The sequence below is a fragment of the Pseudomonas sp. S31 genome (assembly GCF_016648105.1).
In the GTDB taxonomy this organism is placed as follows: Bacteria; Pseudomonadota; Gammaproteobacteria; order Pseudomonadales; family Pseudomonadaceae; genus Aquipseudomonas.
This window is the reverse complement of the sequence record NZ_JACVVE010000031.1, coordinates 1-55,919: the sequence shown is the minus strand read 5'-3', so window position 1 is coordinate 55,919 and position 55,919 is coordinate 1. Positions and strand designations below refer to the sequence as shown.

General features: G+C 63.7%; 55 protein-coding genes and 1 pseudogene (1 of these 56 running past the window's edge). 29 read left to right on the top strand and 27 right to left on the bottom strand.

The features are described 5' to 3' along the window. The 9 genes and pseudogenes from IAE37_RS20980 to ku form a co-directional block, all read left to right on the top strand. Positions 1–324: the end of an aldo/keto reductase gene (locus tag IAE37_RS20980; protein ID WP_201176577.1), read on the top strand. It extends 588 nt beyond the left edge of the window; 324 of the gene's 912 nt are visible here — the last part of the coding sequence; its start codon lies beyond the left edge, outside the window; its stop codon occupies positions 322–324. 4 nt (positions 325–328) lie between these two features. Next, positions 329–1,615 carry an NTP/NDP exchange transporter gene (locus IAE37_RS20975; RefSeq protein WP_201176575.1) on the top strand — a complete coding sequence of 429 codons (1,287 nt, stop codon included), beginning with the start codon at positions 329–331 and terminating at the stop codon, positions 1,613–1,615. A gap of 222 nt (positions 1,616–1,837) precedes the next feature. Beyond that, positions 1,838–1,948: pseudogene (locus tag IAE37_RS20970) on the top strand (KGG domain-containing protein); the annotation flags it as partial. Between the two features lie 62 nt (positions 1,949–2,010). After that, positions 2,011–2,205 carry a hypothetical protein gene (locus IAE37_RS20965; protein WP_201176571.1) on the top strand — a complete coding sequence of 65 codons (195 nt, stop codon included), beginning with the start codon at positions 2,011–2,013 and terminating at the stop codon, positions 2,203–2,205. Between the two features lie 22 nt (positions 2,206–2,227). Continuing rightward, positions 2,228–3,559 carry an iron-containing redox enzyme family protein gene (locus tag IAE37_RS20960; RefSeq protein WP_201176569.1) on the top strand — a complete coding sequence of 444 codons (1,332 nt, stop codon included), beginning with the start codon at positions 2,228–2,230 and terminating at the stop codon, positions 3,557–3,559. Continuing rightward, positions 3,559–4,515, top strand: a complete 957-nt coding sequence (locus IAE37_RS20955; protein ID WP_201176567.1) for a methyltransferase — start codon at positions 3,559–3,561, stop codon at positions 4,513–4,515. Before IAE37_RS20960 ends, IAE37_RS20955 begins: the two co-directional genes overlap by 1 nt. 5 nt (positions 4,516–4,520) lie before the next feature. Next, positions 4,521–5,687: a carboxylate-amine ligase gene (locus IAE37_RS20950; RefSeq protein WP_201176565.1), complete on the top strand. Its 1,167-nt coding sequence runs from the start codon at positions 4,521–4,523 to the stop codon at positions 5,685–5,687. 44 nt (positions 5,688–5,731) lie between these two features. Then, positions 5,732–6,313: a 5'-methylthioadenosine/S-adenosylhomocysteine nucleosidase family protein gene (locus IAE37_RS20945; RefSeq protein WP_201176563.1), complete on the top strand. Its 582-nt coding sequence runs from the start codon at positions 5,732–5,734 to the stop codon at positions 6,311–6,313. A gap of 106 nt (positions 6,314–6,419) precedes the next feature. Continuing rightward, on the top strand, positions 6,420–7,262 hold the full coding sequence (gene ku / locus IAE37_RS20940; protein ID WP_201176561.1) for a non-homologous end joining protein Ku: 843 nt from the start codon (positions 6,420–6,422) through the stop codon (positions 7,260–7,262). A 114-nt stretch (positions 7,263–7,376) separates the two neighbouring features. On the opposite strand, the gene IAE37_RS20935 is transcribed toward ku, so the two are convergent. Genes IAE37_RS20935 through ligD form a run of 5 tightly spaced genes read right to left on the bottom strand, consistent with a single transcriptional unit; the run spans position 7,377 to position 12,948 of the window. Then, on the bottom strand, positions 7,377–8,039 hold the full coding sequence (locus IAE37_RS20935) for a glycosyltransferase (protein ID WP_201176559.1): 663 nt from the start codon (positions 8,037–8,039) through the stop codon (positions 7,377–7,379). Then, positions 8,036–8,635 carry a class I SAM-dependent methyltransferase gene (locus tag IAE37_RS20930; RefSeq protein ID WP_201176558.1) on the bottom strand — a complete coding sequence of 200 codons (600 nt, stop codon included), beginning with the start codon at positions 8,633–8,635 and terminating at the stop codon, positions 8,036–8,038. Before IAE37_RS20930 ends, IAE37_RS20935 begins: the two co-directional genes overlap by 4 nt. A gap of 11 nt (positions 8,636–8,646) precedes the next feature. Further along, positions 8,647–9,402 carry a PIG-L deacetylase family protein gene (locus tag IAE37_RS20925; protein WP_201176557.1) on the bottom strand — a complete coding sequence of 252 codons (756 nt, stop codon included), beginning with the start codon at positions 9,400–9,402 and terminating at the stop codon, positions 8,647–8,649. Further along, entirely contained in the window at positions 9,399–10,442 is a 1,044-nt protein-coding gene (locus tag IAE37_RS20920; RefSeq protein WP_201176556.1) for an acyl-CoA dehydrogenase family protein, read from the bottom strand. The genes IAE37_RS20925 and IAE37_RS20920 overlap by 4 nt, the downstream gene beginning before the upstream one ends. A 34-nt stretch (positions 10,443–10,476) precedes the next feature. After that, positions 10,477–12,948: a DNA ligase D gene (gene ligD, locus IAE37_RS20915; RefSeq protein WP_201176555.1), complete on the bottom strand. Its 2,472-nt coding sequence runs from the start codon at positions 12,946–12,948 to the stop codon at positions 10,477–10,479. Positions 12,949–13,114: 166 nt separating this feature from the next. Here ligD and IAE37_RS20910 point away from each other — a divergent pair, with 166 nt between their 5' ends. Continuing rightward, positions 13,115–13,582: a phosphotransferase system, HPr-related protein gene (locus tag IAE37_RS20910; protein WP_201176554.1), complete on the top strand. Its 468-nt coding sequence runs from the start codon at positions 13,115–13,117 to the stop codon at positions 13,580–13,582. After that, entirely contained in the window at positions 13,579–13,809 is a 231-nt protein-coding gene (locus IAE37_RS20905; protein ID WP_201176553.1) for a metallothionein, read from the top strand. The genes IAE37_RS20910 and IAE37_RS20905 overlap by 4 nt, the downstream gene beginning before the upstream one ends. 110 nt (positions 13,810–13,919) lie before the next feature. Here IAE37_RS20905 and IAE37_RS20900 read toward each other — a convergent pair whose 3' ends face one another. The 5 genes from IAE37_RS20900 to IAE37_RS20880 are packed head-to-tail and all read right to left on the bottom strand — an operon-like array spanning position 13,920 to position 18,185. After that, positions 13,920–14,297: a termination factor Rho gene (locus IAE37_RS20900; protein WP_201176551.1), complete on the bottom strand. Its 378-nt coding sequence runs from the start codon at positions 14,295–14,297 to the stop codon at positions 13,920–13,922. Between the two features lie 30 nt (positions 14,298–14,327). After that, positions 14,328–15,287: a lysylphosphatidylglycerol synthase domain-containing protein gene (locus IAE37_RS20895; protein ID WP_201176549.1), complete on the bottom strand. Its 960-nt coding sequence runs from the start codon at positions 15,285–15,287 to the stop codon at positions 14,328–14,330. Continuing rightward, a complete protein-coding gene (gene clsB / locus IAE37_RS20890) occupies positions 15,287–16,489 on the bottom strand; it encodes a cardiolipin synthase ClsB (RefSeq protein ID WP_201176547.1) in 1,203 nt (400 codons plus the stop codon). Before clsB ends, IAE37_RS20895 begins: the two co-directional genes overlap by 1 nt. Next, positions 16,486–17,271: an endonuclease/exonuclease/phosphatase family protein gene (locus tag IAE37_RS20885; RefSeq protein WP_201176545.1), complete on the bottom strand. Its 786-nt coding sequence runs from the start codon at positions 17,269–17,271 to the stop codon at positions 16,486–16,488. Before IAE37_RS20885 ends, clsB begins: the two co-directional genes overlap by 4 nt. Then, complete coding sequence (locus IAE37_RS20880) at positions 17,268–18,185, bottom strand: DUF72 domain-containing protein (protein WP_201176543.1); 918 nt, start codon at positions 18,183–18,185, stop codon at positions 17,268–17,270. The genes IAE37_RS20885 and IAE37_RS20880 overlap by 4 nt, the downstream gene beginning before the upstream one ends. A 204-nt stretch (positions 18,186–18,389) precedes the next feature. Between IAE37_RS20880 and IAE37_RS20875 the strand changes: the two genes are divergently transcribed. Both IAE37_RS20875 and IAE37_RS20870 read left to right on the top strand, forming a co-directional pair. Then, positions 18,390–18,785 carry a low affinity iron permease family protein gene (locus tag IAE37_RS20875; RefSeq protein ID WP_201176541.1) on the top strand — a complete coding sequence of 132 codons (396 nt, stop codon included), beginning with the start codon at positions 18,390–18,392 and terminating at the stop codon, positions 18,783–18,785. Positions 18,786–18,830: 45 nt separating this feature from the next. Continuing rightward, positions 18,831–19,382, top strand: coding sequence for an ATP-dependent Clp protease proteolytic subunit (locus tag IAE37_RS20870; protein ID WP_201176539.1), 552 nt, complete (start codon positions 18,831–18,833; stop codon positions 19,380–19,382). A 57-nt stretch (positions 19,383–19,439) separates the two neighbouring features. Here IAE37_RS20870 and IAE37_RS20865 read toward each other — a convergent pair whose 3' ends face one another. Further along, positions 19,440–23,579 carry a CheR family methyltransferase gene (locus tag IAE37_RS20865; protein WP_201176537.1) on the bottom strand — a complete coding sequence of 1,380 codons (4,140 nt, stop codon included), beginning with the start codon at positions 23,577–23,579 and terminating at the stop codon, positions 19,440–19,442. 161 nt (positions 23,580–23,740) lie between these two features. Between IAE37_RS20865 and IAE37_RS29295 the strand changes: the two genes are divergently transcribed. The 3 genes from IAE37_RS29295 (at position 23,741) to IAE37_RS20850 (ending at position 25,738) form a co-directional block, all read left to right on the top strand. Continuing rightward, positions 23,741–24,076 carry a general stress protein gene (locus tag IAE37_RS29295; RefSeq protein ID WP_442967847.1) on the top strand — a complete coding sequence of 112 codons (336 nt, stop codon included), beginning with the start codon at positions 23,741–23,743 and terminating at the stop codon, positions 24,074–24,076. A gap of 55 nt (positions 24,077–24,131) precedes the next feature. Beyond that, positions 24,132–25,334, top strand: a complete 1,203-nt coding sequence (locus IAE37_RS20855; RefSeq protein WP_201176533.1) for a zinc-dependent alcohol dehydrogenase — start codon at positions 24,132–24,134, stop codon at positions 25,332–25,334. A gap of 116 nt (positions 25,335–25,450) precedes the next feature. Beyond that, the gene (locus tag IAE37_RS20850; RefSeq protein WP_201176531.1) at positions 25,451–25,738 is read left to right on the top strand and encodes a DUF6555 family protein; all 288 of its coding nucleotides are present in this window, start codon (positions 25,451–25,453) and stop codon (positions 25,736–25,738) included. Positions 25,739–25,791: 53 nt separating this feature from the next. Here the strand turns inward: IAE37_RS20850 and IAE37_RS20845 are convergent, their stop codons facing one another. Further along, positions 25,792–25,959 carry a hypothetical protein gene (locus IAE37_RS20845; RefSeq protein WP_201176607.1) on the bottom strand — a complete coding sequence of 56 codons (168 nt, stop codon included), beginning with the start codon at positions 25,957–25,959 and terminating at the stop codon, positions 25,792–25,794. Positions 25,960–26,129: 170 nt separating this feature from the next. After that, complete coding sequence (rfaD, locus tag IAE37_RS20840) at positions 26,130–27,161, bottom strand: ADP-glyceromanno-heptose 6-epimerase (protein ID WP_201176530.1); 1,032 nt, start codon at positions 27,159–27,161, stop codon at positions 26,130–26,132. Between the two features lie 292 nt (positions 27,162–27,453). Here rfaD and IAE37_RS20835 point away from each other — a divergent pair, with 292 nt between their 5' ends. Beyond that, positions 27,454–28,578, top strand: coding sequence for an MFS transporter (locus IAE37_RS20835; protein WP_201176605.1), 1,125 nt, complete (start codon positions 27,454–27,456; stop codon positions 28,576–28,578). Positions 28,579–28,801: 223 nt separating this feature from the next. Here IAE37_RS20835 and IAE37_RS20830 read toward each other — a convergent pair whose 3' ends face one another. From IAE37_RS20830 to IAE37_RS20820, 3 genes are all read right to left on the bottom strand, one after another. After that, positions 28,802–29,731: an electron transfer flavoprotein subunit alpha/FixB family protein gene (locus IAE37_RS20830; protein ID WP_201176529.1), complete on the bottom strand. Its 930-nt coding sequence runs from the start codon at positions 29,729–29,731 to the stop codon at positions 28,802–28,804. Then, the gene (locus IAE37_RS20825; RefSeq protein ID WP_201176528.1) at positions 29,731–30,480 is read right to left on the bottom strand and encodes an electron transfer flavoprotein subunit beta/FixA family protein; all 750 of its coding nucleotides are present in this window, start codon (positions 30,478–30,480) and stop codon (positions 29,731–29,733) included. Before IAE37_RS20825 ends, IAE37_RS20830 begins: the two co-directional genes overlap by 1 nt. A 97-nt stretch (positions 30,481–30,577) precedes the next feature. Then, positions 30,578–31,741, bottom strand: a complete 1,164-nt coding sequence (locus IAE37_RS20820; RefSeq protein ID WP_201176527.1) for an acyl-CoA dehydrogenase family protein — start codon at positions 31,739–31,741, stop codon at positions 30,578–30,580. A gap of 304 nt (positions 31,742–32,045) precedes the next feature. On the opposite strand from IAE37_RS20820, the gene IAE37_RS20815 reads away from it, so the two are divergent. Beyond that, the gene (locus IAE37_RS20815) at positions 32,046–32,987 is read left to right on the top strand and encodes a LysR family transcriptional regulator (protein WP_201176526.1); all 942 of its coding nucleotides are present in this window, start codon (positions 32,046–32,048) and stop codon (positions 32,985–32,987) included. A 213-nt stretch (positions 32,988–33,200) separates the two neighbouring features. Here the strand turns inward: IAE37_RS20815 and IAE37_RS20810 are convergent, their stop codons facing one another. From IAE37_RS20810 to IAE37_RS20800, 3 genes are all read right to left on the bottom strand, one after another. After that, complete coding sequence (locus IAE37_RS20810; RefSeq protein ID WP_201176525.1) at positions 33,201–33,812, bottom strand: class I SAM-dependent methyltransferase; 612 nt, start codon at positions 33,810–33,812, stop codon at positions 33,201–33,203. A gap of 593 nt (positions 33,813–34,405) precedes the next feature. Beyond that, a complete protein-coding gene (locus IAE37_RS20805; RefSeq protein ID WP_201176523.1) occupies positions 34,406–34,693 on the bottom strand; it encodes a DUF1330 domain-containing protein in 288 nt (95 codons plus the stop codon). Between the two features lie 33 nt (positions 34,694–34,726). Then, entirely contained in the window at positions 34,727–35,524 is a 798-nt protein-coding gene (locus tag IAE37_RS20800; protein WP_201176521.1) for an NAD(P)H-dependent oxidoreductase, read from the bottom strand. A 111-nt stretch (positions 35,525–35,635) separates the two neighbouring features. On the opposite strand from IAE37_RS20800, the gene IAE37_RS20795 reads away from it, so the two are divergent. Beyond that, on the top strand, positions 35,636–36,529 hold the full coding sequence (locus IAE37_RS20795; RefSeq protein WP_236410075.1) for a LysR substrate-binding domain-containing protein: 894 nt from the start codon (positions 35,636–35,638) through the stop codon (positions 36,527–36,529). Positions 36,530–36,557: 28 nt separating this feature from the next. Here IAE37_RS20795 and nfsA read toward each other — a convergent pair whose 3' ends face one another. Continuing rightward, a complete protein-coding gene (nfsA, locus tag IAE37_RS20790; protein WP_201176518.1) occupies positions 36,558–37,379 on the bottom strand; it encodes an oxygen-insensitive NADPH nitroreductase in 822 nt (273 codons plus the stop codon). A gap of 145 nt (positions 37,380–37,524) precedes the next feature. On the opposite strand from nfsA, the gene IAE37_RS20785 reads away from it, so the two are divergent. After that, positions 37,525–38,412: a LysR family transcriptional regulator gene (locus IAE37_RS20785; protein ID WP_201176516.1), complete on the top strand. Its 888-nt coding sequence runs from the start codon at positions 37,525–37,527 to the stop codon at positions 38,410–38,412. A gap of 134 nt (positions 38,413–38,546) precedes the next feature. After that, positions 38,547–39,284: an SDR family NAD(P)-dependent oxidoreductase gene (locus tag IAE37_RS20780; RefSeq protein ID WP_201176514.1), complete on the top strand. Its 738-nt coding sequence runs from the start codon at positions 38,547–38,549 to the stop codon at positions 39,282–39,284. Positions 39,285–39,405: 121 nt separating this feature from the next. Here IAE37_RS20780 and IAE37_RS20775 read toward each other — a convergent pair whose 3' ends face one another. From IAE37_RS20775 to IAE37_RS20745, 7 genes are all read right to left on the bottom strand, one after another. Further along, entirely contained in the window at positions 39,406–40,836 is a 1,431-nt protein-coding gene (locus tag IAE37_RS20775; protein WP_236410074.1) for a DUF3360 domain-containing protein, read from the bottom strand. Positions 40,837–40,919: 83 nt separating this feature from the next. Further along, positions 40,920–42,068 carry an iron-containing alcohol dehydrogenase gene (locus IAE37_RS20770; protein ID WP_201176512.1) on the bottom strand — a complete coding sequence of 383 codons (1,149 nt, stop codon included), beginning with the start codon at positions 42,066–42,068 and terminating at the stop codon, positions 40,920–40,922. A gap of 163 nt (positions 42,069–42,231) precedes the next feature. Beyond that, positions 42,232–43,602 carry a sigma-54 interaction domain-containing protein gene (locus IAE37_RS20765; RefSeq protein ID WP_201176510.1) on the bottom strand — a complete coding sequence of 457 codons (1,371 nt, stop codon included), beginning with the start codon at positions 43,600–43,602 and terminating at the stop codon, positions 42,232–42,234. Positions 43,603–43,659: 57 nt separating this feature from the next. Then, positions 43,660–44,277, bottom strand: coding sequence for a dTMP kinase (locus IAE37_RS20760; protein ID WP_201176508.1), 618 nt, complete (start codon positions 44,275–44,277; stop codon positions 43,660–43,662). 38 nt (positions 44,278–44,315) lie between these two features. After that, entirely contained in the window at positions 44,316–45,290 is a 975-nt protein-coding gene (locus IAE37_RS20755) for an AraC family transcriptional regulator (RefSeq protein ID WP_201176506.1), read from the bottom strand. Between the two features lies 1 nt (position 45,291). After that, positions 45,292–46,305 (bottom strand): AraC family transcriptional regulator, encoded by a 1,014-nt coding sequence (locus IAE37_RS20750; RefSeq protein WP_201176504.1) that lies wholly within the window; start codon positions 46,303–46,305, stop codon positions 45,292–45,294. A gap of 227 nt (positions 46,306–46,532) precedes the next feature. Then, on the bottom strand, positions 46,533–47,783 hold the full coding sequence (locus tag IAE37_RS20745) for an OprD family porin (protein WP_201176502.1): 1,251 nt from the start codon (positions 47,781–47,783) through the stop codon (positions 46,533–46,535). Between the two features lie 348 nt (positions 47,784–48,131). Between IAE37_RS20745 and antA the strand changes: the two genes are divergently transcribed. The 8 genes from antA to IAE37_RS20705 all read left to right on the top strand — a co-directional run bounded on the left by antA (position 48,132) and on the right by IAE37_RS20705 (position 55,729). Beyond that, on the top strand, positions 48,132–49,535 hold the full coding sequence (antA, locus tag IAE37_RS20740; protein ID WP_201176500.1) for an anthranilate 1,2-dioxygenase large subunit: 1,404 nt from the start codon (positions 48,132–48,134) through the stop codon (positions 49,533–49,535). Positions 49,536–49,537: 2 nt separating this feature from the next. Continuing rightward, positions 49,538–50,029: an anthranilate 1,2-dioxygenase small subunit gene (gene antB, locus IAE37_RS20735; RefSeq protein WP_201176498.1), complete on the top strand. Its 492-nt coding sequence runs from the start codon at positions 49,538–49,540 to the stop codon at positions 50,027–50,029. A gap of 18 nt (positions 50,030–50,047) precedes the next feature. Further along, positions 50,048–51,070 carry an anthranilate 1,2-dioxygenase electron transfer component AntC gene (antC, locus tag IAE37_RS20730; protein ID WP_201176496.1) on the top strand — a complete coding sequence of 341 codons (1,023 nt, stop codon included), beginning with the start codon at positions 50,048–50,050 and terminating at the stop codon, positions 51,068–51,070. A 75-nt stretch (positions 51,071–51,145) separates the two neighbouring features. Then, positions 51,146–52,306: an ABC transporter substrate-binding protein gene (locus IAE37_RS20725; protein WP_201176494.1), complete on the top strand. Its 1,161-nt coding sequence runs from the start codon at positions 51,146–51,148 to the stop codon at positions 52,304–52,306. 58 nt (positions 52,307–52,364) lie between these two features. Beyond that, the gene (locus tag IAE37_RS20720) at positions 52,365–53,276 is read left to right on the top strand and encodes a branched-chain amino acid ABC transporter permease (RefSeq protein WP_201176492.1); all 912 of its coding nucleotides are present in this window, start codon (positions 52,365–52,367) and stop codon (positions 53,274–53,276) included. Between the two features lie 11 nt (positions 53,277–53,287). Continuing rightward, entirely contained in the window at positions 53,288–54,304 is a 1,017-nt protein-coding gene (locus IAE37_RS20715) for a branched-chain amino acid ABC transporter permease (RefSeq protein ID WP_201176489.1), read from the top strand. Then, positions 54,301–55,050, top strand: coding sequence for an ABC transporter ATP-binding protein (locus tag IAE37_RS20710; RefSeq protein ID WP_201176487.1), 750 nt, complete (start codon positions 54,301–54,303; stop codon positions 55,048–55,050). The genes IAE37_RS20715 and IAE37_RS20710 overlap by 4 nt, the downstream gene beginning before the upstream one ends. After that, the gene (locus tag IAE37_RS20705; protein ID WP_201176485.1) at positions 55,043–55,729 is read left to right on the top strand and encodes an ABC transporter ATP-binding protein; all 687 of its coding nucleotides are present in this window, start codon (positions 55,043–55,045) and stop codon (positions 55,727–55,729) included. The genes IAE37_RS20710 and IAE37_RS20705 overlap by 8 nt, the downstream gene beginning before the upstream one ends. Positions 55,730–55,919: the final 190 nt, after the last annotated feature.

Sequence of the window (55,919 nt, the reverse complement as noted above, 5' to 3'; positions counted from 1 at the left end):
TATTCAGTGAACTCCCCCCAGGCTGCCCGTGAACTGCTGCCGCTGTGCCAGGACAAGGGCGTGGCGGTGCTGATCAACCGCGCCTTCGACGACGGCCGGTTGTTCTCCAAGGTCAAGGACCAGCCCCTGCCGGCGTGGGCCGCCGAAGCCGGGGTGAGCAGTTGGGCGCAGCTGTTTCTCAAATTCGCCATCAGCCACCCGGCGGTGACCACGGTTATCCCGGCCACCAGCCGCCCCGATCGCCAGCTCGACCAGCTCAAGGCCGGCCACGAACCCATGCTCAGCCCGGCGCAACAGCAGGCGCTGATCAAGCAGTTCGGCTGACAGCATGAGTGGTTGGCGGCAGCGCATGCAGCAAAGCCTGGCCCTGCAGCCTGGCGAAGGCCCCGCCGTGGCTGCCGGGCTGACAGTGTTCTACCTGCTGTTCAGCGGCTACTTCATGCTGCGCCCCGTACGCGAAACCATGGGGGTGGCAGGTGGGGTAGACAACCTGCAGTGGCTGTTCACCGGCACCTTCATCGCCACCCTGGCGTGCCTGCCGCTGTTCGGCTGGCTGGCCAGCAAGGCCAAGCGTCGGCATATCCTGCCGTGGACCTTTGGATTCTTCGCCAGCAACCTGCTGCTGTTCGCCATACTGTTCGAGCGAGATCCGCAGCATGTCGGCTACGCGCGGGCCTTCTACATCTGGCTGTCGATGTTCAACCTGCTGTCCATTTCCCTGGCCTGGAGCGTGCTGGCCGACCTGTTTTCGCCCGAACAGGGCAAGCGCCTGTTCGGCCTGTTGGCGGCGGGCGCCAGCCTGGGGGGACTCAGCGGCCCAATCCTGGGCACCTTGCTGGTGGCGCCCCTCGGGCATGCGGGGCTGTTGCTGCTGGCCGCCCTGGCGCTGCTCGCCAGCGTGGGGGCAACCCTGTACCTGCAACGCTGGCGCGACCGGCAGCCGCTGGCGCAAGCGCATAGGCAGCCCACCAGCAAACCGTTGGGCGGCAACCCGTTCGCAGGCGCCAGCGCGGTGCTGCGCTCCCCCTACCTGATGGGCATCGCGTTGTTCGTGGTGTTGCTGGCCAGCGTCAGCACCTTCCTGTACTTCGAACAGGCGCGGGTAGTCAGCGAAACCTTCACCGACCGCACCCGGCAGACCCAAGTGTTCGGCCTGATCGACACCGTGGTGCAGGCATTGGCGATCCTCATCCAGGTGTTCATCACTGGCCGCCTGGCCCGGCGCCTGGGCGTGGGTGTGTTGCTGGTGGCCGTGCCGCTGGTGATGGCCCTGGGTTTCCTGTGGCTGGCCCTCGCTCCGGTATTCGCGGTTTTCGTGGTGGTGATGGTGGTGCGCAGGGCTGGCGAGTATGCCCTGGTGCGGCCTGGGCGAGAGATGTTGTTCACCGTGCTGCCAGCCGAAGACAAGTACAAGGCCAAGAACTTCATCGACACCGTGGTCTACCGGGGTGGCGATGCGCTCAGTGGTTGGGTCAAGCGTGGACTGGACGTGCTGGGCGAACACCCACAGTGGGCGATGGCGATCGGTGCATGCATCGCCCTCGGCTGGGCCGCGACCGGTCGCTGGCTGGGGCGGCGCCAGCGCCAGCTGGAAGGCCCGCCCGAAGAGCCCTGAACCCGCCGCCCAGGGGCTTGTAACCTGGCGCCCCAAATACTATGCCTAGGCATATTTAACGCCACCGGTCCGAACCGGCCGCAATAAACCGAATCCGCCGTTATCACCGAACTCCGAACCTATGTACGGGGCGAACCCGTGCACCCCTAAAGCCATACGAGGTGTCAGATGATGGACAAGAAAGACAACAGCCGCACCGGCAGCCAGGGCAGCAGCAAGAACCCAGGCAACTTCGCCAATGACCGCGAGAAGGCCTCCGAAGCCGGTCGCAAGGGCGGCAAGAGTTCCGGCGGCCATACCAGCGAGTCGGGCCGCAAGGGTGGTCGCTCGTAAGTGAGGCAGCGCAGTGCCGGGGCGACCTGGCACTGTGGCTTTCCCGTGACAGAGGATATCCCATGCGCCTGATTCCAATGTTGGCCATAGTCGCCAGCCTGACCCTACTGGGCGGTTGCTTCGACCGTGACAATGACGACCATGCGACCCAGAACAGCGACCAGAGCAAGTCCTCGGTGCAGATGCAAAACACCGACAAGCCCGCGCCACAGCCTGCGCCCGACCCCGAGCCAATGCCGCGCGAAGAAAACCGCTGAGCCATAGCGCAAGGAGTAAGGCATGACGGTCATGACCTGCACATCTGCCCCGTCGCTCATGCCAGTCGAGCGTGGCGGCGGCCTGCAACGACGCTACCGTGCCTTGCTGCAAGGTGAGGATGCCGGTAGCCGTGCCTGGCTCGACGCACAGCTGAGTCGGGCCGAGGGCATGAGCGATGATCTGCCCGCCACGCCTGCGCAGCTCACGGCTTGGAGCCATGAGCATTGTCGTCAGGTGGCCCAAGGCCATGCCCAGTACCTCGAACAACGCCGCCATGGGGCTGCGCGCCGTTACTTCGACAACCGTGCCCATGCATTGTGGTTCATACAGCAAGTCGCGCCGACCAAGGCGGTCGATGGCGCCTGGCTGTTCTCGACCCTGAAGCAGTGGCGTGACCCTCGCTACCACGGGCTGATCCGCACCTACCTGGAGGAACTGGGTGAGGGCGATGCGCACTTGAATCACGTACTCATCTACCAACGCCTGCTGACTCGCCTCGGCTGCCAGGACCCCGCGCCCATGGCTGACGAGCGCTACCTATCGGGCACCCTGCAGTTGGCGCTGGGGCTTCACGGCGAGCGCTACCTGCCGGAGGTCATCGGTTATAACCTTGGCTATGAACAACCGCCGCTGCACTTGCTGATCACCACCTACGAGCTTGCCGAGCTAGGCATCGATGGCCATTACTTCCAGCTGCACGTCACCATCGACAATGCCGCCAGCGGTCATGCCCAGAAGGCTATCCAGGCGCTGCAGCAACTGTCGCCGGTGCGAGGCAGCGACGAATTCTACCGGCGCGTACGTCATGGCTATCGGCTGAACGACCTAGGCACCGATACGCCGAGTCTTATCGCCAGTTTCGACCTGCATGCCGAGTTGCTGGCCGCTCTGGAGCGCAAACGAGTATTCGGGCAGTTCATGCACGCGGACCATTGCCGGCTGCAAAAACGCACCATCAATCAGTGGCTGGCCGAACCTGGGCTGATGCCGGGCTTCCTCGAGGCCATGCAGGCCCAAGGCTGGATCCAGCGCGGCGCGGATCCCGCGCAGAGCCGCTGGTGGCGGATGATCGAGGGGCCGTCAGCGCCCATGTTTGGCGTCTTCAACGCCTACGAAAAACAGCTCTGGTATGACTGGATCGCTGCCGGTTGGCAGAGCCCCACACGGCGGGTGATGCCTGGCAGCTGGGAGTCAGGGTTGGCGTTCAAGCCCTTGCCGGCACCGCGACCCGGCCAAGCGATCGACACACTCATCGAGCGCATGGCCGGCAACCGCCACGCATTGCCGGAAGGCCTGCTTGCCACCCAGGCCTATCTCCGCGCCACGGGCCTCGCCCAGGAGATCCCTCACTGATGCGACTCGACTCTGCCCAGACCGAAGCGGATACCGCCTTGCTGCAACTGGGGCGGCGTTTGCGCGCCGATGGCTACCGGTTCACCTGCGTCACGCCCGCTACCCATGCCCTCAACAACGCGCGGCCTGGTGCCGAGCGAGCGCATAACCTGCGCGATGTCTTCGGTTGGAGCCGGCCTTTCGCCCCGTCGTTGGTCTGCGTCGACGAATTGCAACAGCTGCGGCAAGCCGGCGTGCTGAACGAGGAGCCGGGTGGCCTGCTGCGCAGCAACGTGCGCTGGTCGAGCCTCGACGACCTGCTGCTGGTGCATTCGGCGTATCCGACCGAGGCCGCCGACGCCGTATTCTTCGGGCCCGACAGTTATCGCTTTGCCCAGGTCATCCACGACCACCTGCAGCGCCATCCGACCCGCGTGCAGCATGCCGTGGACATCGGCTGCGGCAGCGGCATCGGTGCCTTGCTGATCGCCCGTGCCGCCCAGCACGCGCAAGTCAGCGCGGTCGATATCAACCCTCGGGCCCTGCGCTACACAGCCATCAACGCGGCGTTGGCCGGGGTCGGCAACCTGTCGGTGGAGCCCAGCGACCTGCTCGACGGCCTGGCTGGCAACTTCGATCTGATCGTCGCCAACCCACCGTACATGCTCGATGTCGGCCAGCGCACCTACCGTCACGGAGGTGGCGCGCTGGGCGCCGAGCTGTCGCTGCGGATCGTCGAGCAGGCGCGCGAGCGCCTGAGCCCAGGCGGCTCGCTGTTGCTGTATACCGGAGTGGCCATCGTCGAGGGCCGCGATGCCTTGCTCGAAGCCGTGCGCTTGCGCCTTGCCGGGCCACGTTGGTCGTGGGTGTACCGGGAAATCGACCCCGATGTGTTTGGCGAACAGCTGGGTGAGCCAGGTTACCAGCAGGTCGAGCGCATCGCTGCGGTGGCGCTCACCGTCACCCGCAATGGCTGACCGCCGTGACCGAGGCCTGCACGTTCGGTATCGAGGAAGAGTACCTGCTGGTATGCCTGGACAATGGCCGCGTGCTGGCGGCGCCGGGCAAGGCCGTGGCCCGGTGTTGCGAGGCGGCGGTGGGCCCTTACCTGGCGAACGAGATGTTCCGCAGCCAGATCGAGATCGCCTCGCCGGTGTTTCACAACCTGCAGCAGGCTCGGGGTTTCTTTGTCGACCACCGGCAGCGCCTGGTCGAGGCTCTGGCCGAGCACGGTTTGGGCTTGTACGGCGGCGCCAGCCATCCCTGCGCGCAGTGGCAGCGCCAACACCCCCGACCCGAGCCACACTACCGCCAGGTGTTCGCCGACTATCAGCATGTTGCCCGGCAAAGCCTGCTGTGCGGTTTGCACGTGCATGTGGGCGTGCCAGCCGAATGCGATCGCATGCAACTGATCAACCGTGTGTTGCGCTGGCTGCCACTGTTTCTCGCGCTGAGCACGTCGTCGCCGCTCTGGGCCGGCCAGGTCACGGGCTACAGCAGCTATCGGCGGGTCATCTGCGCGCAATGGCCGCACATGAACCTGCCCGAGCCCCTGGCCGACTGGGGCGCCTATCAACGGTACCGGGCATTGCTGCAACGCACCGGCGCGTTGGCCGATGACGGCGACTTCTGGTGGGCCATACGCCCCTCACGGCGTTACCCGACCGTCGAACTGCGCATTTGCGACGCCTGCCCGCGGCTGGAAGATGCCTTGTGCATCGCCGGCCTGTTCCGGCACTTGGTAGCGCATTGCCTTGCGCCTGGGCACGATCCTGCGCCGCTTACCGAAGAAACGCGCTGGATCACCCAGGAAAACTACTGGCGCGCCATGCGACATGGCCTGCACGGGCTGTTCATCGGCGTGCAAGCGCAACTGCCGACCACTGCCCTGGGCTGGTTGGCGCAGCTGCAGGCGATGTACCCAGTCGACACCGGGGACGCTGAACATGCCTTCAGCCATGCCCGGCGCATCATCGCCGAGGGCACCAGTGCCGATCGGCAGCTGCAATGTCTCGCGCACGCTCGCGCGGCAGGCTTGAACGAGGCGCAGGCCATGCAACAGGTGGTCATGCAGGTGCTGCAGGAGGGGGGCAGCGGTTGCACCACGAGCACCGCGCCGGCATTTGCAGCCGACCCGGTCGCCCTTTAGAGTGGCCGGGCTCCTCCCCAACTGCCGGTAACTGGAAAGCCCGCATGATCCACATCGATGAACACACCAGCGTCGCGCTGGCCGATACCCTTTTTGTCTTTGCCCTCGAAGCCGAGGCCGCCGATGCCTTCAGCCATGTCGACGCGGTGTTCACCGGCATCGGCAAGGTCAACGCCGCCATCGCCCTGACCAAGGCCCTGCAGACGCGCAAGCCCAAGCTGATCGTCAACCTCGGCTCGGCCGGCAGCCCGCGCTACGGCAAGGGCGAGCTGGTGTGCTGCACGCGCTTCGTGCAACGGGACATGGATGTCACGCCCCTGGGCTTCGCCCGCTACGAGACGCCGCTGGCGAACATCCCGGTGGTGCTGGAACAAGGGTTGAGCAAGCCCGGCTTGCCCCTGGGCACCTGCGGCACGGGCGACAGCTTCGAGACCAACCACGGCAAGGCACCGTACGATGTGGTCGACATGGAGGGCTACGTGCTGGCGCTGATCGCCCGTGAACAGGGCATTCCGTTCCTGTGCCTGAAGTACATCTCCGATGATGCCGGCAGCGACGCGGCGGGTGACTGGTCGGTCCAGGTGCATCTTGCCGCGGCAGCCTTCGCCAAGGCGTTGTTCGACTGAGTGACCTGGTGCCGTAGGGCGGGCCGGCTAAACCTTCGAGGCAGCCTGCAGTCACGATAAGGTATGCGGCCCCGACTTCAGGGGCGCCAACCTTGGGAGCAGGCAAATGGCGCGGGCAATCTGGAAAGGCGCGATCAGTTTCGGCTTGGTGCACATCCCGGTGTCGCTCAATACCGCCGTGCGCTCGGACGGTGTCGATTTCGACTGGCTCGACAAGCGCAGCATGGAACCGGTGGGCTACAAGCGGGTGAACAAGGTGACCGGCAAGGAGATCGACAAGGACAATATCGTCAAGGGCGTCGAGTATGAAAAAGGCCGCTATGTGGTCATCAGCGAGCAAGAGATCCGCGAAGCTCGGCCCGAGGCGACGCAGACCATCGATATCTTCTCGTTCGTCGAAGCCGGTGACATTCCCTTGCAGCACTTCGACACGCCGTATTACCTGAGCCCTGACAAGCGCGGTGGCAAGGTGTACGCCTTGCTGCGCGAGACCTTGGAGCGTACCGGCAAGGTGGCCTTGGCCACCGTGGTGCTGCACACCAAGCAGCATCTGGCGTTGTTGCGGCCGTTGGACGATGCACTGGTGCTGATCACCCTGCGTTGGCCCGAGGAGGTACGCGGTTTGGAGACACTGGAGCTGGACCCGAGCGTGACCGACGCCAAGGTCGACAAGCGGGAGCTGGACATGGCCAAGCGCCTGGTGGAGGACATGAGCGGGTCATGGACGCCCGATGACTACCATGATGCGTTCCGCCAGACCATCCTCGACCTGGTCGAGGAAAAGGCCAGCAAGGGCAAGATCGCCGTGGTGGAAAAGGGCGAGGGCGGCGAGGCGCAGAAAGGCGCCGATATCATCGACCTCACCGAGCTGCTCAAGCGCAGCTTGGGTGGCAAGGCCGCGCCGGCGGCGAAGAAGAAGCCCGCCAAGCGTTCGCGTAAGGCGTCTTGATCATGGGTGATTTACCGGCTTGCCCAATTGGCTTGCCCCGCGAAGCAGGCGCTGCTGGGGATGGCACGGGCTTTGCCCGTGTTCGCGGGTAAACCCGCTCCTACAGGGACCGTGCTAGATCAACGATGACTCCAGACCAGCCAGGTAATCGCCAAAGCCTTCACGCGCACGGCTATCGGTACGGCTGCTGGTGGCCACGCTGTGCCGCGCGCTCCATACGATCTGCGCGCCGTGGGCCTGCAGGTCGCTGATCAGACGCACGTCCTCGTGGGCCGGCAGGGGCTGGAACCCGCCGACGCGCTCGTAGGCCCTTGCGCATACCCCCAGATTGGCGCCGTGGATATGCCGGTGGCCGTCCTCGGCCTGGTAACGGCTGTGGTAAAGCGCGCGCAGGGCAGCCGTCTGCCAAGGCTGCCAGTGCGCCACATGCACGGTGCCGCACACCGCATCGGCGCCGCAGGCCAACTGCGACACCAGCCAATGAGGCGGCACCTGGCTATCGGCATCGGTACAAGCCAACCAGCGCGCTCCGCGTTCGAGCATCCACTGGGCGCCGGCACGGCGGGCCATGCCGACATTGCCGGCATCCACCGCCAGCGTCGCCACGCCATGGCGCGTCGCGACCGCTGCGGTGCCATCGCTGCAACGGTCGAGTACCACCAGAATCTGCACCGAATGGCCTTCGCCCTCGGCCATTGCCGCAGCCACCGAGAGGGCCTTGAGGCATCGCCCGAGGCGCCGCGCTTCGTTATGCGCCGGCACGACCACGGCAATCATGGGCAGGTCTCGTCCAGGTCGACCACGCTGGGCTGGCAGGCCCAGTACTCGAGGAGAAAATCGCCTTCCTCGTGGCGGAACACCCGGTACAGCGGCAGGTGCCTGGCCAACATCTCGTGTACTTCGCGCCCGTCCTGGGGGCAGCCAGCAATCGGGTGACGCCAATGGCAGGCCAACAGGCCGCCGTCGTAGGTCAGGCTGCGCACCGACTGTTCGATCACTTGCAGCCACTCGGTCGGGTCGAGGTAATAGCCGATTTCGCTGAGGACGATCAGGTCGAACTGCCCGCCTGGCCAGTCGCCGGGCAGGTGGCCCAGGCCGACCGTGGTATTGCCCAGCAGCGCCAGGCGATCGCGCGCCAAGCCGACGGCGGTGGGGTCCAGGTCCTGGCACATCAACTCAGCGCAGCGTTCGGCCAGGGCGGCGCTCAGTTCACCATTGGCGCAAGCGGGCTCGAACACCCTTTGGTAGCACTGGCGCGGCAGGCTGGCCATCACCAGGTCGCGCTTGCGCCGCTCGTACCAGCGGGTGCGAAACGCCCAGGGGTCTTCGTTGCTGGCGTACAGGTCGGCGAAATACTGTGCATCGAGGCTCATGACAACTCCATTCAGAGGAACACCAGTTCGAAAGGTTGCAGCAGGCAATCGAGCAGAGCTGGGGGTAGCACGGGTGGCCGCCCCTGGTCGGGCTCCAGTTGGCTCACGTGCGCGGCCAGCGCCTGGCGCTTGCGGGCCACGCGGGCCTCGTCGAGCTGGATGCGGTGGGCGCGGGGCCAGGGCAGGCGCGGGTCGTCTGGCTGCGCCCAGTGCCAGGCCCAGACCGGCACTTCGACCAGCCGGGCCTGGCGCACCTGGCTGGCCTGGGCTGCGGCGCGGCCGACGGCCTCGTGGTCGCAGTGGCCATCGCCACGCCAGGTGGTCATCAGCACGTCACCGGGTTTGAGCAATTGGTTCAGGTGGTTGAGCAGGAACGCCTCGTTGCGTGGCAGGTCACCGTCCTTGAGGTTTAGGCGCCGCCAGTCCAGCAGATTGAGGTCCAGGTCGAGCTGTGCCAGCGCGTGGCGGCTCTCCAGGGGGCGCTGGCGGCGCAGGCGATGCTCGGTCCAGTGCGCCGAGCCTGGGTGGCTGCCTTCGCCATCGGTGGCGGAAATCAGCACCAGGTCCTGTTCGCGGCCGCGAAATTCGCCTAGCAGGCCGCCGGCCATGAGGATCTCGTCATCCGGATGCGGTGCCAGCAATACCAAGCGCTGGCCCGGCGGGCACAGCTGTTGCGGGGGCATCCACGTGGCCCGGGCCAGGTGCGCCGAGTGCTGCCAGGCGGCCCAGGGCGTGCCGCTGCTGGCCTGGATCAGGTTTTCGCTCATAGCTGCCAAGCCCCTGCTGGCAACTGGGCCAACTGTTGACCGAGTGCGGCCAGGTCACGTTCGGCATGGCTCTGGCGCAGGAAAACCGGCAGGTCGGCGCTGAGCCGGGCGAAGTGAGGGCTACGGCAGAACGGCGTGGCGCCGAGGGCGCGGCCGACGTGATGGATCACCTGGTCCACGGCCTGCTCGACCTGGGCCCGGGCGCGGCGCACCTCGAAGCTGGCATCGGCGCCGGGTTGCCGGTCGATCCACGCCGCGCACTCGCGCAGGCTGGCGCGGGCGCCGGACAAGGCTGCGTCGACGGCACCCAGATGAGCTTTGGCATGCGGGTCGGGGCGTGGCTTGCGGCAGTGCTCGCGCAAGTAGTCGGCCAGCGCTTCGGCGGCGCCATACCAGCAAGCGGCGATGCCAGCCCCTCCATGCCAGAAGCCGGGGCGCGACAGGTACTGCCCGGCACGCCCGATGGCGATCCCCGGTGCATTGTCGAATTCCAGTTCGACGCTGGTGGTGGTGGCCATGCCCAAGGCTTGCCAACGTTCGACCTGCAACTGCTGGCCGCTGTCGGCCAGATCGATCGCCACCAGTTGCGGTTGATCGTCGTCTGTCCAGGCGGTGATCAGCGCGTGATCGATCTGCAGCGCACCGGAACACCAGGCCTTGCGGCCGCCCAGGCGCACCCGTTCCCCGTCGCGGGCAGTGATGCGGGTACGCGCTTCGGGCGGCTCGGCCGCCCAGACGCCCCAGATGCCTTCGCTGGCGTGATGAGCCGCGCCGCATTCGGCGAGGATCGCCAAGGCATCGGTGTGGCCTTCGTAGAGCTTGGCCAGGGCCAGGTCGCAGCCAGCAACGCGGGCCAAGGTCTGCCAGCGGCGCAAGGTATTGCCCTGGCCTGGCAATGGCAGCAGGTCGAGATGATCGGCCTGCAGCGCATGCATCAGCTCGGGCAACTGGGTATCGAGGTTCAGCGGCTGTGCACGCTGCGAGAACGTGCGCAACAGGCGGTCGAGGTTGTTCAGGTCGAAGTCCTGGATGATGCTCATGTGCTCGGCTCCTTTGCCATCGTCGCGCGCTCCATCAGGCCATGCCCATCTGCTTGCGCATGCGCGCGGTGATCGACTGGCGAGTCTTGGTCAGGGCGGCCCAAGGATCGTCGACTTCCGCCAGGCGCTGTTGCAGGTTGCCGATGTGCCATTGGTTGGCCCCCTTGAGCTGCGCCAGCTCTTCGCGCCAGATCGGCACCGACACCGGCAGCCCCTCACGGGCGCGCAGCGAGTAGGCGCTGGCAGTGGTTGCACCCTTGCCGTTGCGCAGGTAGTCGATGAAGATCCGCCCGACGCGGTTCTTCGGCCCGGAAACGGCGCTCAGCCGATCCGGGAACAGCTTGGCCAGGTAGGTGACGATGGCATGGCTGAAGTCCTTCACCTCGTCCCAGCTGGCGCGGCGGGTCAGTGGCACGACCAGGTGGATACCCTTGCCGCCGCTGGTCTTGATGAAGACCTCGAGGCCGAGTTCGTCGAGCAGGGTCAAGGTCAGTTGGGTGGCCTCGAGCATGGCCTTCCAGGGCAGCGCAGGGTCGGGGTCGAGGTCGAGGACGAAGCGGTCGGGCTTGTCGAAGTCCTTGTCGGTGGCGTTCCAGGTGTGCAACTCGAGCATGTTCATCTGCACGGCGCCGAGCAGGGTGTCGGGCCGGTTGATGACCATGGCTGCCTGGCCAGCCTCGGCCTTGTCGTAGGTCAGGACATTGGGGATATGCAGCTGGCCGGCGTTCTTCTGGAAGAACAGCTCGCCGCCCAGGCCATCCGGCGCGCGCACCAAGGCGACCGGGCGGTGCTTCAACTGGGGCAGGATCCAGGGGCTGACCTGGGCGTAGTATTCGGCGATGTCGCGCTTGGTTGCGCCACTGCTGGCGTCGATCACCCGATCGGGGTGGGTCAGGCGCAGCTCGCCGAGGTCGTCCTCGGGCGGCTTGGATGCGGTCTTGCCAGGCATGGCGCGCTCCAGGTCGATGTCGGTGGCGGGTTTGTCGTCGCGCAGGCCGTGGAACACCGAGTGGCGCACCACGCCGTCGCGGGTCATCTGGGCATAGGCGACCTCGGCCAGCAGCTGTGGCTTGAGCCAATGCACGCCACGCGCCTCGGCGCCGGTGGGGGGGGTGGGCAGCGCCGGGCGGGAGATTTCCAGCGGTTTGAGACGGCCGTGGAGACTGGCCAGGGTGGTCGCGTTGAATCCCGTGCCCACCTTGCCGGCGTAACGCAGCTCCCCCGTGACGTCGTCGTGCAGGGCCAGCAACAGGGCGCCGAAGCCGCTGCGGCTGCCCTTGGGGTCGGTGAAACCGACGATGACGAACTCTTGGCGCTGCTTGCACTTGAGCTTGATCCAGTCGGCGCTGCGCTTGCCGGTATAGGGGCTGTCGGCGCGCTTGCCGATCAGGCCCTCCAGCTCGAGCTGGCAGGCGCTCGCCAGGAGCGAGTCCACTGGCTGGTCGAAGCTTTCGGAGTATTTGAGCCGCTCAGAGGCGTTTTTTCGCAGCAACTGCTCCAGGGCTTGGCGACGGTCTTGCAGCGGCATCGGGCGCAGGTCCTGGCCTGCGAGGTAAGGTAGGTCGAACAGGTAATAGGTGATACCTCCGTCCTGCTCGGTGTCGAAGGCGTTCTGCAGAGCCTGGAAATCGGCGACGCCGTTGTCGTCGACGACCACCATCTCACCGTCGAGCCACGCCGACTCGAGGCCCAGGGCGCGCAGCGCCTCGACCTGGTGCGGCATCTTGCGGCTCCAGTCGTGACCGTTGCGGGTGAACAGGCGCACCTCGTCGCCGTCGATACGGGCGAGGATGCGATAGCCGTCGAACTTGACTTCGTAGCGCCAGTCGCCGCTGGGTGGTGAATCGACCAGGGTGGCCAGCTGCGGTTGCAGCTGATCGGGCAGGGCGGCCGTGCGCGCGGTGGTCTTGGCCTTGCGACTGGCGGGGGCCGCCTTGGCTTTGCGAGGGATCAGGGTGCGGTCGCTGAGCACGCTGTCGGGTTGCGCCTCGACGATGCTGTAGTCGGCTTCGCTACGGGCTTCGCCGTCGTGCGACTTGACCAGCATCCACTGTTCCTTCTTGCCGGCCAGGTGGGTGCGAAACAGGTTCCAGATGCCGCTGAGTTTCTCGCCCTGCAGGCGAAAGCGCAGCTTACCCTTGGCATAGGCGGCGTGTGGGTCGCCCTCGGGCTCCCAGACGCCGCGGTCCCAGACGATGACGTCGCCCGCGCCATAGTGGCCTTCGGGGATAACGCCTTCGAACTCGGCATAGTCGAGCGGGTGGTCCTCGACGTGCACGGCCAGGCGCCGCACCTTGGGGTCGAGCGACGGGCCCTTGGGTATCGCCCAGCTCTTGAGGGTGCCATCGAGCTCCAGGCGAAAATCGTAGTGCAGGTGGCTGGCATCGTGCTTCTGGATGCAGTACTGCAAGGCGTGCGCCTGCTTGCCCCGGGCGCGGCTGCCGCTGGGCTCGGGCGTGGCGTTGAAATCGCGTTTGCGCTTGTAGTCCTGCAGGGGCTTGGCCATGGCGGCTCCGAGCGGTTCGTAGTGTCTCCAGTTGGGAGGCGAACGCGTGTAACGGAGTTCAATCTTTCCACCAGGTGGCTGGCAGGTGGCTGGAGCCTGAAGAAACTCTGAATCATTGCCGGGGCAGGGAGGTCGACCGGTTATAGCCACCCGATGGAGAAACGAGATGCCTCGACCAGACGATACCGAACCCCGCGTGCCAGCCGAAATCGACGACACCGAGGACCGTATGGGCAGCGTGCACGAGCTGGATTTCGATGAACGCAACGATGAGCGCCAGGGCCGGGTAGGGGATGAACGCCCAGCCCGGGAGCTGGCCCAGGAGTTTCCTGCCCGGCGCGTTGCTGAAAGCGGCATGACCGGCGGTGAGGCGTTGAGCGACAGCCTGCACGAAGACGGGGTGACCTATGACGATCTGAGCCCTGACACCTTGCTCGACGAAACCGGCGCCCGCGATCCCCACGAGCCAGGCGATGCCGGAGGCCCGGCGGACAAGCGCCTGCGCCGGGTCGATGCGCAGGAGATCGGCGGCGGCATAGGCCTCGACGAAGCAGAGCTGGCGCGCTCAGCCCCGCTCGATGGCGAGCCTTGGACCGATGACGTGATTGACGACGACGAGAGGACGGACCGATGAGCGAAGTACGTTGTGCCTGTAGCCACTGCAACTGTACGGTCGACGCCAACAGCGTGACCCAGGGGGACAAGGCCTACTGCTGCGAGGCCTGTGCCAGCGGCCACCGCGATGGCGAGCCGTGCCGCATGCCGGACTGCCATTGTGGTGAAGCGGCGCAGCCCAAGGAGACCAGCGTGGACAATGCACTGGATGAGACCTTCCCGGCCAGTGATCCGATATCGCCTTGAACATTTCCAGGGCCGCGAGTAAATCCGCTACTACAGGTATTGCGCCGATCATAACGGCATTGATGCCCCTGTAGGAGCGGGTTTACCCGCGAAGGCAGGCGGCGCGGGTTCTAGTCAGCCCTACGCAACACCTCCAGCAACTTTGCCTTGTTCATCGTCGACCGCCCAGCGATGTTCTGCTTACGCGCCCGCTCCAGCAACTCTGCCTTTGTCATCTCCGCCAACTGCTCGCCAGCCCGCGGCTTTCCGTGCTTGGTCGCCACGGCTCGCTTGGCCGAGGACTGCCGTGACCTGGCCTTGGCAGGTTCGCTTTTCTTCTGCCCTGATCCTCCCTTGCGCTCGCCGCCGCCTGACTGCTTGTTGACTGTGGCCCAGGCCCGCGCTTCAGCCTCACCCTTGGAAACGCCCTTGGCCTCGTAGCCTTCCTCGATGTGCTCGGCCTTGCGTTTCTGCTTGTCGGTGTACTTGTCTTTGTCTCCACGTGCCATCTTCGCTCTCCTTTGGGCGTATCGCCCTCGTCAGGGTTTACCGGGCGCGGCCTTGCCCTGCTGGCGCATGGCTTTGGCACGCTTTTCCAGCACCAGGTAGGTGATGACGGCCAGCACCAGCGGAATCAGGTAGTAAAGGGTGCGATAGCCCAGCAGTGCCGCCACCAGCGTGCTCTGGTTCATCTGCCCGTGCAGCAGGGCGAGAAACACGGTTTCCAGCACGCCCAAGCCTGCCGGGATGTGCGCCACCACCCCGGCCACGCAACTGATCAGCAAGATGCCGAGGATCGAAGGGTAGAACGCCCGGTCTGGCAGCAGCCACCAGATCAGCAAGGCCATCAGCGCCCAATTGCTGGCCCCCAGTGCCACCTGGCACAGCGCAAGGCGCAGGGTTGGCAAGGTCACTTCATGATCGCGCCAGCGCCAGGTGCGCCGCTTGGCGAAGCCGCAGGCGAGCAGGTAACCCATCGAGATGGCGATCAGCAGTATGCCGATCAGTTGCAAGCCGGTGGCGCCCACTGCCCAGTTCTGCGGAAGCTCCACCAGGCGCAGGGCGAACACCGTACCGGCCAGCAGCATGTAGCCCATCCAGTTGGTCAGCAGGCCGAGGGTGAGGATGCGCGTGATGGTCGGCGTATCGAGCCCAAGGCGCCCATACAAGCGGTAGCGCAGCGCCACGCCACCGACCCAGGTGGTGAAGTTGAGGTTGAATGCGTAGCAGACGAACGCCACCGGCAGCACCTGCCGGGCAGGCAGGTTGTGGCCGGTATAGGCCCGCGCCAACAGATCGTAGCTGGCGAAGGTGGCGAAGCTGCACAGTGCCAGAAGCAATCCCACGACCAGGGTACTGGGCGCGTAGGCCAGCAACGACTGGCGCACTTCGTTCCAGTCAAGATTGCGCGCGAGCATGTACAGCAACGCCGGGATCAGGATCAGGAACAGCAGCGAGAACAGCCGCTTGCCCCAGGTATGCCACTGCTTATGCGCCATCAGGTGTTCCTCTCATGCAGGTCGCCTTGGGCGTCGGCTTCCGGCTGCACCGAGCGCAGGCGCTGGCGATGGGCGGGAAACCAACCGGCAATCCGCGGGAAATGCCGGATCACGTGGAAACACGCGAAGATCAGCGGAGCGCGCCACCAGTAGCCGCGGATCATCCGCTCCAGGGTCACCGGCTTGCACTGTTGATTGGCGAGGCTCTGCAGATGCTGGTACAGCGCCTGGTTGAACGCCCGGTCGCGAATGAACAGGTTGGCTTCCAGGTTGAACGACAGGCTCAGCGGATCGAGGTTGCTGGAACCCACCGTGGACCAGTCGTCATCGACCAGCGCCACCTTGCCATGCAGCGGGCGCCTGCAGTATTCGTGGATGTGCACGCCGTCGCGCAGCAGGTAGTTGTACAGCAGCCGTGACAATGCCCGGACCCAGCGCATGTCCGGCTGGCCCTGCAGGATCAGGGTCACCTCGACACCACGGCGCGCGGCGTTGCGCAGCTCGCGCAGCAAGCGGTAGCCGGGGAAGAAGTAGGCGTTGGCCACCACGATGCGCTGGCGTGCCGCGCGCAACGCCTCCAGGTAACGCGCCTCGATGGCGGTGCTGCGCTGGCCGTTGTCACGCTCGACCATCACCGCGCTGATAGGGCCGGTCGGATCGGTGACCGGACGCACCTCGCTGGGCGGTTGCAGGACGGGTGACATCAGGCGCCGGCTGGAGGCGTGGATCTGCGCCACCACCGGGCCGGTCACCTCGACGGCATAGTCCTGCTTGGCCATCGGCCCATAGTCTCCCAGGTGGTCGGCGCTGTAGTTGATGCCCCCGATGAACGCCCGAGTGCCATCGATCACCACGATCTTGCGGTGCAACCTGCGGAACAGGTTGGTACGCATGCCGGCCAACCGCGGTTGCGGGTCGAAGGCATGAAAACTGACACCCGCCTCGGTCATGGCCGAGATGAACGCTTCGGGCAGGTCTGCCGTGCCGTAGCCGTCCACCACCACTTCCACCCGCACGCCTCGGCGCGCGGCGTCGATCAGCGCCCGTTGCAGCTGCTGGCCGACCTTGTCGTCGAAGATGATGAAGGTTTCCAGGAGGATCTCGTCCCGGGCCTGGGCCATGGCCTCGAATACCCTCGGGTAATAAGCCTCGCCATTGATCAACAGCTCGACGCTGTTGCCGTCTACCCATGGCCTGTTCATAGGCTGATCTCCGCGGCCAAGGGGGCATGGTCGGATAGGTGCGACCACGGGTATTTCGACAGTACCTGCGCCTTGCAGGGCAGCGCGTTGCGCAAGTAGATGCGGTCCAGCCGCAGCAGCGGCAGGCGGGCCGGGAAACTGCGCGCCGGGGTACCGAGGCGGTCGCCGAAGGCTTCCACCAGCCGCTGCGACAGCACCGCATCAGCTTTCAGGCGCCAATCGTTGAAATCTCCGGCAATGATCACCGGGGCCTTGGCCGGCAGCTTGTCGAGCAGGTCGAGCAGCAGCCGCACCTGGCTTTGCCGATGGGCTTCGCGCAGGCCCAGGTGCACGCAGATGGCATGCACCTGTTCGTGCCCGGGCACCTCCAGGCGGCAGTGCAGCAGGCCGCGCTGTTCGTTGCCAGCCACCGAGACATCGAGGTTGTGGTGCTCGGTGATGGGAAACTTCGACAGCAAGGCGTTACCGTGGTCGCCATGGGGGTAGACCGCGTTGCGCCCGTAGGCGAACTGCGGCCACATGCTGTCGGCGAGAAATTCGTACTGCGGCGTCTGTGGCCAGGCTGGATGACGCGCGGCGTGCTGCTGGTGGCTACCGTGCACCTCTTGCAGGAACACCAGGTCGGCACCCGTGGTCCGAACCGCTTCGCGCAATTCAGGGAGGATGAAGCGGCGGTTGAAGAAGGTGAACCCCTTGTGCACGTTGATCGTCAGGACGGTCAGGCGGTGCACCGTGGTCACCTGGTCAATGAGGCTGCGCGGGGCAGGCAAGGTCGGATTCACAGGGCAACCTCCGGCAGGGCGCCTGGCTCGGTGAGCAGGTCGTGGTCGAGGTCGAGTTTTTCCAGCAAGCGGCGGGCATCGTAAGGCGCGTGGACTTTCTGGTCGTTGTCGAAGTAGCAATACACATCTCGGGAAGCACGTTTTGGGGCAGGCCCCGGAACGACCAGTTGCGCGTCCTCGGCCTGGCTGCCCGCGCTCCAACGCTGGATGCGCTGTTTCCAGCGGCGCAGGGCGCGCGCGGTGTAGCCACTGCTGTACAGTTCGACATCGCCATGCAGGCGCATGTAGACGAAATCTGCGGTCACATCCTCCACGTAGGGCCACTTGCCGGCACTGTCGGCTACCACCAAGGCCACCTTGTGCTTGCGCAGCAGCTTGATGAACCCTGCGCACAGAAAGCTCTCATGGCGGATTTCCACGGCGTGGCGCAGCCGGGCGTTTCCCTTGATGCCCGTCCCGCCGTTACCCCGCAGGCGCTCGGCACATCCCTCGGCACAGGCGCGTGCAGCCTTGCGGTCGACTGGCAGTAATTGCAGGAATTGCGCGAAACGCTCCTCGTCGTAGCGCAAGTTGGGCGGAAACTGCCAGAGCATCGGGCCAAGCTTGTCGCCGAGCAACAGCGGCCCGGAGGCGAAAAAGTTGGCCAGCGGCTCCTCGATGTCCTTGAGCCGCCGCACGTGGGTGATGTAGCGCGGCGCCTTGACCGAGAACACGAAGCCTTCCGGGGTCTGCTCGCGCCACTCGGCATAGCGCTCGGGCATCTGCAGCGCATAGAACGAGCCATTGATCTCGATGCTGTTGACCGCCCGCGAGGCAAATGCCAGTTCATCGGCCTGGCGCAAACCCTGCGGGTAGAAATCCTTGCGCCACGGGCCATAACGCCATCCTGAAATGCCGATGCGGATATCGCTCACTACCGTCCTCCTCAAGGCTTTGCGCGGCCTGCTGGTAAAACATCCGACGGGCAGCCTTTGCTGGCGTGCCTTGAGTTGCGACAGACCCTGCCTGGCAAGGGTTCAGGACGATTGATGGATGGCTTGTGCGAGCGGCAGAAGTTGAACTTTGCCGGCGTCAGCGATTCCACCCAATAGCGGACTACGCGACGGAGGACCGACAGCATGAAATTCGAGCGTTTCGCCCAATGGCTGGCCAACTGGGCTGGCCGCCCGCTGACCTTCGGGGTTGCCCTGGCGCTCATCGTGGCCTGGGCACTCAGCGGGGTGCTGTTCGACTACAACGACACCTGGCAGCTGGTGATCAATACCTCGACCACCATCATTACCTTCCTTATGGTCTTCCTCATCCAGAACACCCAGAACCGCGATAACGATGTATTGCACATCAAGATCGACGAGCTGCTGCGTACCACCAAGCGCGCGCACAAGGCGCTGCTGGACCTGGAAGACATGGATCCGGCGCAGTTGCATGCGCTGCGCAAACAGTACCAGCGCATGGGCGAGGACGACGAGCAGCCTCGCCAGGACGCCAAGCAGCAGGCAAAGGACGACGACTGAGCGCCTGCGCCGTCCCTGCAACGAACTGCCAACCCCGGAGGTAGCATGGCCAGACATATCATCCATTTCACCGGGCCGATCAACTCATCGACCTGCGGCAACCTGATCAGCACCTGCGGCAAGGCCCTGCGTCAGGGCGCCGAGGTGCTGCAACTGGACATCGCCACCATGGGCGGCGAGTGCAGCTACGGGTTCACCCTGTACAACTTCCTGCGCACCCTGCCAGTGCCGGTGCACACCCACAACCTGGGCACGGTCGAGTCCATGGGCAATATCCTGTTCCTGGCCGGCGAGCGGCGTACGGCGTGCGCGTACAGCAAGTTCCTGTTCCATCCCTTCCACTGGACCCTGCACGGTTCGGTGGACCATTCGCGGATGGCCGAGTACGCCATGAGCCTGGATTACGACCTGCGCCTGTATGCACAGATCGTTGCCGAGCGCACCGAAGGCAGCGCCGAAGTGTTGGACGTGCCGCGTTACCTGATGGCCTATCCGCGCATCCTTGGCCCGCGCGAGGCGCTGGAATGCGGGATGATCCATGCCATCGAGGACCAGCCCATCGCCGCCGACAACTGCCAGTGGAGCGTGCACGCCTGAAGGCGCGGCGACGCTGCGATGGCCGGTAGCGCCCGATCGAGGTCACCGGCCGTGCGGTCAGTACGGCACCGAGCCGCTCAGCGATTCGATCGTCTCGACCAGATCGTCGTAGCCCACGGGCTTGTTCAAGTGCCGATCGAACCCGGACTCCCGCGAACGATGCTGGTCGGCGCTGGCGCCGTAGCCGGTCAGGGCGATGGCCGGGGTGTGGCGCAGGTGATGGTGCGCGCGCAGGGCCTTGATCAGGGCATGGCCATCCATCACCGGCATGCCGATATCGGAAAGAATCACGTCGTACTCGCCTTGGGCCGCGGCTTCGAGGGCCTTGCGCGGGTCGTTGAACGCCGCGACCTCGGCGCTTTCCATCTCCAGCAATTGCTGCATGACCTCCAGCACCTCCACCGAGTCGTCGACCAGCAGCACTCGGATACCCGCCAGGCGCCCTTCGATTTCCGCTTGCATGTGCTCGCCGCGCAGTTGTTGCTCCGGCGCGCACAATGGCAGGCGCACCGTGAAGCTGCAGCCTTTGCCGAGCCCTGGGGAGCTTGCCAGCACCGTGCCGCCGTGGGCCTCGACCAGCTGTCGCACCAGCGACAGGCCGATACCCAGGCCCTCGCGGCTGTGGCTGGCGTGCGGTGCGGCCTGGCTGAACAGGTCGAAGATGTGTTCGAGGCTGGCGTGGTCCAGCCCGATGCCCTGGTCGACCACGCGCAACACTGCGTCGATGCCGTCGCGGGCCAGGTGCAGGCTGATGGGGCTGCCGCTGGGGCTGAACTTCAAGGCATTGTTCAAGAGGTTCCAGATGATCTGCTCGAGTCGGGTGCTGTCACCGACGATCAACAGCGCGCCGGCATCGGTCGCGATGTCCAGATGCACCGGGCAGATGTGCTGCTCGCTCAGGACTACGCCATGGATGCCGCGCAGGATCTCGGTGAGGTCCACGGGCTCGGTCTTGAGCTTGAGCTTGCCGGTACGGATGCGCGCCACGTCCAACAAGTCGTCGATGATGCGCGCCTGGCTCGACACCGCCTCGCAGATGGTACTCACGGCCTTGCTGGCGGCACCGACGGTCTTCACCGATGGCAGGCGACGGAGGATATCGGCGTTGAGCTGGATCAGGTTCAGCGGGTGCTTGAGTTCGTGTGACATGACGGCGAAGAACTCATCCTTCATGTGGCTGGAACTCTGCGACTCGGCCAGTTGCTTGCTCTGCTCGTCGTGCAGGCGCTTGTGGCCGGTCAGGTCGCGAGCGATCTTCACGTAGCCACGCAGGCTGCAGCCCTTGAGCAATGACACCTCGCCGCTGCAGTAGAAGCGGCTGCCGTCCTTGCGTACGTGCCAGCGCTCGTCCTGGCCGCGGCCATGCAGGCGGGCACTGCGCAGTTCCTGCTCGGGCACGCCGTTGTGGCGGTCTTCGTCGGTGAAGATCAAGGCATAGCTGACGCCCAGCACTTCTTCCTTGGTGTAGCCGAAAATCAGTGTCGCACCGGTGTTCCAGTCGGTCACCAGGCCCTGTTCGTCGAGCAGGATGATGGCGAAGTCATGGGTGCTCTCGGCCACCAGGCGCATGCGCTCTTCGCCCAGGCGTACGCGCTCTTCGGCAGCCCGACTCTTGCTGATGTCGATGAAGGTCAGCACCGTGCCATCGATGTGCTTTTCGCTGGAGCGGTAGGGCAGCAGGCGCGCCAGGTACCAGCGCTGGCTGCTGGTGCTGACCTCGCGCTCGACGATGGCCTGGCCCTGGACAACGGCGCGGGCGTCTTCGGCCAGCTCCGGGTATACCAGGCGATGGGTGATGTCGAGCAGAGAGCGGCCGGTATCCACCGGCAGCATGTTGAACAGATCGGTGGCGCGTGGGGTGAACCAGCGGATGTGCAGGTTGCGGTCGACGAACACCGTGGCGATGTCGGTGGAGGCGATCAGGTTGCTCAGGTAGTCGTTGACCTTGTCGGTTTCCTCCACCTTGGTCTTGAGTTCGTAGTTGACCGTCAGCAGTTCTTCGTTGATCGACTGCAGCTCTTCCTTGCTGGTTTCCAGCTCTTCGCTGGCCGAGCGCAGCTCCTCGTTGATCGCCTGCATTTCCTCGTTGGAGGCGGTCAGTTCCTCGCTGGAGATCTCCGAGTGCTCGATGGTTTCCTGCAATTGCAGGCGAGTGCGCTGCAACTCCCGTTCGAGGTTGTTCAGGACCATGCTGTCGGTCTGGCGGATGTCGGTAGATGCCGGCAACGGCGCGTCAGCCGGGCGCTCCTCGAACACCACCAGCAGGCAATCGGCTGTGCTGGGCTCGTCCGTGTGCGGTTGTACGGTGATTTCGACTTGGCGCTTGAGTTGCCCATCGCTGAGCTCGACCGGCCGCGAAGTGATCGCCTGGCTGCCCTGGCGGGCCTGGAACAGGGAGCTGCGCAGGGCCAGGCGCAGTGACGGCAACACCAGGTTGATCAGGTTGCGGCTGGGCTCGCCGCCTGCCAGCTGGAGGAAGCGGCCTACGCCTTCGCTCATGTGCAGGATATTGCCTTCGAGGTCGACGATCAGGCTAGGCGGGGTGCGCCGCGCCAAGGCCCGGTGGTGAATCTCGGCGTAGGCATGCTTGCGCCCTTGCTTGGCGACGGCACGCTTGCTCACCGGCGCCGGGGCCGGCTCGGTATCGAGCAGATGCCGGCCGGAGCGGCGGGCGATCGGCCGGACATCGCGGGCGCGGTAGATGCGGTTGCGCTTGTCCACCGGGACGAACAGCTCGTCAACGGCATCGGCCGACTCGGACGAACCCAGGAACAGGAAACCACCCGGACGCAGAGCGAAGTGGAACATCTGCAGGATGTCACGCTGGACCTCGCGGTCGAGGTAGATCAGCAGGTTGCGGCAGACGATCAGACCGATCTGCGAGAACGGTGGATCGGACAGCAGGTTGTGGCGGGCGAACAGGACCTTCTCGCGGATTTCCTTGCGTACCCGGTAGTGCTGGTCTTCGTTGACGAAGAACTGTCGCAAGCGCGCCGGCGGCACGTCGGTGACGATGGCTTCGGGATAGGTGCCGGAACGGGCAACCTCGATGGCGCGCTCGTCAAGGTCGGTGGCGAACACCTGGACCTTGGCCTCGCGCCGGTCCAAGTCGAGTTGCTCACACACCAGCATGGCCAGGCTGTAGGCTTCCTCGCCGGTGGAGCAGCCGGCCGACCAGACGCGCACCTCGCCGGGGTTGTCGGCGTCCTCGGGTTCGCTGACCAGTTGCGGCAGCACATGGCGCTCCAGCGATTCGAAGGCTTCGCGATCGCGGAAGAAGTTGGTGACGCCAATGAGCATGTCGGCGAGCAACGCGGCGGACTCTTCCGGGTGCTTTTCGAGGTAACTCAGATAGGCGCCCAGGTCGGTCTGGCCAGTGACATGCAGGCGCCGCTCCATGCGCCGCAGCACCGTGGCGCGCTTGTAGTGCTGGAAGTCATGGCCGGTATCGCCGTGCAGGCGCTGGAGGATGTCCTCGAGCAGCGTTTCGCCGGCCTGGGTCTGTTCGGTCGGGTTGCCCAGGGGCGGCGGCAGGTTGTCGTCGCCGATCTCCGGCAAGCGGACCTGGCGCGCAGTACGCCAGAGGTCGAGCAGTTTCTGCGGTATTTCCGCTACTGGCAGAATCATATCGACCATGCCAGTTTCGATGGCAGCCCGCGGCATGCCGTCATACTCGGCGTCATCGGGGCTCTGCACCAGGGTCACGCCGCCTTGTTCCTTGATACGCGACAGGCCGACCGCGCCATCGGCGCCGGTGCCCGACAGCACCACGCAGAACGCATGGCTCTTGTGTACGTCGGCCAGGTCGCGGAAGAACAGGTCGATGGCCACGTGATCGCCGCGTCGCCGGTTCGCAGGGGAGACCCGCAGGTAACCGTCGTTGGTCGACAAGCGGTTGGCCGGCGAGATGACGTAGACATGGTTGCGTTCGATGGGGACCGGGTCGCTGACCTGCCTGACCGGCATGGCCGTGGCTTCCTGGATGATCCGGTCGGCCACGCTCTGGTGGTCCGGCGATAGATGCAGTACCACCACGAAGGCCATGCCGCAGTCGCTGGGCATGTGCCGGAAGAAGGTGCCGATGGCCTCCAGGCCGCCCGCCGAGGCACCGATCCCCACCACCGGAAAGTTCAGGTGACTGGTGGCCAGATGAGGGTTATCGGGCCCGGACGCGGATTTCGGGGGGGACGACTTCATCGCTTAGCCTTCTGCAGACCTATGTTGGGCCTCGTGAGCCACATGGGCCACTTGAACGAGAATTATAGGCCCGCACGTTACACCACGGCGAGCGCTCAAGGCCACGACCTTGGCCATGTACGCGGCAGATTGCGGCGCTGCATTGACCGGCGCGCCAACCTTTGGCGCCGCTCGTCAGTGGCGCTTCCACGGGAGGGAGCTTTCCCGCGCCTGGTTGGCTCGGAAGTAGGGCGGGACCCAATGGAGCCCGTGCAACCCAACCCATCGCAAGGAGATACGACATGGCGCGTGATCAAGAACAGACCAGCCAGCGTGGCGGCACCAAGGAAACCAACCCGGGCAACTTCGCCAACGACCGAGAAAGAGCGTCCCGCGCGGGCCACAAGGGCGGCCAGGCCTCGGGCGGAAATTTCGCCAATGATCGTGCACGCGCCTCGGAAGCGGGGCGCAAGGGTGGGCAGAACAGCCACGGAGGCGGGCGTACCAAGAGTGAGTGACTAATATTGTGCTGACGTCCCGCAAACGGGCGCTTCTTCCTTCTGGAGGCTGCACATGCGCGCATTGACTTATCACGGCTCGGGCGATGTCCGGGTCGACACCGTTGCTGACCCGATCCTGCACGAACCGGATGATGTGATCCTGCGGGTGACCGCCACTGCCATCTGTGGCTCGGACCTGCACCTGTACCACGGCAAGATGCCCATGGTCGAAAGCGGCGACATCCTGGGCCACGAGTTCATGGGCATCGTCGAGGAGGTCGGCAGCGAGGTAACGGCCGTGCAGCCTGGTGACCGGGTGGTGATCCCGTTCGTGATCGCCTGCGGCGGTTGCTTCTTCTGCCAGCAGGAGCTCTACGCAGCCTGCGAGACCACCAATACCGGCCGGGGCGCGATCCTCAACAAGAAGGCCATTGCCCCAGGCGCTGCGCTGTTCGGCTATAGCCACCTGTACGGCGGCATTCCCGGTGGCCAGGCGGACTACGTGCGGGTGCCCAAGGGCAATGTGGGGCCGTTCAAGGTGCCTGGGCAACTGGCCGACGACAAACTGCTGTTTCTCTCTGACATCCTGCCCACCGCTTGGCAGGCGGTGCTCAATGCCGAGATCAAGCCGGGTTCGTCGCTGGCGATCTATGGCGCCGGCCCGGTGGGGCTGTTGTCGGCCGCCTGCGCTAGAATGTTGGGCGCCGAACTCATCTTCATGGTCGATGAATGCGGCTACCGCCTGGATTATGCACGTGACGCCTACGGCGTGATTCCGATCAACTTCGCTCACAACGACGACCCCGCTTATAGCATCATCCGCCAGACCGCTGGCAAGCGTGGCGTGGATGCAGCGATCGACGCGGTGGGCTTCGAAGCCAAGGGCAGCACCGCCGAAACCGTGCTCACCGCGCTCAAGCTCGAAGGCAGCAGCGGCAAGGCGCTGCGCCAGAGCATCGCGGCTGTGCGGCGTGGCGGAGTCGTCAGCGTGCCGGGAGTGTATGCCGGCTTCGTCCATGGCTTCCTGTTCGGCGATGCCTTCGACAAAGGACTGACCTTCCGCATGGGGCAGACCCACGTGCAGCGCTTCCTGCCCGAGCTGCTCGAGCACATCGAAGCCGGCCGGCTGAACCCCGACGCGATCGTCACCCACCGCATGGCCCTGGAGGATGCAGCCCGAGCCTATGAAATCTTCGATGAGCGCCAGGACCGTTGCCGCAAGGTGATCCTGGTGCCGGGTGCGGCGTCGGACGCCAATCCAGGGGCACCGCTTTGAGGGTTTGAAGGGGCCCGCGTCACCGCTCGCGCGAATTGTTCGACGATTTATTGAATCTTCCGGCGTGGGCGGGACTCCATCAGGAAGTCATCCATGGAGAAGAGGAGGGCCCCGGGATGCCTAGTCCCCAGCTGTACATCATCGACTACCAGCTGCACGGCAAGCCGCGCAGTTTCATCATTCGCCTGGAAAAGATGGACAATGCCGAAGCTTGGCATTGGGCTAGCTGCGATGCGGGTATCGGAATCATTCCCAAGTTCGGCCGGGAAAAGATTCGCAAGGTCAGCCGCCCCATGGCTGAGCGCTTCGGCATCACTGCCGTAAGCTGGCGACTGTCGGGTGACAAGGCCGTGCAGCCAGCCGCGGACCCATCCACGGGCGAGAAAGATTCCGCCACCCTGTAACCTGTCGCCCCGGCCATTCCAACGATGGCCGGGGCTGCCGGAGGTTGCACGGCTCAAGCGCCGGATTCTGGATCGCTGGCCGGAACGCCCGGTCGGTTCTGCTCGTCATCTGCGACATTCGGATCGGCATCGGGATCATCGGCGCGATCGTTGCGCTGGTCGGGCTCGAGCTCTGGCCAGTCGTCTTGTACATTGCCTCCACCCATCTGGTACCTGTGCATGCTGGTGCCCTCGCCTGGAGTGAAAAAAAGGCCCACCCGAAGGGCAGGCCAAGACAGGAGTGAGAGGCAAGCCCTTGACCACCCCTCATGGTATGAGAGCCCGGCCTGGCGACGTGGGATCAGTGCAATTCGTCCCAGAACCGACCAACGGTCGTCATGATCAATGATCCTCACGCTGCCGCCGCTTGCCTGAAAGGGGCAGGTGGCGGGCTCTGGATACCCTGTAACCAGTCGCAGTAGCGAGCAACGCCTTGCTCGACGGTCAATGTAGATGCCTTGAAGCCTGCCGTGCGCAAGCGCTCCAGGTCGGCACAGGTGTAGCACTGGTACTTGCCACGCAAGTGATCGGGAAACGCGCTGTATTCCAGGATGCCCTCGAGCAAGGCCGCCTGCAGCGTCAGAGGCGGTTGGCCATGCTGCGCGCGCAGCCGGTTGATAACGGCCAGGGCCACATCGTTGAATGCCTGAGCGCGGCCGCTGCCGACGTTGACGATACCGCTCATCTGCGGGTTGTCGAGAAAGAACAGGTTGACCTTGACCACATCCTCCACCGACACGAAATCACGCAGGTGGCCGCCGCTTGGGTAATCGCCGTACTGGCCGAACAGGCTGACCTTGCCATGGGCCTGGTACTGGTTGAAGCAGTGCAAGGCTACCGAGGCCATGGCGCCCTTGTGCTGCTCGTGGGGGCCGTAGACGTTGAAGTAGCGCAGCCCGACCACCTGGCTGCGCGGCGCTGCCAACTGGCGACGCACATGCTGGTCGAACAGGAACTTGGAGTAGCCGTAGACGTTGAGCGGCCGTTCGCACTCGCGTCGCTCGCGAAAATCGTCGCCCGCGCCATAGACCGCTGCCGAGGATGCGTACAGCATGGGGACCTGCTGGGCCTGGGCGGCTTCGAGCAGGTCGCGGCTGAAGCGGTAGTTGTTGTCCATCATGAAGCGCCCGTCGCCTTCGACGGTGCTCGAACACGCGCCCTGGTGCAGCACGGCGCGAACCTTGCCGAACTGGCCACTGGCGAAGCGTTCGATGAAGTCGTCCTTGTCCAGGTAGTCGGCGATCTCGCAATCGGCGAGGTTGCGAAACTTGTCGCCATCGGTCAGGTCGTCGACGACGACGATGTCGGTTTCGTTGCGTTGGTTGAGCGCCTGGACAAGGTTGCTACCAATGAACCCCGCGGCGCCCGTGACGATGATGGTCATGCCATGTCCTCGTGATCTGGGTGCGGAGCCGCCATTTTAGGGCGTGATAGCCGAACGATGACTTAACCGGGATCAATGAAACCGAGGTTGGCACTGCGACATTGCACCGCGCTGGCCATTGGACATAGCTGAAATGCCCGGATTCTATAGCAGCGGGCGGCGGCGCTCTTTAGACTTGCAACTTGCACGCCGAGCTCTCCGAGCCTTGGCGTGCCTCTTTTTTGTCGGCATGGGTTGTCTTGTGAACGCTGGTGTACGTCTTCCTGGGCCTGTCGGTATTTTCTGGCTTGGCCTGCTGCAGATTCTGGTTTGGGGTGGTTCTTTCTTCCTGCTGGCCGTGATGGCGGCGCCAATCATGCGCGAAACTGGTTGGGACAGCCATTGGGTGTACGGCGCGCTGTCCCTCGGGCTGATGGTGTCGGCGCTGCTGGCGCCACTGTCGAGCCGGCTGATCGCCCGTCATGGCGGGCGTTGGCAACTGGCTGCCAGTGGCGCGGTGGTTGGCCTCGGCTTGCTGGTGGTTGCCAACAGCCACAGCCTGCAGGTGTTCCTGCTGGCCTGGGTGATCATCGGTGCCGGCATGGCGATGGGGCTCTATGAAGCACTGTTCGCGACGCTCGGGGCGCTGTATGGCGAGCGCGCGGGGCGGGCGATCACCGGCATCACGCTGATCTCGGGGTTCGCCACTACCATCACCTGGCCGCTGGTGGCTCTGGTCATCGAGCATCTGGGCTGGCGCACGGCCTGCACGGCCTATGCCGTGCTGCTGATGGTGGTGGTCGCGCCGTTGTACCTGTGGGTGCTCCCGGCGGGGCCGCAAGTGGCCAAGGCACAACGCGCCACTGCGTCCGATGCCGGTACGGTGGACCGGCGTGTGTATCTGTTGCTGATCTGGATCTTCGCCCTGGGCGCGATCATCATGACCGCCGTTTCCGTGCAGTTGGTGGCGGTGTTGCAGGGGCTGGGGCACTCGTTGGCCAGCGCCATCGGCTTGTGTGCCTTGCTCGGGCCGAGCCAGGTGGCGTCGCGGGTGCTGCAGATCCTGGCGGGCAAGCGGCATCCGATCTGGACCGCGTTGGTATCCTCGGTACTGGTGGCGCTGGGCTTGGCGCTGGTCACCAGCGCACCCGCGGCGACTGCACTGGGCCTGTTGCTGTTCGGCTGTGGCAACGGACTGCGGGCGATCGTGCGCGGGCTGCTGCCCCTGGCGTTGATGCCACCCGAGCAGTACGTGGCGCTGATGGGCAAGATGTCGCGGCCTTCGTTGATCGGACAAGCTCTGACGCCGCTGGTGGGTGGCTACCTGTTCCAGCACTTTGGTGCGATGGGGGTGCTGCTGACCCTGGTCGGGCTGGCGTTGCTCAACGTCGTGCTGGTGGGGCTGGTCATGCGGTCGTTGCGGGACAAGGTGAGCTGAGGGTATCTACGGGAGCGGGCTTGCCCGCGAAGAATGCAGCGCGATGGATGGCACAGGCTTCGCCTGTGTTCGCGGGTAAACCCGCTCCTACAAGGGCGAATTGGGAAAGGGGCCCCGGTTGCCGGCCTGCCGAGCCCGTCAGAACATGGCGGGCCGGCAACCGGGGCGGACAACGCTCAGGCGTCAGCTTCGCTCCGTGCCACCAGTGCGCGGGCGTGCAGATTCAGAGCTGCGCGGAGAGTTCGGGGATGGCTTCGAACAAGTCGGCCACCAGCCCGTAGTCGGCCACTTGGAAGATCGGCGCTTCTTCGTCCTTGTTGATCGCGACGATCACCTTGGAATCCTTCATGCCCGCCAGGTGCTGGATGGCGCCGGAGATACCGACGGCGATGTACAGCTGCGGGGCGACGATCTTGCCGGTCTGGCCGACCTGCATGTCGTTGGGCACGAAGCCTGCGTCGACCGCGGCGCGCGAGGCACCGACGGCGGCGCCGAGCTTGTCGGCCAGGCTGTACAGGTGGCTGAAGTTGTCACCATTGCCCATGCCACGGCCGCCGGATACGACGATCTTGGCTGCGGTCAGCTCAGGGCGGTCGGACTTGGCCAGTTCTTCGCCGACGAAGGCCGAGATACCGGCGTCATGCGCAGCGCCGACAGCTTCGACGGCAGCCGAGCCACCTTCGGCGGCCACGGCGTCGAAGCCGGTGGTACGCACGGTGATGACCTTGACCGCAGCGCTCGACTGCACGGTGGCGATGGCGTTACCGGCGTAGATCGGGCGCTTGAAGGTGTCGGCAGACTCGACCGAGATGATCTCGGAGATCTGGTCGACGTCCAGCAGCGCAGCCACGCGTGGCAGGATGTTCTTGCCGTTGGTGGTGGCCGGGGCCAGCACATGGCTGAAGTCGCGGCCCAGGTTAGCGATCAGCGGCGCGAGGTTTTCCGGCAACTGGTGAGCGTAGGCGGCATCATCGGCACCGAGCACCTTGGCAACGCCGGGCACTTCTGCGGCGGCGCGGGTGGCACCCGCGATGCCCTGGCCCGCCACCAGTACCACGATTTCGCCACCGATCTTCTGCGCAGCAGCCAAGGTATTGAGGGTGGTGGCGGCCAGCGTATCGTTGTTGTGTTCTGCCAAAACCAGGATAGTCATCAGATTACCTTCGCCTCGTTTTTCAGCTTCTCGACCAGTTCGGCCACCGACTTGACCTTGATGCCAGCGCTGCGGGCGGCAGGGGCTTCGACCTTGAGGGTCTTGGTGGTGGAGGCCAGGGAAACGCCCAGTGCATCTGGCGTGAGGGTTTCCAGTGGTTTCTTCTTGGCCTTCATGATGTTCGGCAGCGACGCGTAGCGTGGCTCGTTCAGGCGCAGGTCGGTGGTGACGATGGCCGGCAAGTTCAGCGCAACGGTCTGCAGGCCGCCGTCGATTTCACGGGTGACGTTCAGCTTGTCGCCAGCGACTTCCACCTTGGAGGCGAAGGTGCCCTGGGCGAAGCCTGTCAGCGCGGCGAGCATCTGGCCAGTCTGGTTGTTGTCGCTGTCGATGGCCTGCTTGCCGAGGATGACCAGCTGCGGCTGCTCCTTGTCGACAACGGCTTTCAGGGCCTTGGCCACGGCCAGGGAGTTCAGCTCGTCGGCGGCTTCGACCAGGATGGCACGGTCGGCACCCAGGGCCAGGGCGGTACGCAGTTGCTCCTGGGCGGCACCTGGGCCGACGGAAACCACCACGACCTCGCTGGCAATGCCTCGCTCCTTGAGGCGAACGGCTTCTTCCACGGCGATTTCGCAGAAGGGATTCATGGACATCTTGACGTTTGCCAGGTCGACGCCGGAGTTATCCGCCTTGACGCGAACCTTGACGTTGTAGTCGACCACGCGTTTGACCGCGACCAGTACTTTCATATGACCCCCGAAGTGCGCAGTTGCTGGATTCGTTCATTGGACAGGCCCAAGTCGGCCAGGATGGATTCGCTGTGTTCGCCAACCGTTCAGAGCGCGCTCAGAACGAGCGCGGCAGCTCCAGCAGGTGCTCGGCGACATAGGAGAGAATCAGGTTGGTGGAGATCGGCGCCACCTGGTACAGGCGGGTTTCGCGGAACTTGCGCTCGACGTCGTATTCATTGGCGAAGCCGAAGCCGCCGTGGGTCTGCAGGCAGGCGTTGGCCGCCTCCCAGCTGGCCTTGGCCGCCAGGTACTTGGCCATGTTGGCGGCGGCGCCGGCGTTGCGCCCGCTGTCGTATTCCTCACAGGCGCGCCAGCGCATCAGGTCGGCGGCCTCGATCTCGATGTGCGCTTCGGCGATGGGGAATTGCACGCCTTGGTTCTGCCCGATCGGGCGACCGAACACCACGCGGTCGCGGGCATACTGGCTGGCCTTTTCGACGAACCAGCGGCCATCACCGATGCACTCGGCGGCGATCAGCGTGCGCTCGGCATTGAGGCCGTCGAGGATGTAGCGGAAGCCTTTGCCTTCTTCGCCGATCAGGCTGCTGGCGGGGATTTCCAGGTTGTCGAAGAACAGTTCGTTGGTCTCGTGGTTGACCATGTTGGCGATCGGCTGCACGGTCAGGCCGTTGCCGATGGCCTGGTGCAGGTCGACCAGGAAGATCGACATGCCCTCGGACTTCTTCTTCACCTCGGCCAGTGGCGTGGTGCGGGCCAGCAGGATCATCAGGTCGGAATGCTGGACCCGGGAGATCCACACCTTCTGGCCGTTGATCACGTACTTGTCGCCCTTGCGCACGGCAGTGGTCTTGATCTTGGTGGTGTCGGTGCCGGTGGTGGGCTCGGTGACGCCCATCGACTGCAGGCGCAACTCGCCGCTGGCGAGCTTGGGCAGGTAGTAACGCTTCTGTTCTTCGCTGCCGTTACGCAGCAGGGTGAACATGTTGTACATCTGGCCGTGGATGGTGCCGGAGTTGCCGCCGCAGGCGTTCACCTCTTCGAGGATCACCGAGGCTTCGGCCAGGCCCAGGCCGGAGCCACCGAATTCTTCGGGAATCATCGCCGAGAGCCAGCCGGCGTCGGTCATGGCCTTGACGAAGGCTTCCGGGAAGCCTTTTTTTTCGTCGATCTTGCGCCAGTATTCGGCAGGGAAATCACCACATAGGGCGCGCACGCCTTCACGGATGGCGCTCAATTCTTCTTGGTTGTGCTCGGTCATCTGCGATCTCCAGGGCGGGCAGGGCCTGTAGCGTCATCGTGGGTCGGCTACCGACCCCACCCTGTGCTGCTTTTGTTTTGCCACAGCATGGCGCCAGTCGAGGTCGACGACGACTACCTTTTTTTTCTTTGAGATATGCCCAAATGCTATAGCTCGTTGGCAGTCGTGGCTGAGCGGCGCCGCTGAAGACCTTGCAGCCGCTTGAGTGACCGCGACCTGATATACCTGAAATCTATAGCCGCCCGGATAGCCAATGTTTAGACTGCGCGTTGCCCCAAGGGCCTGTCTGGCTCTTTCTACAGTTATGTGCAGTGGTCGATCGATGGACGTAGTGCAACTCAAAACCCTCATCCACGTGGCCGAGCTCGGCAGCCTGAGCAAGGCCTCCGACCGCCTGCATGTGGCGCAGCCGGCATTGAGCCGGCAGATTCGCCAACTGGAAAAGGAACTGGGGGTCTACCTGTTCGAACGGCACGGGCGCGGCATGGAGATCACCGAGGCCGGGTTGGAGGTGCTGGAGCATGCCACCCGGATCATGGACGAGCTCGAGTCCATCCGTACCTCGGTGGCCGGTGGCCGCGCCGCCTTTCGCGGCATGGTGGTGATCGGCACCACGCCGACCATCGCCGAGATCGTCACCGTGCCGCTGGTCAAGCGCATCCGTGACACTCATCCCGACCTGTCGATCCGTTTTTCCTCGGCGTTCAGCGGTTACCTGCTGGACTGGCTGCAGCGCGGCGAGCTGGAGCTGGCGATTTCCTACGATCCGCAGCCGCTGCATACCTTGCGCATCCAGCCGGTGATGATGGAAAACCTGATGCTGGTCGGGCCGCCCGAGGCGGGGCTGGGCCGCGACACCGCGGTGCCGTTCGCGGCGCTTGCGCAGGAGCAGATGGTCTTGCCGAGCCCGCGCCATGGCCTGCGCAAGATCATGGACCAGTGCGCGCTGGAACGTGGCTTCAAGATCGCCACCAGCGTAGAGGCCGATTCGTTCGGCGCGATGATCGACCTGGTGCGCAACGGATTCGGCTTCACCGCGCTGCCATTGGCCTCGATCTACTCACTGCTGGAAGCCGGCAGCTTGTGTGCCGCGCCGTTGATCGACCCCACGCCCATGCGCAAGCTGGTGCTGGTATCACCGGCCGACCGGCATGTGAGCCCGGCCACTCGTTACGTGGGCCAGACGTTCATCGAGATCGCGACAGAGCTGGTGGGCAAGGGGATCTGGGCCGGGCACATGCTCTGAGGCCCTCTAGGCAAGCTATTCAATTCAGGCCCTGCCGGCAGTGAAAAGACAGTCATCCATGGCGGGTATGAAGTGGGGCAGGTCGCTAGCGCGGCCCAGCGGCCCACGGGGCAACACATCGGCGGGCAGGGCGGATCTAAGAGAATCTGAGACTGGTTTTTATAACTACGCTAAATGACTATTTAGCGTAGTTATAATTTAAGCGCATATAAATCAGGGTAGGCGGCGTCCAAGCCAAACCGTCTGCCCAGCGCATTCCGGATCCTCCACGATGTGCTCCAGCAACTCGAAGCCGTGGTCGGTCAGTTGCGCAGTGTACTCCTGCGGATCGAGGCTCGCATGGTACAGCGTTTCACCCTCGAACACGCCCAGGGCTTCGCCATGGGAAGGCCCACTGGTGAACATCAGCAACGCACCGGGTGCGGCATGGCGCTGGAATATGGGGAACATCTGGCGTTGATCGTCGGGCTTGAGATGGAAAAAGCTGTTCCAGGCCAAAATGGCCGCGAATTGGCGATCGAGCGCCAGGTTGCGCATGTCTGCGTGAATCCATTCCTGCGTTGGAAATTGAATGCTGCACAGTGCGAGCATCTGCGCAGACGAATCCACACCGACAACAGACGCGCCGCCATCGATCAGATAACGCGCCACGGGTTGGCCAGAACCGCAGCCGAGATCCAGGACGATTGCAGACGGCGGTAGCAGCGAACGGAAGCGCTCGATCCATTTGCGGTCGACGAAATGGTTGATGCGCAAATCGCTCCAAGTGGTGGCGTGGCGATCATAGAGGCTGATGATCTGATCTGCGGATGGATGGTGAGACATGGATGGGGGCATCCTGGGTCGGCTTTAGAGGCTGAAAGTCCATGAGGGGGTTTCCAAGATTGAAATGTACCCTGGGTGTCGCTCGTATGGGAAATACGAATCTGCGCATAATGCATATTATGTTAAATCTTGTATTGGGTGCGTGGTTTCGACATGGAGCCCATGCCGTACTTCTTTTTGCCCGACCCTGCTCATCATCTGCAGGCTTGCTCGGAAACAAAGCAGGCGCACCGTTGCCAGCGACTGGCCTGCGACAGAATGCCTCTGGCGGTATTGCTGCGTAGGTGGATAAAATCCCACGTCCGTAGACTCCCGAGCCAGCGGCTCGTGGACGTATTTTCTGAGTTCATCCCTCCTCATGACCGAAATTCTGAAGAAAACAGCTGGGTTCATCTACAGTGGACGCTATGTCGTAACCGCCTGTGCGCTTGCAATATATGTGATAGGTGGAATCGCATACTTCGTTGCCTTCAAGTACTGGCCCGGCCTTTCGGCGACCACTCAAGCAATGATTCTGGAAGGCCTGGCTTCGGCGCAGACAGCCCCTCTGTGAGCTACCAGTCAGTGGCATGGCGCTCTCCTTCTGGATCGAACTAAAGATCCCCTTCGATAATAATGACCTCACGCCGGGCGGCCTGGGTAGCAAATACCTTGGCTGCGGTATATGCGGGATCGTTGTAACAGGTCCTGGCCTGTTCCAAACTAGCGAATTCGACGATTAGCACACGTTTGGTGTCCAGCGCTTCGACCATCGCGCCGCTATCCAGCACCTTGATTTTCGCATCATATTTCTGCCCAATCGGCGCCCACAGGCGTGCGTATTCCGCTTGTGCTTCTTGGTCGGTGATTTCGCCGCAGAATATTATCCAATAGCCCTTCATTCATTTTTTCCTTTGTGGTGATCGACCGGAGCTTCAGAGGCGGCCGTCATTGTCGGCGAATGCAGCTGCAGATTGTTCGAAGGTTTGGCCAGCGCGAGGATTCCATTGCACGCCAGAGCGAGCGATCACGCCGGGTTTCAGCTGCTGATGATCGTCGTAGTCCTGGCGCGGATGGAAGAACAATGGTTCCAGCTCTTCAAGGTGGGCCAGGCGCTCGGCGTAATCAGCCAGATATTGCTTTCGCATTGCTTCATCCACCTGCGCCGGCATCCACGAAGCAATCGGGGGCAGCACGGTGAAGCCGGTATAAGCGAGCGTGCCATTGTGAATTGGCCAGAGGATGTGATGGAGGTCGCCGTCGACGCCGTTGGGCTCGTACAGAGTGCTAGCGGTACCGGTGGTCACGCTCAACATTGCGCGTTTCCCCTTGAGGTGACCCGTGTCGTATTTGTGTCCGGAGGAATAGGCGAACCCCCGACTCAGAACGCGATCTACCCAGCCTTTGAGAATGGCCGGCATCGAGAACCACCATACAGGGAACTGAAGGATCACCAAGTCAGCCCATTGGACCTTTTCCTGTTCCGCTCTGACATCAGGGCTTACGGAGTGGTGATACTGGGCATGCTCTTGTTCTTGTGAGGGCTCGAAGCGCGAGGTATCAGCACGTTGCGCGAAGTCATCAGGATCAAGGGTTGCTTTCCACTTCATCGCGTAGAGATCGCTGATCTGAACATGGTGTCCTCGATCTTGCAATGTTCGCAGCGCCAACGCTGTTAGCGCGCCGTTGAATGATGTGGCCTCGGGGTGAGCATGGACGATCAGGACGTTCATTGAGTTTTCTCCCTTGCAGTTTTTATCTCGAACCGATGTTTCGATTGTCTTGGCCCTGCCCAGGCGTTACAAATCATATGTTTTCACGTCATGAAGGAGAAAAACTGCGCCATGCGAGCTGATACCCCACTCAAAGCGATAGCGTATTTCGATGCTGTAATGAGATCTGGTAGCACGACCACGGCTGCAGAAAAGCTATTCGTCACCCCCGGCGCAGTGGGCCAGCAGGTACGCAAGCTCGAAGCTTGGCTGGGTGTGCAGTTGTTCATCCGTCACATCCGAAAGCTTGAGCCAACGCAACACGCAATCCGTTACTGGGAACAAGTAAAGCCGGCACTTCAGCAAATCGAAGAAGCCAACTCAGTAGTGATGGGAAGGCGGACACGGGAGGTGCGTATCAGTCTGCCTCCTGCCCTCGCGAGCTCGTGGTTTGCGAGACGCATGCCCGAATTCGTCTCCCGACACCCCGATCTCAGCATCCATCTCAACGCCTCTAGCTCGAAGGTTGACCTGGATAGTGGGGAGTACGACATGGGGGTACGGCATTTTGATGGGCAGGATGAGGGCATCCACTCTCACTTGCTGTTGAAGGATGAAGCGAGGGTGTACTGCTCTGCGGGTTACCAAAAGCAGTGCGGCTTACGTGCTCCAGTGGACATCATCGGCGCCACGTTGCTCTACACCACATCCCATGCTCACTGGTCACGCTGGCTTGCCCTTGCGGGATTATCATTTGACGGCATGAGCCGCCCCTTGCGCTTCGACCAGTCCGAGGTTGCTATCGACGCCGCGCGACGGGGCCAAGGGTTGGTACTGACAAGTCCCTGGCTCGTCGAAGACGATGTGCAGGCCGGACGCTTGATCCAAGCGTTTCCACAATGCTTGAAAACCGGGAAAGGCTACTACCTCGTGGCTTCCAAGCATCTTGCTTTGAGTGACGCAGCACGCATTGTGTGGGAATGGCTCACCGGCACCGCTCAAGTTGCCTGCCTGCCGGCAACCTAGCTGTTTCAGCGCTCGACGGATTCGACGTTCAACGCAACCCAAACCCCATCCGGTTCAGTTCTTCAACCAACGCCTCGCGCCCATGCAAATTCGAAACGCTGCGCAACCGGTTGATCACCTGTTCAGACCACCCAGAGGCTTTGAGCCCTTCGCGCTGATAAAACGCACCCAGGCGCTCGTCGTACGCCGCTATCACGTCCTGCTCGCCGCTGGCTGAGTAGGTTTCGTGATGCAGCACCGCCTGCTGCGGCAGCCTCGGTTTCACCTTTGCCGGCCGATCCGCCGATGGGTACCCCACGCACAAACCGAACACCGGATACACCTGGGCAGGCAACTGCAGCTCCTGGGCAACGCCTTCGATATCGTTGCGAATAGCGCCGATATACACACTGCCAAGCCCCAGAGACTCCAACGCGACCACGGCATTCTGCGCAGCCAGGGCCGCATCGATGGTACCCAGCAGCAGGCTTTCCAGGTACGGCAACGCCTCCAGCTCGACATCCTGCTGCCCGGCAATTCGCTCTACCCGCGACAGGTCGGCAAGCCAGACGAAAAACAGCGGCGCCTGGCGAATGTAGGCCTGGTTGCCGGCCAGGGCCGAAAGACGATTCTTGCGCTCACTGTCCTGAACCGCGACCACGCTCCACACCTGCAGGTTCGACGACGTGGAGGCGGACTGTGCGGCTGCGATCAAGGTTTCGATCGTGCCTTCCGGCAAAGGCTGGTCAGTGAAGGCTCGCACGCTGCGATGGTCGAGCAACTGGTCGAGGGTGGCGTTCCATTGATCGAATGGCGAAACGTCTGGCGCGCCGTAGCGCGCGGTGAGTTTCGACTGGGCTTCAGCGGTCATGGGCAGTCTCCAAAAGAAAACGAGGCTACCAAATCGAATCCAGCAAGACACACCTAGCCTGAAATGTTTCATCTACAATGCCGGCGAAACCGTTCTGGACGAGCATTATTGATCGGTTCGCAAATGCATCACACAAGGACAGCGCATGGACCAGTTCCACCTGATGCAAGTCTTCGTGGCTATCGGCGATCAGGGTAGTTTCGCTGGCGCGGCCCGGCATCTGGATATCTCCCCAGCAGCAGTCACCCGGGCAATCACCGCGCTCGAGTTGCAACTGGGCGTTCAACTGATCGAGCGCACCACGCGCAATATTCGCCTGACCGAGGCTGGCCAACAGTATCTGGAAAACTGTCGTCCGATCCTGGAGCAGGTCCGCCAGGTGAACGATGACGCCGCCAACCTCGGTACCAGCCCATCGGGCAGTCTGTCTGTCACCGCGCCAACCTTGTTCGGCAAGGCCCTGGTGCTGCCGTGCATCCTGGCCTACATGAAACAGTACCCGCAGGTCGACGTTTCGGCTTTCTTCCAGGACCGTCTGGTCAACTTGATGGACGAAGGCATCGATGTCGCCGTGCGCATCGGGCATCTGCCTGATTCAGGTCTCAAGGCCATTCGCATCGGATCGGTACGCAAAGTACTCTGCGCGTCTCCGGCGTATCTGCAGCAGCACGGCACACCCAGACACCCCGGCGAGCTCAAGCAGCACGCAGTCATCGCCGCCAGTAGTGCCGCACCTCGGGTGGACTGGCGATTCGACTCGGCGGATGTGCGGCTGAAGCCGCGCTTCGTCGCCACCAGCAACGATGTTGCCGCTGCGGCGGCCGAATCGGGCATTGGCATCGCCCGCTTCCACCTCTATCAAGTCATCGAACAGATCGCCGCCGGCCGCTTGGCGATAGTGTTGTCCGATCATGAGGAAGACGCCTGGCCTATCCATATCGTGCATCGAGAGCGGCACCACCGCTCACCGAAAGTGAAGGCGTTCGTAGACATGCTGGTCGAACACCTGCGCAACCACCCGGGCGTTACCTGAAACACTGCTGCCCTCCCCCGTTCATTTGCGAAATTCTGAATTCCCCATGTGTCTATTGTTGCCCGACGATGGATCGAAGAAGCTGATTGCAAGACCCGCCAAGGCGGGATGGCAGTCGCGATAGTGAGGAAGTAATGAAGCGTTTCGAACAGAAAGTAGCGCTGGTAACGGGTGGGCGCAGTGGCATCGGTCGGGCGATTGCCCTGAGGCTGCAGGCCGAAGGTGCACGGGTGATCACGGCGCAGCGCACGGGTGACGACACGTTCGAATCCATTCAGGTGGATTTCACCGACCCAGAATCGGCTGCTGTCGCCATCGACCAGGTCATCAGCATCGCCGGGCGCCTGGACGTACTGGTGAACAACGCGGGGATGATGCAGGAAGTGCTCGCCGAAGACATGTCGCTGAAAGCGTGGACGAAGAGCCTGACGGTCAACCTGACCACGCCTTTCGCCCTGATCAAGGCCGCCCTGCCCCATCTACGTAAAACCGCCGGCAGGATCGTCAACATTGGCTCCACCGAAGGGCTAGGCTCCAACCCCAAACACGCAGCCTACTGCGCTTCCAAGGCCGGTCTGCATGGCCTGACCCGTGCGATCGCCATCGACCACAGCCATGAGGGCATCCGCTGCAATGCCGTGGCGCCGGGTTGGATCGATACCGATCTGAACGTCGACTTCATCGAGAACATGCCCGATCCTGTCGCGTTCCGCCAAGGCCTTGGCCGTATCCACCCGGTTGGCCGCACCGGCAAGCCGGAGGAAGTGGCCAATCTGGTTGCCTGGCTGGCGTCGCAGGAATCGGGCTTCGTGACGGGTCAGGTGTGGACCGTAGACGGTGGCAGGATGGCGCAGCTCAGCCTTCCTGGCTGAGGCTCGTAGAGCAATGGCAGACGCTGCGGCCCATTCGCGGGTGAACCCGCTCCTACAGGTGCGTCGCTGGATTCGTGAACGGCGGTGTTCCTGTAGGAGCGGGTTCACCCGCGAAGCTTTGTCAGTCCACCGCCACCGGTTGCGCAACCGATGCTTTCTTGACCGCAGCCACTGGCGCCGTAGCGTTGTCGTCGGCCGTTTCGAGGTCTCTGCTGAAGGTCCGGTCGTTCTCGCCCTTGAAGAAGTTCTTGCCGTAGATCAGCAGGCACAGCACCACGCCCACCGCAAAGGCCCAGCTCGCACCCTTGATCGCCAGCACCGCGCCAATCACGCCAGCGATGCCCAGGTCACGTTGGCTTTTCGCCTCCAGCACGCCCAGGCGCACGCTGACGTAGCCCTGGATCAGCAGCGTCAGCGCCAGGGCGACGCCGAGGATCGGCTGCACCAAAGTGACCACCGGCAACAGCAGCAGGCCGGTATTGGTGCCCCAGCGGAACGACCCTACCCCGCCGATGATCGACTGCATGGCGCGGGGGCCGCCCTTGAAGCGCTCGATGATGACTACCAGCATCGCCGCCCACTTGGGGCCGCACATGGCGACGTCCGGGCCGAATAGGCTCATGAACGCGTTACGGCCGCCGAAGATCAGATGCGCCCGGTCCGGGTTGTAGTCGACCTTCTGGTCGGTGCGTACCTGCTCCGCCTCGTCGAGCAGCACCTTGGCGCTGAGCACATCGCCAAACACCACGATGTACACCGCCAGCACCATGGGGATCGCCGAAATGAACATCGAAACCGGCGGCATGCCCAGGCCAAATACCGTGTAGTTGTTCCACAACCCGGCGAAATCAGGCGTGCTGATGCCCCACTTGATGGTCGGCCAGGCGGCTTCCTGGGCCAATGGCGCGATCACCACCGCCAGCAGGATGATCGGCAGGATGCCGAGCTTGGCGAAGTTCCACCAGAAGCGATTGCGCAGCTTCAACTGCGCGAAGTGCTGGGAGAAGATCAGGTAGAACGCCAGGCCCACGGTGATGCTGATGGTGATCGGCAGCACATCGAACTTGCCGCCCACCTGGAACACCGACATGACGGCGCTGAAACCCGCGCCGACGATGATCCCGGACTTGATCGCCGAGGGCACGTAGGCGAACACCTTCTTGGCCATTCCCGTCGCGCCCAGCACGATCGAGAACACCCCTAGCAACAGCTGGAAGGCAATCAACGCGTGGACCCGTTCCGGCCCCTCCGGAAACTTGGCGCAGTAGGCCATCAACAACGGCACGGCCGGGGTGATCCAGCCCGGCACGGTGGGGTCGCCGAGCAGATGGTGGGTGAGGTAGAGCAATCCGTTGAGCATCACCACCGCCAGGGCCACCTCGAACGGCATGCCCAGCAGCTCGGTCATCAGCGGGATGGCGGCCAGGTCCACGGCGCACATCAGCAGGCCCTGGAGGTAGTCGGGCAGCTCGAATCGGTAGTGAATGAAGGGCAGGCGAATCTTGAACGGGCCTAACGGGATGTAGGGCGTTTCATGGTTTGTGTTGGACATCGGTATACCGTCTTATTGGTCTTGTAGGCTTTGGCACCCCGTTCAGGGTGCCGAGTTCATCACACGATTGGTTTGCAGCGGCGTTACCAAGCAGCTCGGTAGATCGCCTCGATATCGGTGGCGCTGAGCTTGCGCGGGTTGTTGCGCATCAAACGGTCGATCTTGCTGGCTTCCTCGGCCATGGCCGGCAAGGCATCCTCAGGCACCTCGAAGGCGCGCAGGCCGGTGGGAATAGCGACGGCGGCGCAGAGTTCGGCCATGGCATCGACCCCGGCGTCCGCCGCCTGGTTATCACTCAAGCCGGCGACATTCACGCCCATGGCCTCGGCGACGTCGCGCAGGCGCTCGGCGCAAGCCAGCTTGTTCCAGCGCATCACATAGGGCAGCAGCAAGGCGTTACTGACACCATGGGCGATGTTGAAACGCCCGCCCAATGGGTAGGCCAACGCATGCACGGCGCCAACCCCGGCGTTGCCGAAGGCCATGCCGCCCATCAAGCTCGCCGTGGCCATGTCCTCGCGGGCGGCGAGGTCATCAGGGTTGGCGAAGGCCTTGGGCAAGGCGCGGGCGATCATCTTGATGGCGCCGAGCGCGATGGCGTCGGTAATCGGCGAGCGGTTCAACGACAGGTATGCCTCGATCGCGTGCACCAACGCATCGACACCACTGGCTGCGGTGACGCTGGGTGGGCAGGTGCGGGTCATGATCGGGCTCACCAGCGCAACGTCGGGCAACAGGTAGTTGCTGACGATGCCCTTCTTCAACTGGGCGTTCTTGTCGGAGAAGATCGCCACATTGGTGACCTCCGAGCCTGTGCCCGCCGTGGTTGGAATCGCGATCAGCGGCGGCCCCTTGCGCTTCACCTGGTCGACCCCGAACAACTCGGCCAGGTCCCCCTCGTGGCCGGCGAACGCCGCGACGCCCTTGGCGATGTCGATCGCGCTACCGCCGCCCAGGCCGATCAGCCCGTCATGGCCGCCTTCGCGGTAAACCCGGGTGCAGTCTTCGACCAGGCCGATTTCAGGCTCCGGCAAGACCTGGTCATACACCCCATAACGGCGGCCGCCCAGCTGGGCCAGGGCGAGGTCGACGGTGCCCGACCTCACCAGGATCGCGTCGGTCACGATCAGCGGGTTATGGACGTTCAGACGGGTCAACTCGGCGCCGAGTCGTTCAACGGCGCTGGCGCCGGTCAGCAGTTTGTTGGCGATCTGAAAGGCAGCAACAGTCATCGGCTCATCCTCGTTGTTTTAATTGAGTCGAGCTGGGTGGTAACAAAACGTGTGCCAAAGTCATACAACACCCGTGCCAGAGGGGTTTGGCCGATTTTCAAGAGGTTCGAGCTCGGGGTGGCGATCAGGATCTGGATCAAAACTACAGCTGCTGATCAGAAACCTAATCAGACCGCTCCCAACGCTTCATCTTCTGCACGATGGTCGCCTGGCTCACACCCAGCGCCTTGGCGGCCAGGCGGGTGGTCTTGTGCTCGCGCATGGCGGCGAGGATCGCGCCGCGCTCGGCGTTCTCCACGACCTTGCGCAGCGGCAGCTGGTTTGGGTTGATGCGATCCGGATAGAGGTCGAGGATTTCCTCGGGCAGGTCCAGGGCCTCGATGGTGTCGCCTTCACAGGTGACCACCAGGCGCTCGACCAGGTTGACCAGTTCCCGGATGTTCCCGGGCCATGCGTACTCGCACAGCAGGTCCAGGGCTTCGAGCCCCCAGCTCATGGTGCGGGCATAACGTTCGCAGAACTGGCGCAGGTAGTGTTCCAGCAGCGTGGCGATTTCGCCGCTGCGCTCGCGCAGGGCTGGAATACGGATGGGCACCACGTTCAGGCGATAGTACAGGTCGGCGCGGAACAAGCCCTGCTCGACCCGCTGGCGCAAGTCGTGGTGGGTGGCGCTGATGATCCGTACATCCACTTCGCGCAGTTCGAGCCCGCCCACGGGGATGAAGCGGTTCTCCTCGATCACCTTGAGCAGCTTGACCTGCACCGACAGCGGCAGGTCGCCGATCTCGTCGAGGAACAAGGTGCCGTGGTTGGCCAGTTCCAGGAGCCCGCGCTTGCCTTTGGCCGCCGCCCCGGTGAAGGCCCCCGGCGCGTAGCCGAACAACTCCGCTTCGATCAGGTTTTCCGGCATCGCCCCGCAGTTGAGCGGGATGAAAGGCTCCTTGGCCCGAGCACTGGCATTGTGGATGTACTGCGCCAGCAGGCCCTTGCCGACACCGGTTTCGCCCAGCAGCAGCACCTTGACGTCACTGCCGGCCACCCGCCGGGCCTGGGCGAACAGCGGCCCTGACTGGGCCTGGTCGAACACCTGGGAAGACTGCGCCAGCTTCTGGTACTTGCCCGCGTGCAACTGCGCGGTGCTCTGGCGCAGTTTCTTGAGCCCGGCGAGTTCGTCGCGCTCGTGCTTCATGCGCAGCAGTTCGGTCATGTCCCGCACCGCGCTGACCACGTAACTGACCCGGCGGTCCTGGAAAATCGGCGTGGCGCTCACCAGCAGCTTCTTGCCGTTGCCCAGGCTCTGCATCACCGACACCGCCGCCCCCTGCTGCAGCACCCGCAAGGAGGCGGACTGCGATACCACGCCGTCGCGGACCAGCTCATGCATGCTGCGCCCGATCAATTGATCGCTGTGCAACCCGGTCAGGCGCTCGTACGCGGTGTTGACCTTGACGGTGATCCCGGCGCCATCGGTGATGTACACGCCGTCGTGCAAGGCGTTGAGAATGGTGTCGAAGGTCTGGTCGGTGAAATTCACAGCAAGGCTCGGGCTGGCGAAAAGCGTAAGTGTAAGGCGTTTCCATGCCCGCTGGCCTTAGACTTTCGCCATCACCTCGGCAATCGCCGCCGTCACCTGCAGGGTCGCAGCCTCGATCGGGCCGTCGTTGCGGCACAAGTACCACGCGTGGTCGACGAAGGCCTGCTCGAATGCCTGGGTGGCCGCCGCGTGCTCGTGAAATGCCTGGATGACCGTGCTGCCCAATCCACGGGTGCGCGCTGCCGCCCTCGCCCATGAGAGCTCAGGGTCGGTGATCACCCCGACGTGCAGGTCTGGCACACGTACCTGGCGCTCCAGGTTCAGGCGCAACGCTTCGTCGAAAGGGATCAACCGGCGAAATGCGGCATCGGACGGATACCAACGGTCGATCAGGATGATGCTGCCTGCGGGCTGCTTGGGCAGTACGTGCTGGGAAATCCAGGCGCGGCTGAGCGCCAGGCGCTGACAGATCTCGAGCTCCAGCGCGATGGACGGCTTTCTGGCCAACGCATTGACCAGGACCATGGTTTCGGCCCGGTACGGGTCATTGGCCTTCTCCGACAAGCGGATAACCGTATGACCGCGCGCCCTGAGCGCCCGGGTGACGGCTTCGGCAAGAGTGGTTTTACCGGTGCCCTTCGGGCCATCGAGGGCAATGAACAGTGAGGTTTTCATACTCCGCATCTTATCGGGTTTTGCGCGCAGCCCTGAAGCTAGCCGCGGGTCTGGCGCGGCAATTCGCCAAAACGCTGCCGATAGTAAGCGGAGAAACGGCCCATATGGGCAAAGCCATACTCCAGCGCCACTTCGGTGACACTGGCGCCAGGGTTGCCGAGCAAGTGGTCACGCGCCGCGTCCAGACGCAAGCTGCGCAAGCGCTCCATGGGGCTCTGGGCGTATTCACGCTGGCACACGGTATTCAAGCTGCGGATGCTCATACCCGCCTCGCTCGCCAGCTGCGGCAGACTGATGCTCTGGTTCAGGTAGCCGCGCATGCATGCCTCGATGCGTTCGAGGTGCCGCGCCGGCTGGCGTGGCTCGGCGTTGTCGGCGATTTCCGCGCAGCAGTGGCTGAGCAGGAACAGCGGCAGACTCTGCTCCAGGTGCTGGAGCCAAGGCGACAACGGCGTGACCTGCTGATCGCGGGGCAGATGCTCTAGTAGCTCGCTGACCAGGCGTAACCAACGCACTACCAGCGGGCGTTGCAGACGGCTCAAGGGTGGCAGGCCGGCGCTGGGGTGCAGCTGTGCTTGGGAGGCTTCGACCAAGGGGCGAGGCAGTTTCAGCATCAGCTGCTCGCAGCCGGCCTCCCACAGCACCCGCGCCTCTTCGCGCGGCGCCAACACGGCGGCGTCGCCTGGGCTCACGCAATGGCTGACGCCATCGCACTGCAAGGTGGCACTGCCCTGCAAGGGCATCTGCACCAGCACGAAATCTTCGAAAGGTTGCGGCCGGATCTCGACCTGGCCGCCGTAACGCAAGGCATAGAGTTCGCAGCTGGCGACCCGCCCCCGGTGCAAGGTGACGTCCACCCGGCCGTCGGGCCAGTCCAGTTCATGGTCAACCAGTGCCTCGCCCAGCCGCTGCTGGACGGCCTGGGCGGAGCTGCTGCAGAAGCCCGGTTGGTCGAACAACGCGGACAGGTCCAGCCCCAGGCGGTTGACGGTGCAGCCGTGCAAGCCGTTCATCTCACAACGACCGGTTGCGGCGGGCTTCGTTGCGCTGCAACGTGGCGCTGGGCGCCTCGTTGAAAAGCTTGCGGTATTCGCTGGCGAAGCGCCCCAGGTGCGAGAACCCCCAGCCCATGGCAATCACCGAAATGTTGCGCTGGGAGGCATCCTCGAGGATTTCCTGGCGCACGGCGCCGAGCCGGTATTTCTTCAGGTAGGCCATCGGCGATAGCCCGAACGATTTGCGAAACCCCTCGAACAGCTTGAACCGCGACACCCCCGCGGCGTGCTCGATGTCTTCCAGGTGCATTTCCTCGCGGGCATTGGCCTCGATGTAGTTCTTGGCCCGCACCAAGTAGTAAGGCAACTTGCTGTCGGTCTGCTCACGCAGTTCGCTGCTGTAGTTGTTGGGTTGCGACAGTATCAGCCCTTTGATCAGAGCGGTTTCCACGTCACGGCTGAAGGCCACGTGTTCGAACAGCCCATGGCCGCGCTCCAGTTCCTCGACGTAGTAGCGCGCCATGCGCCACCAGGACGCCGAGGCGCCCTCCACCGCATCCATGACCGGCTCGAACACCAGCGGCACGTCCAGCGGACGTTGCAACATCGACTCCAGGGTCTGGCGCATGGCCATGCGGGTGATCACCACCGAGACCTTGTGGCAGTCGCCAGTCATGCTCAGGGCCTGGGTCTCGTAGGGGGTGACGATCAGCCCCTGGTCGCAATCGGAACGCAGGCGCTGGCCGTTCTTGACCAGTTCCTGCTCGCCACGCAGTGGCAGGCTGAGGCTGTAGCAGTTGAGGTGTTCGGCATCCTCGACGCCAATGGTCACGTCGGTGCCGTATTCCATGCGCCCCAGGGTGGTGGACATGGACTTGAAGACGTTGGCGCTATGGTGGAAGTGAATGCGGTTCGGCTGGCGCGTCTGCAACTCGTGGGGCCCACAGATACCGGCCATCCAGTCACGGGCGCCGGCGAGGTCGTAGCGATCTATTCGAATATCTCTGAAGTGAACAATGCTCGGTTGATTCATGAAAGTGCACCCACGGCTAGGGATATCGGCGCGCTCTTCGGCGCGTTTGCTCATTAGCCAAGCAAAGGCCATGCCCCGCACACCGGGCCCGGGGCATATCCGGATTTTTTGGCTAGTAATACATGATTAAGTGGATATCCAGGCTCCCATGGGTTGGGCGAAGCCCTGAAACGACCCTGGGCCGGTCGATTCCAGCGCCAGGTGATGTTCGATTTCAGGGCAGAGCGTTACCAGAATTTCCAGGTGTACTGGGTGATCAGGCGGTTCTCGACCCAGTCGTTACCATGGCTGAACTTGGCTACCACATTACCGGCCTCGAAGCCCAGCCCTTGCAATGGCCCACTTTGCACCACGTAGGACAGCACAAAGTTACGCTCGCTTTCAGCGGCTTCGCTCAGGTTGTCACCGCGATCGATCGAAGTGCCCTTGAGGTAACGGGTCATGAATTTCAGCCCCGGAATGCCCATGCCGGCGAAGTCGTAGTCGTAGCGTGCCTGCCAGGATTTCTCGTTGGGCTTGATGAACGCCACACGCGACCAGTTCACCAGGAAGGGTTGCGGCACGTAGCCGCCCAGGGTCGGGAAGTTGCTGTCGCCAAGCTGGCGCTGGTAGCCGATGCCGAAGGCGTGGGCGCCCTTGCGCAGGGTGGTCATGATGCCGTACGAGCTGTTGTCGATCTTGCCGTACAGGGCATCGCCGTCTTCGTTGTTGTTGAAGTAGCGCAGGTCGGTCTTCAGCCCGTAACCTGCGCCCAGGTCGCTGACGTTGGTCACGCCCAGGTAGTGCTGCTGGTAGATGTCCTCGAGCTGGGCGTAGTAATAGCTACCGGTCCACGACTTGTTGAAGGCATAGCTGGCGCCAGCCAGGTTCATGCCGTCACTGCCGCGGACCACCCCAGAGCCGGTCTGCAGGTAGAGTTTCTCGTAGTTGGACGAGTTACGTGCGCCGATCTCGGTCAGGCGCCCGGCGTGCAAGGTCAGGCCGTCGATTTCCTTGGATTCCAGCAGGCCGCCACGGTAGGTGGTGGTCAGCTGGCGGGAGTCGTCGATCACCACCACCGGCAGGATCGGCCGCAGTTCGCCGATTTTCAGCTCGGTCTTGGAGTAGCGCATCTTGAAGGTCAAGCCACCACGCCCGTAATCGTCGGGCTGGGCCTGGCGGCTGACGCTGTAGGGGATGATGCTGTCGTCGCCGCGCCCGCCCCCGCCATCCAGGCGGATCGCGTACTGCACGTTGGCATCCACGCCGAACTGCAACGGCCCATCGCTGTAGCCAGAGGCGAAACGCAGGTCGAAGCCCTGAGTCCAACTGCCGACCCGCGAGCGCGCCGGGTTGTCGCCCTTGAAGTCGCGGTCGATGTAGAAGTTGCGCAGCCCCAGCGCCAGGTTGCTGTCATCGACGATATCGGCCTGCGCCAACAGCGGCGCACACAAGCCAACGGTTTGTACACCCCTCACCCACCAAGTTCGTTGCAACATGTCGTTCTTCCCCAGGCCGCACGCAACACGGCATTTTTTATTTGGACGGCCGCAAGGCCGCTATGCAGAGGGCAGTCGTTGTTACCGGTCGAGCGACACTCTGTCGGTGTCTGGGGATGAATTAAGCGGCAAGCCAGCGTGCAGCGGCTATCCCGTTACTTGAAGACAAATAGCCAATTGTTCAGCGCCGCAATACGAGAATTTTCCAGTTTTCGCGGCTGCGTTGACGCTGCCCGGAAATGTCGCCGAATTTCCGGATGCTATTCACTTATTAAGCGGATAGACCCTGCCGGAGATGAACTCATTTAATGGATGCATGAACTAGCCCTGATGGCCGAGGACTGCACCATGAGTCAAACGAGAAGCGTCGAACAGTGGAAACAATTCGTTGAAAGTTGCCTGGACTTTCGCCCGCAGGACGGTGTGTACCGTATCGCTCGCGACATGTTCACCGAGCCGGCGCTGTTCGACCTGGAAATGGAACTGATTTTCGAGAAGAACTGGATCTACGCCTGCCACGAGAGCGAGATCGCCAACAATCACGACTTCATGACCATGCGCGCCGGGCGCCAGCCGCTGATCATCACCCGTGACGGCGAAGGCCAGCTCAATGCCCTGATCAACGCCTGCCAGCACCGTGGCACCACCCTGACCCGGGTCGGCAAGGGCAACCAGTCGACCTTCACCTGCCCCTTCCACGCCTGGTGCTACAAGAGCGACGGCCGCCTGGTGAAGGTCAAGGCCCCAGGCGAGTACCCGGAAGGCTTCGACAAGGCCACCCGGGGCCTGAAGAAGGCTCGCATCGAAAGCTACAAGGGCTTCGTCTTCGTCAGCCTCGATGTGGCCGGGACCGACACCCTGGAAGACTTCCTCGGCGATGCCAAGGTGTTCTTCGACATGATGGTCGCGCAATCGCCCACCGGCCAGCTCGAAGTGCTGCCGGGCAAGAGCGCCTATACCTACGACGGCAACTGGAAGCTGCAGAACGAGAACGGCCTGGACGGGTATCACGTCAGCACCGTGCACTACAACTACGTCGCCACCGTGCAGCATCGCCAGCAGGTCAACGCCGAGAAAGGCCTTACCGCCAGTGACACCCTGGACTACAGCAAGCTGGGCGCCGGCGACAAGGAAACCGATGACGGCTGGTTCGCCTTCCACAACGGCCACAGCGTGCTGTTCAGCGACATGCCCAACCCGGCGGTGCGCCCCGGCTACGCCAGCATCATGCCGCGCCTGGTCGATGAACACGGCCAGGGCAAGGCCGAATGGATGATGCACCGCCTGCGCAACCTGAACATCTACCCGAGCATGTTCTTCCTCGACCAGATCAGCTCGCAGCTGCGCATCATCCGCCCGGTGGCCTGGAACAAGACCGAGATCAACAGTTTCTGCCTGGGCGTGGTCGGCGAATCGGATGCCGATCGCGAGAACCGCATTCGCCAGTTCGAGGACTTCTTCAACGTCTCCGGGCTCGGCACGCCAGACGACCTGGTGGAGTTCCGCGAAGCCCAGCGCGGCTTCCAGGCCCGTCTGGAGCGCTGGAGCGATATCTCCCGCGGTGAAGGCAAGTGGGTCGAGGGTGCCACGCCCAACAGTGAAACCATCGGTATCCGCCCGGCGCTGACCGGCACCGAGTTCACCCACGAAGGCCTGTACGTCAACCAGCACGCCAACTGGCAGCGTTTCCTGCTCGAAGGCCTGGCCCGCAAGGCGAACGAGCAGCAATCGCTCAAGCTCAAGGAAGTGTGACCATGAATGCGCAACTGCAATACCGCGTCGAGCAATTCCTCTACCGCAACGCCGAGTGCTGCGACCAGCAAGACTGGGATGCCTACCTGGCGATGTTCAGCGAAGACAGCGAGTTCCACTTGCCGCAGTGGGATTCCGAGCACGTCTACACCACCGACCCGAAAAAAGGCATGTCGCTGATCTACTACGCCAACCGTGGCGGCCTGGAAGACCGCGTGTTCCGCATTCGCACCGGCAAGGCCGCCTCGACCATCCCGATGCCGCGCACCGTGCACCTGCTCAGCAACGTGCGCATCGCCCCGCTGGAGGGCGACGAGCTGCAGGTGCGAGTCAACTGGCACACGCTGTTCTACCGCATGCAGACCAGCGAGCAGTTCTACGGCCTGGCCACCTACCGCCTGCGCCCTGACGGCGACAGCTGGAAGATCGCCCGCAAGCACGTGGTGCTGCTCAACGACCAGATCAACTCCGTGCTCGACTTCTACCACCTCTGATTTTTGCGGAAACTGCCCATGCCTTACAAAGTCGCCTTCAGTTTTGCCGACGGCAAGACGCTGTTCTGCCAGGTGCAGGGCAACGAGATCCTGCTCGACGCAGCCTTGCGCAGCGGCATCAAGATACCGCTGGACTGCCGCGAAGGCGTCTGCGCCACCTGCCAGGGCCGTTGCGAGTCCGGGCAGTACACCCAGGACTACGTGGACGACGAAGCACTGTCGGCCCAAGACCTGGCCGAGCGCAAGGTGCTCACCTGCCAGACCCGCGTACAGTCGGATGCCGCGTTCTACTTCGACTTCGACTCCAGCCTGTGCGGCAGCGCGGGCCCGGCCAGCCTGCAAGGCACGGTCAGCCGGGTGCAGCAGGTGTCGCCGACCACCGCCATCCTCCACCTCGAGACCGGCGCGGTCGGCGCCGCGCTGGATTACCTGCCGGGCCAGTACGCACGCCTGAAGGTGCCTGGCACCGAACTGCGCCGCTCGTATTCGTTCGCCAGCGCGCCCGGCGCCAGTCAGCTGCAGTTCCTCATCCGCCTGCTGCCCAGCGGCGTGATGAGCGACTACATGCGCGAGCGTTGCCAGGTGGGCGATGTGATCGAGCTGGAAGCGCCGCTGGGTGCGTTCTACCTGCGCCATGTCGACCGGCCACTGCTGCTGGTCGCCGGTGGCACCGGGCTGTCGGCGTTCCTCGGCATGCTCGACCAGATCGCCGTCCAGGGCGGCTGCGGCCAGCCGGTGCATCTGTACTACGGCGTGCGTGATGCCGCCGACTTGTGCGAACTGGCACGCATCGCGGCCTACGCCGAGCGCATTCCCGGGTTTCGCTTCACCCCGGTGGTCAGCGAACCGGACGCCGACTGGACTGGCAAGACGGGCTATATCGCCGCGCACCTGGACGTCGCGGCGCTGCGCGACCAGCCCTTCGATGTGTACCTGTGCGGCCCGCCGCCGATGGTCGAGTCGATCAAGACCTGGCGCAGCGACCACGGCCTGGAACACAGCCGCCTTTACCTGGAGAAGTTCACCGAAAGCAACAGCTGAACCCATAACAACAATTATTCGGCCCGCCCGAACAACGAAACGCTGCCCTCCTCGACCCCCTGCAAAGGCCGCATCATGAAAAAGCTGATAGTGCGTGCATGTCTGGCAACTACCCTCTGTGCGGCCGCGGCCGTGCAGGCCGTGGAGCCTGTCCGGATCGGTTTCATCACTACCCTCTCCACCCCCGCCGGTTACCTGGGCGAAGACTCTCGCGACGGCTTCCAGCTGGCGATCGACCAGGAAGGCGGCAAGCTGGGTGGCGTACCGGTGCAACTGATCGTCGAGGACGATGGCTTGCAACCGGCCAAGGCCAAGCAGATCGCCGACCGCATGAGTCTGGACGGCGTTTCGCTGTATACCGGGGTGATCTTCTCCAACGTGCTGGCGGCGGTGATCAACACCGCCACCAAGGACGGCTTCTACGTCAGCATCAACACCGCGCCGTCCACGCTGGCCGGCGAGAAATGCATGGCCAACTACTTCGTCGGCTCGTACCAGAACGATACCCCCCACGAGATGGCCGGGGTCGCCGCCAACGAACTGGGCTACAAGAAGATGGTCGTCCTCGCCCCCAACTACCAGGGTGGGCGTGACGCCCTGGCGGGCTTCAAGCGCACCTACAAGGGCGAGGTGACCGAGATCTACACCAAGCTCAACCAGCTGGACTTCTCGGTGGAACTGGCGCGCATCCGTTCGCTGGCCCCCGATGCGATCTTCCAGTTCCACCCCGGTGGTGGCGGCATCAACTTCGCCAAGCAGTACGGCAGCTCGGGCCTTTCGGCGAAGATCCCGATGGTCGTTCCGGTATTCTCGATGGACGAGCGCATGCTCGCGGCCACCGGCGAAGTGGCCAAGGGCACCAACATCGTCACCCTGTGGAACCCACAATCCACCAACCCGGCCAACCAGGCCTTCGTCAAAGCCTTTACCGAGAAGTACAAGCGCGAACCCACGGTATACGCCGCCCAGAGCTACGACACCGCACGCCTGATCGGCGCCGCGCTGAACACCACCCAGGGCAACCTCAAGGACGCGCCGGCGTTTCGCACGGCCATGCACAACGTCAAGTTCGACTCGATTCGTGGCAACTTCAGCTTCGCCCAGAACCAGCATCCGGTGATCGATTGGTACCTGCTGCAGGTACAGACCGGCGCCGACGGCAAACTGCAGGAAGTGCCGATCAAGACCCTGGCCAGCCACCACGTGGACAGCTACGCGGCGCTTTGCAAGCTGTGAACCGCTGCTGACGAACGCCCCGCAGCCTGCTGCGGGGCGCGCTCATGAGGAAAGGCTTATGTTATTGCTCGAACAGATTCTCAACGGGTTGCAGTACAGCGCCCTGCTGTTTCTGCTGGCCTCCGGGCTGACCCTGATCTTCGGCATCATGGGGGTGATCAACCTGGCCCATGGTGCCTTCTACATGGTCGGCGCGTTTTGCGCCGCCTATACCGCGATGAGCACCGGCTCTTTCTGGCTCGGCGGCCTGGCGGCCCTGATCGGCGCCGCTTGCTACGGCGCGCTGATCGAGACCTCGATCATGCGCAGGCTGTACAAGCGAGATCACCTCGACCAGGTGTTGGCGACCCTGGCGGTGGTGTTTTTCAGCAACGAGCTGCTGACCGTGCTGTTCGGGCGCAGCCCGCCCGCGATGCCGACCCCGGAGTGGTATTCGAGCTTCGTCCAGGTTTTGCCCGGGCTGATGTATCCGGTCAGCCGCCTGATGTTCATCGTCGCCGGTATCGTGGTGGCCATCGGCATGTGGTGGCTGATCAGCCGCACTCGCCTCGGCATGCTGATACGCGCCGGTGCCGACGACCATGAAATGGTCGGCGCGCTGGGGGTGAACATCGCCCGCCTGTATACCCTGGTGTTCGTCTTTGGTTGCGTGCTGTGCGGGCTCGCCGGGTTCATGGCAGCGCCATTGCTGTCGGTGGAAATTGGCATGGGCGAGAAGATCCTGATCACCACCTTCGTGGTCATCGTGGTCGGCGGCGTCGGCTCGGTGCGTGGCGCACTGGTCGGCGCCTTGCTGATCGGCATGGTCGACAGCCTTGGGCGAGCCTACATACCGCCGTTGCTCGACCAACTGTTGCCCAGCGAAAGCGCCGGCACGGTGAGCGCCGGCCTGGTGTCCGCCAGTGCCTACATCGTCATGGCCGTGGTGCTGCTGCTGCGCCCACGCGGCCTGCTACCGGCCCGAGCCTGAGGAGAACCCCGATGTCACCACGTCTTGTCATCGACCTGGCCTGCCTGGCCGTGTTCGCCCTGGTACCGCTGTTGGCCAACTGGCTGAACGAGCCGTACCTGGTCAGTTTCTTCACCCGCCTGGCGATCTACGGCATGGCCGCGATCAGCCTCGACCTGTTGATCGGCTACGGTGCGATGGTCAGTTTCGGCCACGCCGCGTTCTTCGGCCTCGGCGGCTACATCGTCGGCATCGTCGCCTTCCATACGTCCCAGGGCATGCCGCTGTGGGGTTGGGCGGGGAGCAACGATGCGCTGCTGGTGTGGCCGCTGGCCTTGCTGGTCTGCGCCTTGTTCTCGCTGGTGGTCGGCTACCTGTCGCTGCGCACCACAGGCGTGCAGTTCATCATGATCACCCTGGCCTTCGGGCAGATGCTGTACTTCGTGCTCAGCTCGCTGTCGCTGTATGGCGGCGACGACGGCATCCTGCTTGGCGAGCGCAACCACTTCGGCGCCCTGGACCTTGCCGACGCCAAACACTTTTATTACCTGTGCATCGCGTTGCTGCTGGGCTGGCTGCTGCTGTGCCGGCGCCTGGTGGGCTCGCGCTTCGGCTTCGTGCTGCGTGGGCTCAAGCAGAGCGAGCGGCGTACCGTGAGCCTGGGCCTCAAGCCCTTGCGCTATCGCCTCACCGCGTTCGTCATCGCCGGCACCGGCGGCGGTCTGGCGGGCATCCTCTGGGCCAACTATGCGTTGTTCGTCAGCCCCGACATGGGCGCCTGGCAGAAATCCGGCGAGTTGATGGCCATGGTCATCCTCGGCGGTGTCGGCACCCTCCTCGGCCCGCTGCTGGGGGCCGCGACCTACCTGGGGCTGGAACAGGTGCTCAGCCAGTGGACCGAGCACTGGATGCTGATCTTCGGCCCATTACTGTTGCTGGTAGTGCTGTTCGGCAAAAAGGGCGTGTACGGCCTGTTGCTGGGCCTGTTGCAGCGCAAGCGCAAACCGGCTCCGAGACTGATGGCGCCAAACGTGGAGGCGCAACCATGAGCGCACAACTGTCGATACGCCAGCTGCACAAGGCCTTCGGCGCCGTGAAGGCGACCAATGACGCCAGCCTGGAGCTGGCCAGTGGCGAGCTGCACGCGATCATCGGCCCCAATGGCGCGGGCAAATCCACCTTGATCGCGCAGATTGCCGGGGAGATCTTCCCTGACCATGGGGAGATCCACCTGCAAGGCCGCGACATCACCCGTGTGCCGGCCTGGGAGCGACCCTGCCTGGGCCTGGCGCGGGCGTTCCAGGTCAGCCAGCTGTACACCGAGTTCACTTTGCTGGAGAACGTCGGCCTGGCGATTGCCGCTCGTGATGGCAAGGCTTTCGGTATGTGGCAGCCGCTGGCCCGCGACCAGCGGCTGCTGGAGTCGGCGCGGCGTTACCTGCAACAGGTCGGCTTGCAGCACCGCGCGCATGACGCCGTCAGCGACCTGTCCCATGGCGAGCGGCGTCAGCTGGAGATCGCCTTGGCTCTGGCTCAGGAAGCGTCGGTGCTGTTGCTCGACGAACCCATGGCCGGTATGGGCGCCGAGGAATCAGCGCGCATGACCGAGCTGCTGCACAGCCTCAAAGGCCGCTACTCGATCCTGCTCGTCGAGCACGACATGGACGCGGTGTTTGCCCTGGCCGACCGCATCACCGTGCTGGTCTACGGCCAGACAGTCCTGACCGGTAGCGTCGAGCAGGTGCGTAACGACCCGCAGGTGCGGGCCGCCTATCTGGGAGAAGAACATGCTTGAAGTTCAAGGGCTGGTTGCCGGCTACGGGCTGAGCCAGGTGTTGTTCGACATGCACCTGAACATCGAGCAGGGCCAGGTGGTGTCATTGATCGGGCGCAATGGCATGGGCAAGACCACCACGGTGAAATCGATCATGGGGCTGATCAAGCCCAGTGCCGGCAGCATTCGCATCCACGGCACCGAAATGCGCGGTGCGGCGCCCTATCGCATTGCCAAGGCCGGCCTGGGCCTGGTGCCGGAAGGACGACGCGCGTTCAGTAGCCTGAGCGTGCGGGAGAATCTGCAGGCAACGGCCAGCAAGGGCAAATGGGATCTACAGCGGGTCTATCAGCTGTTTCCGCGGTTGCAGGAGCGCCAGGACCAGCTGTCGCGCACCTTGTCCGGTGGCGAGCAGCAGATGCTGGTGGTAGGCCGGGCGCTGTTGACCAACCCCAACCTGCTGATTCTGGATGAAGCGACCGAGGGATTGGCGCCCATCATTCGCGAGCAGATCTGGCAGTGCCTGGCGACGCTCAAGGCTGAGGGCGAGACGATCCTGGTGATCGACAAGAACCTCAAGGAGATGGCGCGGGTGGTGGATCGGCATCACATCATCGAGAAGGGGCGGCAGGTCTGGCAGGGGACGCCCCGGGAGCTGGCGGCGCAGCCGGAATTGTCGCAGCGGTATTTGGGGGTTTGAGAGGCGTACGCTTGGGATTTTCGTTGGGGCATAGAGCGAGCGCCGCCCGCGCGGCGCTCGATCTCGAAGCCGCTGAGAATCCCACGCCGATCCCCCACCAGCCTCACCACCTCCCCCCATAAACCTCGCCATTTTCGGATACAACTTTGCCGTAAACGGCTATATCCCCCCGCCCCCCCGGCGGTTAGTG

Coding starts and splice junctions, on each gene's coding strand:
- IAE37_RS20975 (WP_201176575.1), top strand. CDS start 329: ATGAGTGGTTGGCGGCAGCGCATGCAGCAAAGCCTGGCCCTGCAGCCT.
- IAE37_RS20965 (WP_201176571.1), top strand. CDS start 2,011: ATGCGCCTGATTCCAATGTTGGCCATAGTCGCCAGCCTGACCCTACTG.
- IAE37_RS20960 (WP_201176569.1), top strand. CDS start 2,228: ATGACGGTCATGACCTGCACATCTGCCCCGTCGCTCATGCCAGTCGAG.
- IAE37_RS20955 (WP_201176567.1), top strand. CDS start 3,559: ATGCGACTCGACTCTGCCCAGACCGAAGCGGATACCGCCTTGCTGCAA.
- IAE37_RS20945 (WP_201176563.1), top strand. CDS start 5,732: ATGATCCACATCGATGAACACACCAGCGTCGCGCTGGCCGATACCCTT.
- ku (WP_201176561.1), top strand. CDS start 6,420: ATGGCGCGGGCAATCTGGAAAGGCGCGATCAGTTTCGGCTTGGTGCAC.
- IAE37_RS20935 (WP_201176559.1), bottom strand. CDS start 8,039: ATGATTGCCGTGGTCGTGCCGGCGCATAACGAAGCGCGGCGCCTCGGG.
- IAE37_RS20930 (WP_201176558.1), bottom strand. CDS start 8,635: ATGAGCCTCGATGCACAGTATTTCGCCGACCTGTACGCCAGCAACGAA.
- IAE37_RS20925 (WP_201176557.1), bottom strand. CDS start 9,402: ATGAGCGAAAACCTGATCCAGGCCAGCAGCGGCACGCCCTGGGCCGCC.
- IAE37_RS20920 (WP_201176556.1), bottom strand. CDS start 10,442: ATGAGCATCATCCAGGACTTCGACCTGAACAACCTCGACCGCCTGTTG.
- ligD (WP_201176555.1), bottom strand. CDS start 12,948: ATGGCCAAGCCCCTGCAGGACTACAAGCGCAAACGCGATTTCAACGCC.
- IAE37_RS20910 (WP_201176554.1), top strand. CDS start 13,115: ATGCCTCGACCAGACGATACCGAACCCCGCGTGCCAGCCGAAATCGAC.
- IAE37_RS20905 (WP_201176553.1), top strand. CDS start 13,579: ATGAGCGAAGTACGTTGTGCCTGTAGCCACTGCAACTGTACGGTCGAC.
- IAE37_RS20900 (WP_201176551.1), bottom strand. CDS start 14,297: ATGGCACGTGGAGACAAAGACAAGTACACCGACAAGCAGAAACGCAAG.
- IAE37_RS20895 (WP_201176549.1), bottom strand. CDS start 15,287: ATGGCGCATAAGCAGTGGCATACCTGGGGCAAGCGGCTGTTCTCGCTG.
- clsB (WP_201176547.1), bottom strand. CDS start 16,489: ATGAACAGGCCATGGGTAGACGGCAACAGCGTCGAGCTGTTGATCAAT.
- IAE37_RS20875 (WP_201176541.1), top strand. CDS start 18,390: ATGAAATTCGAGCGTTTCGCCCAATGGCTGGCCAACTGGGCTGGCCGC.
- IAE37_RS20870 (WP_201176539.1), top strand. CDS start 18,831: ATGGCCAGACATATCATCCATTTCACCGGGCCGATCAACTCATCGACC.
- IAE37_RS20865 (WP_201176537.1), bottom strand. CDS start 23,579: ATGAAGTCGTCCCCCCCGAAATCCGCGTCCGGGCCCGATAACCCTCAT.
- IAE37_RS20855 (WP_201176533.1), top strand. CDS start 24,132: ATGCGCGCATTGACTTATCACGGCTCGGGCGATGTCCGGGTCGACACC.
- IAE37_RS20850 (WP_201176531.1), top strand. CDS start 25,451: ATGCCTAGTCCCCAGCTGTACATCATCGACTACCAGCTGCACGGCAAG.
- IAE37_RS20845 (WP_201176607.1), bottom strand. CDS start 25,959: ATGCACAGGTACCAGATGGGTGGAGGCAATGTACAAGACGACTGGCCA.
- rfaD (WP_201176530.1), bottom strand. CDS start 27,161: ATGACCATCATCGTCACGGGCGCCGCGGGGTTCATTGGTAGCAACCTT.
- IAE37_RS20830 (WP_201176529.1), bottom strand. CDS start 29,731: ATGACTATCCTGGTTTTGGCAGAACACAACAACGATACGCTGGCCGCC.
- IAE37_RS20825 (WP_201176528.1), bottom strand. CDS start 30,480: ATGAAAGTACTGGTCGCGGTCAAACGCGTGGTCGACTACAACGTCAAG.
- IAE37_RS20820 (WP_201176527.1), bottom strand. CDS start 31,741: ATGACCGAGCACAACCAAGAAGAATTGAGCGCCATCCGTGAAGGCGTG.
- IAE37_RS20815 (WP_201176526.1), top strand. CDS start 32,046: ATGTGCAGTGGTCGATCGATGGACGTAGTGCAACTCAAAACCCTCATC.
- IAE37_RS20810 (WP_201176525.1), bottom strand. CDS start 33,812: ATGTCTCACCATCCATCCGCAGATCAGATCATCAGCCTCTATGATCGC.
- IAE37_RS20805 (WP_201176523.1), bottom strand. CDS start 34,693: ATGAAGGGCTATTGGATAATATTCTGCGGCGAAATCACCGACCAAGAA.
- IAE37_RS20800 (WP_201176521.1), bottom strand. CDS start 35,524: ATGAACGTCCTGATCGTCCATGCTCACCCCGAGGCCACATCATTCAAC.
- IAE37_RS20795 (WP_236410075.1), top strand. CDS start 35,636: ATGCGAGCTGATACCCCACTCAAAGCGATAGCGTATTTCGATGCTGTA.
- nfsA (WP_201176518.1), bottom strand. CDS start 37,379: ATGACCGCTGAAGCCCAGTCGAAACTCACCGCGCGCTACGGCGCGCCA.
- IAE37_RS20785 (WP_201176516.1), top strand. CDS start 37,525: ATGGACCAGTTCCACCTGATGCAAGTCTTCGTGGCTATCGGCGATCAG.
- IAE37_RS20780 (WP_201176514.1), top strand. CDS start 38,547: ATGAAGCGTTTCGAACAGAAAGTAGCGCTGGTAACGGGTGGGCGCAGT.
- IAE37_RS20775 (WP_236410074.1), bottom strand. CDS start 40,836: ATGTCCAACACAAACCATGAAACGCCCTACATCCCGTTAGGCCCGTTC.
- IAE37_RS20770 (WP_201176512.1), bottom strand. CDS start 42,068: ATGACTGTTGCTGCCTTTCAGATCGCCAACAAACTGCTGACCGGCGCC.
- IAE37_RS20760 (WP_201176508.1), bottom strand. CDS start 44,277: ATGAAAACCTCACTGTTCATTGCCCTCGATGGCCCGAAGGGCACCGGT.
- IAE37_RS20755 (WP_201176506.1), bottom strand. CDS start 45,290: ATGAACGGCTTGCACGGCTGCACCGTCAACCGCCTGGGGCTGGACCTG.
- IAE37_RS20750 (WP_201176504.1), bottom strand. CDS start 46,305: ATGAATCAACCGAGCATTGTTCACTTCAGAGATATTCGAATAGATCGC.
- IAE37_RS20745 (WP_201176502.1), bottom strand. CDS start 47,783: ATGTTGCAACGAACTTGGTGGGTGAGGGGTGTACAAACCGTTGGCTTG.
- antA (WP_201176500.1), top strand. CDS start 48,132: ATGAGTCAAACGAGAAGCGTCGAACAGTGGAAACAATTCGTTGAAAGT.
- antB (WP_201176498.1), top strand. CDS start 49,538: ATGAATGCGCAACTGCAATACCGCGTCGAGCAATTCCTCTACCGCAAC.
- antC (WP_201176496.1), top strand. CDS start 50,048: ATGCCTTACAAAGTCGCCTTCAGTTTTGCCGACGGCAAGACGCTGTTC.
- IAE37_RS20725 (WP_201176494.1), top strand. CDS start 51,146: ATGAAAAAGCTGATAGTGCGTGCATGTCTGGCAACTACCCTCTGTGCG.
- IAE37_RS20720 (WP_201176492.1), top strand. CDS start 52,365: ATGTTATTGCTCGAACAGATTCTCAACGGGTTGCAGTACAGCGCCCTG.
- IAE37_RS20715 (WP_201176489.1), top strand. CDS start 53,288: ATGTCACCACGTCTTGTCATCGACCTGGCCTGCCTGGCCGTGTTCGCC.
- IAE37_RS20710 (WP_201176487.1), top strand. CDS start 54,301: ATGAGCGCACAACTGTCGATACGCCAGCTGCACAAGGCCTTCGGCGCC.
- IAE37_RS20705 (WP_201176485.1), top strand. CDS start 55,043: ATGCTTGAAGTTCAAGGGCTGGTTGCCGGCTACGGGCTGAGCCAGGTG.